General features: G+C 59.8%; 39 protein-coding genes and 1 pseudogene (1 of these 40 running past the window's edge). 12 read left to right on the forward strand and 28 right to left on the reverse strand.

From position 1 onward, the window contains the following. The 6 genes from lepB to rpoZ all read right to left on the reverse strand — a co-directional run. Positions 1-528: the 5' portion of a signal peptidase I gene (lepB, locus tag HJB91_RS21745; RefSeq protein WP_210628487.1), read on the reverse strand. 216 nt of this gene lie to the left of the window's left edge; the window shows 528 of its 744 coding nt (coding positions 1-528); its start codon is at positions 526-528; its stop codon lies off the left edge, out of view. Positions 529-686: 158 nt separating this feature from the next. Further along, positions 687-1,091 (reverse strand): holo-ACP synthase, encoded by a 405-nt coding sequence (gene acpS, locus HJB91_RS21750; protein WP_210628488.1) that lies wholly within the window; start codon positions 1,089-1,091, stop codon positions 687-689. Positions 1,092-1,128: 37 nt separating this feature from the next. Further along, the gene (locus HJB91_RS21755) at positions 1,129-1,719 is read right to left on the reverse strand and encodes a DUF2062 domain-containing protein (RefSeq protein WP_210628489.1); all 591 of its coding nucleotides are present in this window, start codon (positions 1,717-1,719) and stop codon (positions 1,129-1,131) included. 154 nt (positions 1,720-1,873) lie between these two features. After that, on the reverse strand, positions 1,874-2,023 hold the full coding sequence (locus HJB91_RS21760; RefSeq protein ID WP_064706756.1) for a DUF3563 family protein: 150 nt from the start codon (positions 2,021-2,023) through the stop codon (positions 1,874-1,876). A 196-nt stretch (positions 2,024-2,219) separates the two neighbouring features. After that, positions 2,220-4,454 (reverse strand): bifunctional (p)ppGpp synthetase/guanosine-3',5'-bis(diphosphate) 3'-pyrophosphohydrolase, encoded by a 2,235-nt coding sequence (locus HJB91_RS21765; RefSeq protein ID WP_064801517.1) that lies wholly within the window; start codon positions 4,452-4,454, stop codon positions 2,220-2,222. A gap of 142 nt (positions 4,455-4,596) precedes the next feature. Then, complete coding sequence (gene rpoZ, locus HJB91_RS21770; protein ID WP_011424719.1) at positions 4,597-5,001, reverse strand: DNA-directed RNA polymerase subunit omega; 405 nt, start codon at positions 4,999-5,001, stop codon at positions 4,597-4,599. A gap of 298 nt (positions 5,002-5,299) precedes the next feature. On the opposite strand from rpoZ, the gene HJB91_RS21775 reads away from it, so the two are divergent. Then, positions 5,300-5,881 (forward strand): NYN domain-containing protein, encoded by a 582-nt coding sequence (locus HJB91_RS21775; protein WP_003578261.1) that lies wholly within the window; start codon positions 5,300-5,302, stop codon positions 5,879-5,881. A gap of 38 nt (positions 5,882-5,919) precedes the next feature. On the opposite strand, the gene smpB is transcribed toward HJB91_RS21775, so the two are convergent. Both smpB and dapA read right to left on the reverse strand, forming a co-directional pair. Continuing rightward, complete coding sequence (smpB, locus tag HJB91_RS21780) at positions 5,920-6,399, reverse strand: SsrA-binding protein SmpB (protein WP_210628490.1); 480 nt, start codon at positions 6,397-6,399, stop codon at positions 5,920-5,922. A gap of 97 nt (positions 6,400-6,496) precedes the next feature. Beyond that, complete coding sequence (gene dapA, locus HJB91_RS21785) at positions 6,497-7,381, reverse strand: 4-hydroxy-tetrahydrodipicolinate synthase (protein WP_085859039.1); 885 nt, start codon at positions 7,379-7,381, stop codon at positions 6,497-6,499. A gap of 213 nt (positions 7,382-7,594) precedes the next feature. Between dapA and HJB91_RS21790 the strand changes: the two genes are divergently transcribed. Together HJB91_RS21790 and HJB91_RS21795 are read left to right on the forward strand one after the other, a co-directional pair. Further along, positions 7,595-9,670: a lytic transglycosylase domain-containing protein gene (locus HJB91_RS21790; RefSeq protein WP_221155873.1), complete on the forward strand. Its 2,076-nt coding sequence runs from the start codon at positions 7,595-7,597 to the stop codon at positions 9,668-9,670. 63 nt (positions 9,671-9,733) lie between these two features. Continuing rightward, positions 9,734-10,630: an alpha/beta fold hydrolase gene (locus HJB91_RS21795; protein ID WP_221155874.1), complete on the forward strand. Its 897-nt coding sequence runs from the start codon at positions 9,734-9,736 to the stop codon at positions 10,628-10,630. Positions 10,631-10,740: 110 nt separating this feature from the next. Here the strand turns inward: HJB91_RS21795 and HJB91_RS21800 are convergent, their stop codons facing one another. The 7 genes from HJB91_RS21800 to HJB91_RS21830 all read right to left on the reverse strand — a co-directional run bounded on the left by HJB91_RS21800 (position 10,741) and on the right by HJB91_RS21830 (position 27,181). Further along, positions 10,741-12,204, reverse strand: a complete 1,464-nt coding sequence (locus HJB91_RS21800; RefSeq protein WP_221155875.1) for an HlyD family type I secretion periplasmic adaptor subunit — start codon at positions 12,202-12,204, stop codon at positions 10,741-10,743. Next, positions 12,201-14,345, reverse strand: a complete 2,145-nt coding sequence (locus tag HJB91_RS21805; RefSeq protein ID WP_221147324.1) for a peptidase domain-containing ABC transporter — start codon at positions 14,343-14,345, stop codon at positions 12,201-12,203. Before HJB91_RS21805 ends, HJB91_RS21800 begins: the two co-directional genes overlap by 4 nt. A 41-nt stretch (positions 14,346-14,386) precedes the next feature. Further along, positions 14,387-14,692: a hypothetical protein gene (locus HJB91_RS21810; protein WP_210628495.1), complete on the reverse strand. Its 306-nt coding sequence runs from the start codon at positions 14,690-14,692 to the stop codon at positions 14,387-14,389. A gap of 73 nt (positions 14,693-14,765) precedes the next feature. Then, positions 14,766-15,998 carry a GTP-binding protein gene (locus HJB91_RS21815; protein ID WP_210628496.1) on the reverse strand — a complete coding sequence of 411 codons (1,233 nt, stop codon included), beginning with the start codon at positions 15,996-15,998 and terminating at the stop codon, positions 14,766-14,768. 18 nt (positions 15,999-16,016) lie between these two features. Next, on the reverse strand, positions 16,017-20,537 hold the full coding sequence (locus HJB91_RS21820; protein ID WP_221155876.1) for a DUF4082 domain-containing protein: 4,521 nt from the start codon (positions 20,535-20,537) through the stop codon (positions 16,017-16,019). 202 nt (positions 20,538-20,739) lie between these two features. Then, complete coding sequence (locus tag HJB91_RS21825) at positions 20,740-21,924, reverse strand: GTP-binding protein (RefSeq protein ID WP_210628498.1); 1,185 nt, start codon at positions 21,922-21,924, stop codon at positions 20,740-20,742. Positions 21,925-22,021: 97 nt separating this feature from the next. Then, complete coding sequence (locus tag HJB91_RS21830) at positions 22,022-27,181, reverse strand: DUF4082 domain-containing protein (protein ID WP_221147326.1); 5,160 nt, start codon at positions 27,179-27,181, stop codon at positions 22,022-22,024. 634 nt (positions 27,182-27,815) lie between these two features. Here HJB91_RS21830 and HJB91_RS21835 point away from each other — a divergent pair. Continuing rightward, entirely contained in the window at positions 27,816-29,132 is a 1,317-nt protein-coding gene (locus HJB91_RS21835; protein ID WP_221155877.1) for a polysaccharide biosynthesis/export family protein, read from the forward strand. Between the two features lie 199 nt (positions 29,133-29,331). Beyond that, a complete protein-coding gene (locus HJB91_RS21840) occupies positions 29,332-30,840 on the forward strand; it encodes an O-antigen translocase (RefSeq protein WP_221155878.1) in 1,509 nt (502 codons plus the stop codon). A 71-nt stretch (positions 30,841-30,911) separates the two neighbouring features. Here the strand turns inward: HJB91_RS21840 and HJB91_RS21845 are convergent, their stop codons facing one another. Genes HJB91_RS21845 through HJB91_RS21870 form a run of 6 tightly spaced genes read right to left on the reverse strand, consistent with a single transcriptional unit; the run spans position 30,912 to position 36,443 of the window. Continuing rightward, positions 30,912-32,129, reverse strand: a complete 1,218-nt coding sequence (locus HJB91_RS21845; protein WP_221155879.1) for a DegT/DnrJ/EryC1/StrS aminotransferase family protein — start codon at positions 32,127-32,129, stop codon at positions 30,912-30,914. Then, positions 32,126-33,100 (reverse strand): NAD-dependent epimerase/dehydratase family protein, encoded by a 975-nt coding sequence (locus tag HJB91_RS21850; RefSeq protein ID WP_210628503.1) that lies wholly within the window; start codon positions 33,098-33,100, stop codon positions 32,126-32,128. The genes HJB91_RS21845 and HJB91_RS21850 overlap by 4 nt, the downstream gene beginning before the upstream one ends. Continuing rightward, on the reverse strand, positions 33,097-33,813 hold the full coding sequence (locus HJB91_RS21855) for a DapH/DapD/GlmU-related protein (protein WP_210628504.1): 717 nt from the start codon (positions 33,811-33,813) through the stop codon (positions 33,097-33,099). Before HJB91_RS21855 ends, HJB91_RS21850 begins: the two co-directional genes overlap by 4 nt. Continuing rightward, positions 33,803-34,906 (reverse strand): DegT/DnrJ/EryC1/StrS aminotransferase family protein, encoded by a 1,104-nt coding sequence (locus tag HJB91_RS21860; protein ID WP_221147332.1) that lies wholly within the window; start codon positions 34,904-34,906, stop codon positions 33,803-33,805. Before HJB91_RS21860 ends, HJB91_RS21855 begins: the two co-directional genes overlap by 11 nt. Then, positions 34,903-35,940 (reverse strand): Gfo/Idh/MocA family protein, encoded by a 1,038-nt coding sequence (locus tag HJB91_RS21865; RefSeq protein WP_210628506.1) that lies wholly within the window; start codon positions 35,938-35,940, stop codon positions 34,903-34,905. The genes HJB91_RS21860 and HJB91_RS21865 overlap by 4 nt, the downstream gene beginning before the upstream one ends. Beyond that, on the reverse strand, positions 35,937-36,443 hold the full coding sequence (locus HJB91_RS21870) for an acyltransferase (protein WP_210628507.1): 507 nt from the start codon (positions 36,441-36,443) through the stop codon (positions 35,937-35,939). Before HJB91_RS21870 ends, HJB91_RS21865 begins: the two co-directional genes overlap by 4 nt. A 557-nt stretch (positions 36,444-37,000) precedes the next feature. Between HJB91_RS21870 and HJB91_RS21875 the strand changes: the two genes are divergently transcribed. Further along, complete coding sequence (locus HJB91_RS21875; RefSeq protein ID WP_210628508.1) at positions 37,001-37,780, forward strand: response regulator transcription factor; 780 nt, start codon at positions 37,001-37,003, stop codon at positions 37,778-37,780. A 181-nt stretch (positions 37,781-37,961) separates the two neighbouring features. Here the strand turns inward: HJB91_RS21875 and HJB91_RS21880 are convergent, their stop codons facing one another. The 6 genes from HJB91_RS21880 to HJB91_RS21905 all read right to left on the reverse strand — a co-directional run bounded on the left by HJB91_RS21880 (position 37,962) and on the right by HJB91_RS21905 (position 47,285). Beyond that, positions 37,962-39,800, reverse strand: coding sequence for a glycosyltransferase (locus HJB91_RS21880; RefSeq protein WP_221147334.1), 1,839 nt, complete (start codon positions 39,798-39,800; stop codon positions 37,962-37,964). Between the two features lie 4 nt (positions 39,801-39,804). Next, positions 39,805-40,848: a UDP-glucuronic acid decarboxylase family protein gene (locus HJB91_RS21885; protein WP_210631661.1), complete on the reverse strand. Its 1,044-nt coding sequence runs from the start codon at positions 40,846-40,848 to the stop codon at positions 39,805-39,807. 46 nt (positions 40,849-40,894) lie between these two features. Continuing rightward, a complete protein-coding gene (locus HJB91_RS21890; RefSeq protein ID WP_221155888.1) occupies positions 40,895-42,358 on the reverse strand; it encodes a sugar transferase in 1,464 nt (487 codons plus the stop codon). Between the two features lie 7 nt (positions 42,359-42,365). Beyond that, a complete protein-coding gene (locus HJB91_RS21895) occupies positions 42,366-43,232 on the reverse strand; it encodes a WecB/TagA/CpsF family glycosyltransferase (protein ID WP_210628510.1) in 867 nt (288 codons plus the stop codon). 604 nt (positions 43,233-43,836) lie between these two features. After that, entirely contained in the window at positions 43,837-45,966 is a 2,130-nt protein-coding gene (locus HJB91_RS21900; RefSeq protein WP_221147341.1) for a right-handed parallel beta-helix repeat-containing protein, read from the reverse strand. After that, positions 45,966-47,285 (reverse strand): O-antigen ligase, encoded by a 1,320-nt coding sequence (locus HJB91_RS21905; protein WP_221155880.1) that lies wholly within the window; start codon positions 47,283-47,285, stop codon positions 45,966-45,968. Before HJB91_RS21905 ends, HJB91_RS21900 begins: the two co-directional genes overlap by 1 nt. A 621-nt stretch (positions 47,286-47,906) precedes the next feature. Between HJB91_RS21905 and HJB91_RS21910 the strand changes: the two genes are divergently transcribed. Genes HJB91_RS21910 through HJB91_RS21935 form a run of 6 tightly spaced genes read left to right on the forward strand, consistent with a single transcriptional unit; the run spans position 47,907 to position 55,461 of the window. Beyond that, positions 47,907-48,857, forward strand: coding sequence for a glycosyltransferase (locus HJB91_RS21910; protein ID WP_221155881.1), 951 nt, complete (start codon positions 47,907-47,909; stop codon positions 48,855-48,857). Further along, positions 48,854-49,957, forward strand: coding sequence for a glycosyltransferase family 4 protein (locus HJB91_RS21915; protein WP_221155882.1), 1,104 nt, complete (start codon positions 48,854-48,856; stop codon positions 49,955-49,957). Before HJB91_RS21910 ends, HJB91_RS21915 begins: the two co-directional genes overlap by 4 nt. Then, on the forward strand, positions 49,948-51,090 hold the full coding sequence (locus HJB91_RS21920) for a glycosyltransferase family 4 protein (RefSeq protein WP_221155883.1): 1,143 nt from the start codon (positions 49,948-49,950) through the stop codon (positions 51,088-51,090). The genes HJB91_RS21915 and HJB91_RS21920 overlap by 10 nt, the downstream gene beginning before the upstream one ends. Further along, positions 51,087-53,294, forward strand: a complete 2,208-nt coding sequence (locus tag HJB91_RS21925; protein WP_221155884.1) for a polysaccharide biosynthesis tyrosine autokinase — start codon at positions 51,087-51,089, stop codon at positions 53,292-53,294. The genes HJB91_RS21920 and HJB91_RS21925 overlap by 4 nt, the downstream gene beginning before the upstream one ends. A gap of 51 nt (positions 53,295-53,345) precedes the next feature. Beyond that, on the forward strand, positions 53,346-54,437 hold the full coding sequence (gene gmd / locus HJB91_RS21930; protein ID WP_210628516.1) for a GDP-mannose 4,6-dehydratase: 1,092 nt from the start codon (positions 53,346-53,348) through the stop codon (positions 54,435-54,437). Beyond that, entirely contained in the window at positions 54,430-55,461 is a 1,032-nt protein-coding gene (locus HJB91_RS21935) for a GDP-L-fucose synthase (protein WP_221155885.1), read from the forward strand. The genes gmd and HJB91_RS21935 overlap by 8 nt, the downstream gene beginning before the upstream one ends. Before the next feature lie 232 nt (positions 55,462-55,693). Here the strand turns inward: HJB91_RS21935 and HJB91_RS21940 are convergent. After that, positions 55,694-55,818, reverse strand: a pseudogene (locus tag HJB91_RS21940) (porin); the annotation flags it as partial.

The raw sequence follows: 55,818 nt of genomic DNA on the forward strand, positions 1-55,818 counted from the left end.
GCGGGTGTTATCGCCGCGCGACACCGGCGACTGGTCGAGCGTGTCGTAAGTCTTGCCGTTATCAAGCGTCTCGCGGAATACCGGCACGTCCTCGCCCGGATCGAGCTTGTAGTCCGAGGTGAAACTGCCATCAGCCACCTTCGGAACCGGCTTGCCATTGACGTAGAGAACGCCGTCAGTGACCTGAATATGGTCGCCGGGCAGACCGATGCAGCGCTTGATGTAATCGACATCGGGATTCGGCGGGAAGCGGAAGACGACGATATCGCCGCGCTTCGGATCGGAGCCCAAGATGCGGCCGCTAAACAGATCAGGCGAGAAGGGCAGCGAATACTTCGAATAGCCGTAAGCGAACTTATTGACGAAGATATAATCGCCGACGAGCAGCGTCGGCATCATTGAACCGGACGGAATAGTGAAGGGCTGGAACAGCACGGTTCGAATCACCATCGCCAAAATCAGCGCCTGAATGATGACCTTGATATTTTCCCAGAGGGCGTTCGGCTTGGTATCGACTTTTTCGGACACTCAGTCTTATTCCTTCAAGACGCCGTAAAGGCGCAATTCTTTCTGCCGTTCTCTCTAGCGGCTTCGGCCGGTTGCGGCAATGGCGACAACATTAAAAGCGACGAGAGGTCGCGATCAAACGCTCCCGGGGTCACGATCAAACGCTCCCGGGGTCACGATCAGAGGCTCTCGGGCAACGCCTCAATGATAACGAAGGCCTGCGCCAAGGGATAATCATCGGTTATTGTCAAATGAATGGCGGGCCGATGGCCCGCGGGCAGCATCGATTCCAGGAGCACGGCAGCGGTACCGGTCAACTGCATGGTCGGCTTGCCGCTCGGCAGGTTGACGACGCCCATGTCCTTCCAGAAGACGCCCTGGGCGATGCCGGTGCCGAGCGCCTTGGAACAGGCCTCCTTGGCGGCGAAACGCTTGGCATAGGATGCGGCGCGGTTTGCCCGGCGGTCGGAGCGGGCGCGCTCGATCTCGGTGAAGCAGCGGTGGGTGAAGCGCTCGCCGAAGCGCTCGATCGATTTCTCGACACGACGAATGTCGATCAGATCGCTGCCAATGCCGATGATCATGCCGGAACCTTCCGTCGCCCAAGAATTCTGTACCGGTTCATACGCTCGGTATGTCGCCGGCCGGACCCGCCAGGCGCAGGCGCGCCCGCTCCATCAGCCGCGTTCGGCGGCGGGCCTGAAACCCCTTGACGGTGTAGAACGTCAGCGCATAGAGCGCAACGGCGGTTACGATCCCCGGCGGAATAGCGCCGATCAGCATCGGTTCCAGCACTGGCCTCCACAATTCGGTGAAGTTCAGCTTGTGAAAGAGCGCGGCGAGATCCACCGCCTGACCGGCCAGATGATCCTCACGGCTGAGCAGCAGATGGCCGATCTCCCAGGTGACCCCCCAGATGAAGGGATAGGTCAGCGGATTGCCGAAGGCGGCGCAGCCGAGAGCCGCGGCCACCATATTGCCGGAGAGGAGATAGGTGATGACGAAAGCCATGACGAAATGCACGCCAATGAACGGCGTCCACGAGACAAAGACGCCCGCGGCCACGCCGGCCGCAACCGCATGCGGCGAAGCGCTCAGGCGCAGGATGCGCATTGTCAGGTAACGGATCGGGCGAAGGAAACCTTTTCGGGGCCATAGAAGCTCCCGCATCTTTTCCTTGAAACCCGCAGGCTTGCGACGGCGAAACAACATGTTCGCTATTTAGTGCAGTGCATCGGACCATGACAAGAGCGGCAAATGGCACCGCCCGGAACAGCCCCTTATCTTTCTTGCAGAGGAGCATCTTCATGCCGAGGGGCGCTCGTCGTACGTAACGTCCCTCACTCGACCAAGTATAAAGGCGGTATCAGCGATTGCGGAACAGACCGCGGTCGACCTGACGCTGACGAAACTCGAGATCGATACGATCCAGCGAGCCGTTCAGATAGGCCATTTCACGTTCCTGTGTGGTCGGAGCGCGAAAGGCGCGAGCGATTTTCCTGATAGGATCAAACATTACCTTGCCTCATCTTCTGTTTACGTTTTCGATGATCAGAAGATAGTCCTGCCAAAGGCTAATTACCACCGCTGCAACATGGACACAGCTATGCGCTCAACGCATTCCTTGCCTTATTGCTGCGCCATGACGATTATAAACCGATCATAAAATGTGCATTTTCGTCGATCAGGTCCCTGGCAGGCTTAACAAAAGCCTACTCATAGAGCCGCCGGACCGTGGCGATGCAATCCAGGTCCTTCATCTGGGCGAGCAACTGGTTGAGCTGGCGCAGATCCCACACCTCGACTTCCAGCATCATCTCGGTGAAGTCGGCTGCCACGCGCACCGTATTCAGCATGCGAATATTGACGTCGAGCCCGGCCACGGTCTGGGCGACCTTGGCAAGCGTGCCGGGCTCATTCAAAGCATTCACCATGATACGCGCCATGAAACGCGACTTGTTGGCCTCGTCAAGATCCCAGCGCACATCGATCCAGCGATCGGGCTGATCGTCGAAACGCTGCAGGCTCGGCGACTGGATCGGATAGATGGTGATGCCCTTGCTCTGATCCATGATGCCGACGATGCGGTCGCCGGGCACGGCGCCGGTCGAGGCGAACTTGACGTCGACATTGCCGGACAGACCGCGGATCGGGCCGACGTCGACATCGGCATCGAGTTCCGAATGGCCGCCTTCGGCGCCGGCCTTGGCTTTGCCGGGAATCTTGAAGATCATGCCTGCGGCGCTGCGGACATTGAACCAGCCGTCGTCGCCGGAAGGCTTGACGGTGACGCGCTCGTCCTGATGGTCGGGATAGACGGCGCGCAGCACGTCGAGTGAGGACATCTCGCCGCGGCCGACGGCGGCGATCGCATCCTCGACATCCTTCTGACCCAGACGGTGCAGTGCCGGTTTCATCGCCTCGCGCGAGAAAATCTTGCCGGCCCGGTTGAAGGTGCGCTCGAGAATGCGGTGACCGAGGCCAGCATATTGTTTGCGGATCGCCATGCGGGTGGCGCGGCGGATGGCGGCCCGCGCCTTGCCGGTGACGACGATCTCCTCCCAGGCGGCGGGCGGGACCTGCACGCCGGAGCGGATGATCTCCACCTCGTCGCCATTCGCAAGCCGCGTCACCAGCGGCATGATGCGGCCGTTTATCTTGGCGCCCACCGTGGTATCGCCGATATTGGTGTGCACCGCATAGGCGAAATCGATCGGGGTGGCGCCACGCGGCAGGGCAATCAGCTTGCCCTTCGGCGTGAAGCAGAAGACCTGATCCTGGAAGAGTTCGAGCTTGGTGTGCTCGAGGAATTCCTCCGGGCTGTCACCTTCGGCGAGCGCCTCGATCGTATGGCGCAGCCAGGAATAGGCATTGGATTCGCGCGAAAGAATGTCGCCATCGGCATTGGTAGCGCCGTCCTTGTAGAGCGTGTGGGCGGCAATGCCGAATTCCGCGATTTCATGCATGCGCTTGGTGCGGATCTGCAGCTCGATGCGCTGGCTGGACGGACCGACGATGGTGGTGTGGAGCGAACGGTAATCGTTCTGCTTCGGTGTCGAGATATAATCCTTGAACCGGCCGGGCACGACGCGCCAGCGCGTATGGACGATGCCGAGCGCCCGGTAACAGGACGGGATGTCCTCGACGATCAGACGGAAGCCGTAGACATCGGAAAGCTGCTCGAACGACAGCGACTTCGATTGCATCTTGCGAAAGACCGAATAGGGCTTCTTCTGCCGGCCCTTGACATAAGCGCTCGTCAGGCCGCTTGCGACCAGGAGGTCGCGCAATTCGGCCTCGATCTTCTTGACGATGCCTTCGTTGCGCTTGGAGAGCTCTTCCAGCCTTTTCGTGACGGTCTCGTAGGCCTCCGGATTCATGTGCCGGAAGGAAAGCTCCTCCAGTTCCTCGCGCATGTCCTGCATGCCCATGCGGCCGGCGAGCGGCGCATAGATTTCCATCGTCTCCTCAGAAATGCGGGCACGCTTGTCGGCCGACATGTGATCGAGGGTGCGCATATTGTGCAGGCGATCGGCAAGCTTGACGAGCAGCACCCGCACGTCATCCGATATGGCGAGCAGCAGCTTGCGCAGGTTTTCCGCCTGCTTGGCCTTCTTGGTGACGAGATCGAGCTTCTTGATCTTCGTCAGCCCCTCGACCAGTCGGCCGATATCCTCGCCGAAAAGCTCGTCGATTTCGGCGCGCGTCGCCGTCGTATCCTCGATCGTGTCATGCAGAAGGGCAACCGCGATCGTCGATTCATCGAGATGCATGTCGGTCAGGATCGCGGCGACCTCAAGCGGATGCGATATGTAGGGATCGCCGCTCGCGCGCTTTTGCTGGCCATGTTTCTGCATGGCGTAAACATAGGCCTTGTTCAGCAGTGCTTCATTGGCATCGGGCTTGTATTGCTGAACCCGCTCCACGAGTTCGTACTGCCGCATCATTCCAAAGCCACTCCGACAAAAACAAAAGCGCGCCAATCAACGATTGGCGCACACATGGGCAATAATATGCCTAAGCAATAAAGGCGCAAGATTGACGATTGGTAATCGTCGCTCTTTTCCGGATCAGATCCGGTCGAGACGCTTAATAATCGTCGCTCTTTTCCGGCGGCACGAGGCCCTCGATACCGGCAAGCAGCTCTTCTTCCGACATCTGGTCGAAAGTGATCGTCTCCGGCAGGTCATCCTGCTCCTCGCTGTCGGCGGCAGCAGCGCCGCCGGCGGCGATCATGCTGGCCGGATCGGGCTCGGGCTCGTCGACTTCGACATGCTTCTGCAGCGAATGGATCAGATCTTCCTTGAGGTCATCGGGCGAAAGCGTCTCGTCGGCGATTTCGCGCAGCGCCACGACAGGATTCTTGTCGTTGTCGCGATCGATGGTGATCGAGGCACCCTGGGAAATCAGCCGGGCGCGGTGGCTGGCGAGCAGAACCAGCTCGAAGCGGTTCTCTACCTTGTCAATGCAATCTTCAACTGTGACACGGGCCATTGCCTGTCCTTTACGGTCGTCATTTCGGGATTAGCACGCCCGATACAATTAAAACCGGGCAAATACAAGTTTTTCGTTCCGGCTCCCCTCGTCTTTATCCGGTGCCGAGCTAAATTTCCATGGAGAATGTGACAATTCCACCAAAGGTTGCTTGGAATATGCGGAACCGTGCCCTAAATCTCTCTTATATGAACAGATGGTAAAGTAAGCATCAGATCAAAAATCACAATAAGCCATTGTATTTATTGAAATTTGATGCCCTGCGAATTTCGATTTCTCTCATTGGAATTGGTAAACGATGTTTGACCCACGCGAAAAAATTGCACTCTTTATTGACGGCGCCAACCTCTACGCTGCATCCAAGAGCCTAGGTTTCGACATAGATTACCGCAAGCTCTTGAAGGCATTCCAGAAACGCGGCTACCTCCTGCGCGCCTACTATTATACGGCTTTGATCGAGGACCAGGAATATTCATCGATCCGTCCTCTGATCGACTGGCTCGACTACAACGGCTACAAAGTCGTCACCAAGCCTGCCAAGGAATTCACCGACTCCATGGGCCGGCGGAAGATCAAGGGCAACATGGACATCGAACTTGCGATCGACGCCATGGAACAGTCCGAAACCGTCGACCATCTCGTCATCTTCTCCGGCGATGGCGATTTCACGAACCTCGTCGAGGCGCTGCAGCGCAGAGGCCGCAAGGTCTCGGTGATCTCGACCATGGCGACGCAGCCGCCGATGATCGCCGACGACCTGCGGCGGCAGGCCGATCATTTCATCGATCTCTTGTCGCTGAAGGCTGAGATCGGTCGCGATCCCGCGGAGCGGGCGCCGCGCCCGGCCGAAGTCGCCCCGGCCAGCGATTTCGAGGACTGATCGAAAACGCCGCGAGCCGATCGGCTGCGGCGTGATGGTCAGCCGTTTTCCTTCAATAAGCGGCTCTTCTGCCGGTTCCAATCGCGCTCCTTCTCGGATTCGCGCTTATCGTGCAATTTCTTGCCCTTGGCGAGTGCCAGCTCCATCTTCGCCCGACCCCGATCGTTGAAATAAATCTTGAGCGGGACCAGCGTCATGCCTTCGCGGTTGACGGCGGAACGCAGACGATGGATTTCACGGCCCGACAGAAGCAGCTTGCGGCGCCGGCGCGGTTCGTGATTGAAGCGGTTCGCCTGCAGATATTCCGGCAGGTAGGAGTTGATCAGCCAGATCTCGCCATCCTCGTCCGACGCATAGGATTCTGCGATATTGGCTTTGCCTTCGCGCAGCGACTTCACCTCCGTGCCCTTCAGCACGAGACCTGCCTCATAAGTATCGATGATCTCGTAGTTGAAGCGGGCCTTGCGGTTTTCGGCCACGACCTTGTTCACCACGCGCTGGCTGCCTTTTGGGGCCATGACGATATTTCCTTCGAGGTTGCGCGAAAAGTCGCGCCCTCATTGCTTGCCCTTTATGTAAGGGAACGATCCGGCCTTGTGAAGACGACCGGTCCCCTCAGTTCAGCAAGCCTGCATGACGCATGGCGGCGTCGATCGCTGCTTCGGTTGCCGGCTCCAGCGTTGAAAGCAGCGGCGAGCGGACATTGCGGCTCATCCGGCCGAGCTTGGAGAGGCCGTATTTGGCGCCGCAGAGACCGGGCTCAAGGAAGATCGCCTTGTGCAGCGGCATCAGCCGGTCCTGATATTCCAGCGCGCGGGCGTATTCGCCGGCCAGCGTCGCGGCCTGAAAATCCGCGCAGAGGCGCGGGGCGACATTGGCCGTCACCGAGATGCAGCCGACGCCGCCATGAGCGTTGAAACCCAGCGCCGTCGCGTCCTCGCCGGACAATTGCCGGAAGTCCTTGCCGCAGGTGATGCGCTGCTCGGAGACACGCTCGATCTTGCCCGTTGCGTCCTTGACGCCGACGATATTGCTGTGCGCCTTGGCGAGAGCACCCATCGTCTCCGGCGTCATGTCGATAACCGAACGGCCGGGGATATTGTAGATATAGATCGGCAGGGCGACGGCCTCGGCAATCGCGGAAAAATGGGCAATCAGACCCTTCTGTGTCGGCTTGTTGTAATAGGGCGTGACGACGAGCACGGCGTCGGCGCCGACCTTTTCGGCATGCTGGGCGAGTTCGACGGCCTCACGCGTATTGTTCGAACCGGCGCCGGCCATGACCGGAACGCGTTTTGCCGCCACTTCGATGCAGAGTTCCACGACCCGCTTGTGCTCGGCATGCGACAGCGTCGGCGATTCGCCAGTCGTGCCGACCGGAACGAGACCGCTGCTGCCTTCCTTGATCTGCCAGTCGACATGGGCGGCGAAGCTCGCTTCGTCGATCAGTCCGGCATCGGTGAAGGGGGTGACGAGGGCGGGAATGGACCCGTTGAACATGCAAAGCTCCTCACGACCAAATCCTTGCTTCGGCCGCATTCCATGAATATTTTGCGCACCATAGAGCGCCGAAATCATCGCGACAAGCGCGGAGAGTTCGGTTTAGGGCAAATTCCGATAGCAGATGTGAATGAATTTTACCTGGTACGGTAAGGTTTCGTTAAGATGCCTCCAGCCAAATGGGCAGGGCGTGTTTTCGTTGCGAGATCCCGGATGAAGAAAGCTGTGCTGATTCTGACCGCCTTCGGCTTTGCTGCCGCCGCGTGGGGCAGCCTCGCGTCGCCGCTTCCCGGCGAAAGCATTCCGACGCCTGAGGTCAAGCCGATCGGCTTCGTTCCCGAGACATCGATTCCGGAAGCGCTGACAACCGGCGCCATCCCCCGCAATCCGGCCGTCGCGCCGGTCGCCAATGACTTGAAAACCGGCCTCGATGCGCTTTCCGCCAGGAATCCGCAACTGGCCCTCTCGATCCGCGACAGCCTGCGCGAGGGCACGCTCGACCGCCATATCCTCACCTGGGCGATCGCCGTCTCCGGCTTGAAGGGCGTTCCCTCCTATGAAATTGCCCGTGCCGCGCAGGAGCTCAAGGGATGGCCAGGCCTTTCAAGGCTGCGCGCCTATTCCGAACGAGCGCTCTACGACGAAAACCCCGCCCCGTCAGCGGTGCTCGCCGCCTTCGGCGATACCGCGCCGGAAACGATGCAGGGCGCCGTCATTCTCGGGCGGGCGCTGACTGCGTCAGGCAAGCAGGCGCAGGCGGCAAAATATATCCGCAAGGTCTGGCGCACCGAGGCTCTCGACAAGGCGAGTGAAGACAAGATCCTCCTCGAGTTTTCCGCCCTGCTGACGCCAGCCGATCACAAGGCGCGGATGGACTATCTGATGTATCGTGGCAGGGTGGCGCAGGCCAAGCGCTTCGGCGACATGGGCGAGGCGCAGTCCCTCTACAAGGCCTGGGCCGCCGTCGACGCCAAAGCCGCCAATGCCGGCGCGCTGCTCAATAGCGTCGAGCCGAAATGGCGTGGCGATGCCGGCCTGCTATTCGCGCGCATCGAATATCTGCGCAAGCAGGACAAATATACCGAAGCGGCGGCGCTTCTGGAGAAGATGCCGCGTGAACCGGGCGAACTCGTCAATTCCGGAGAATGGTGGAACGAGCAGCGGATCGTCAGCCGCGGCCTCGTCGATCAGGGACAATTCAAGCCTGCCTACCGCATCGTCGCAAGCTCCGCGGCAACCAGCCCGACTGATATCGTCGAGGCCGAGTTCCATGCCGGATGGTATGCGCTGCGCGGGCTGCAGGACCCGACAACGGCAGAAAAGCATTTCCGCAAGATTCTGGTGACTTCGAACGGTCCCATCTCGGTGTCGCGCGCCTGGTATTGGCTCGGGCGGGCCGCCGAGGCCGGCGGCCCCGGCAACTCCGGCGAATTCTATGGCAAGGCCGCGAATTTTCCCGGCACCTTCTATGGGCAGCTCGCGGCCGAAAGGCTTGGACGCAAGACGCTCAACGTCAGCTATCCCACCCCGAGCGCAGCAGACCGCCAGAGTTTCCAGGCGCGCGAGGCCGTGCAGGCAATCGCCCGGCTTGAGGCAGCCGGACATGGATGGCGGGCCGACATCCTCTATCTCGCGCTCGCCGATCAGCTGCAAAGTCCCGGTGAACTGGCGATCCTTGCGGCGCAGGCCGAGCAATCAGGCAATCATCATCTGTCGCTGCAGGTCGGCAAGATCGCCTATGGCCGCGGCATCGATGTCGCCGCGCTCGCCTTTCCCGTCGGCGTGATCCCGCCGAATGCCAATATCTCCGGCTCCGGCAAGGCCCTCGCCTATGCGATTGCCCGGCAGGAGAGCGCCTTCAATCCGGCCGCCGTTTCGGCGGCGAATGCACGCGGCCTGCTGCAGCTTCTGCCCGGCACGGCCCAGGCGGTGGCCAAGCGCCACAACATCACCTTTTCGAAGGACAAGCTGACTGCCGATGCCGGTTATAATGCGACGCTCGGCGCGCATTATCTCGGCGAGCAGATCGAAGCCTTCGGCGGCTCCTACATCCTCACCTTCATCGCCTATAATGCCGGACCGAAGCGGGTGCCGGAATGGATCGGACGCTACGGCGATCCACGCGGCAGGCCGATCGACGAGATCGTCGACTGGATCGAGCGCATCCCCTTTCCCGAGACGCGTAACTACGTGCAGCGGGTGATGGAGAATTATGAAGTCTACAAGGCCCGCCTTGGCCAGTCGACGGATATCGAGCGCGACCTGATCGGCGGACGCAGCGCCTCCTGAACCGTTTGGCGCGCCTTGAAAAGCAGGCTACACCTTCCGGATCAGACAGGTCTCGAGGTTGCGATGCCGAACGTGGATGCAGGCGGTTTCCAGGAACGATTTTACTCTTCCTCCGATGGACTGAGGCTTTATGCCCGCGACTACCGGCCCGAGGAGGCGGCAGCCGCCGAACGGCTGCCGGTGATCTGCCTGCCCGGCCTGAGCCGAAATGCCCGGGACTTTCATCCGCTTGCGCTGCTTCTCAGCCGCGACAGAACCGGCCCGCGCAGGGTGATCGCGCTCGATTCGCGCGGCCGCGGAAATTCTGCATGGGATGAGAACAAGGCCAATTACAATCTCGCCGTCGAGACCGGCGACATCATTGCCGCCTGCGCGGCATTCGGCATCGAACGGGCGGTTTTCATCGGCACGTCGCGTGGCGGCCTGATCCTGCATTTGATCGCGGCGACACGCCCGGATCTTCTCGAAGCCGTCATCCTCAACGACATCGGGCCTGTGATCGAAGCTGAAGGGCTGGCGCTGATCCGAGATTACCTCAACGGCGGCAGGAGACCGGCGGACTGGACCGAGGCGGCCGAACTATTGAGGGAAAATCATGGTGCCTCGTTTACCGCGCTTGGAGAGCAAGACTGGCGCGAGATGGCGCTTGCCCTTTATCGCGACGTTGGCGGAAGGCCAGTCGCCGACTTCGATCCTGCGATCGCAGAGGCATTGAGAGCCATCGATTTCAGCCAGCCGCTGCCCGATCTCCGGGCACAGTTCGAAAGCCTGAGCCGCCTTCCGCTGATGTTGATCCGTGGCGAAAATTCACCGCTGCTTTCGCAGGAAACCGCGAGCGAAATGGCCCTACTGCATCCCGGATTGATCCTTCATAGCGCCGAAGGGCAAGGACATGCGCCCCTCCTTCATCTCGGCAATATCCCTGCAGCAATTCGCGATTTTCTCGCAACCTGCCGGTAGGTCGATTAATCGGAACGGAAATTCGGCTCCCGCTGATACCCGAGCTTTTCGGGCGGCTGCCTGAAATCCTGGCGCACGCCGTCCCCCGGCGTGTGTAGGAGGCGGCTTTCTCAGTTCGGTTCCCGGATGGCATCATCCAGGCCGCGCAGCAGCGGGTAGAGGAAATAGGAGATCACCGTCCTGTTGCCGACCTTGATCTCTGTGGAGACGGTCATGCCCGGCAGCAGTGTGACCGGCACGTCCGAGGCGTTCAGTCTCGTGTCGGCAAGCAGGATGCGAGCCTTGAAGAAGGGCGCGGCCGGCTGGCTCGGGGTGGCGGTCTGTTCCTGCTGCTGGCCGGTCATAAACGTGTCCTGGCTGATGGTGCGAACTTCGCCCGACGCGGTGCCGTATTTCTGGAAAGGATAGGCGTCCAGCTTGATGCGAGCCTCCTTACCCACGGCGATGCGGCCGATGTCGCGGGTGTTGATCGAGACTTCCGCTTCGAGCGGCACGTTGATCGGCACCAGCGTGACGATCGGTTCGGCTTCGCGCACGACCGAGCCGATAGAGCGCTGGGCGAGATCGAGCACGACGGCGTCGGCAGGTGCTGTCAGCGACACCATGTTGCGGCGCAGCTCCATCTTCTTCAGTTCCTCGTCGGCCATGTCACGCTGGCCGCGCAGCTCCACCAGCTGTTCCATCGCGGCGCGGCGGAAATCCTCGATGAAGGCCTGGCGGTCGGCTTTCAGCTTGGCAAAGGCATGCGCCGCCTCGTCGGCTTTGCCGCGCACGGCGGTCAGATCGGACTCGACGTCGAGGCGGGCGTCGCGCGAGCCGAGCATGGTGATCAGCGAGCCGCTCTGCTTGTCGTAGAGCCGCGTGCGGGCGCCTTCGATCTGCGAGAGCGTGTCGCGCCTGTCGATGAGCACGGCCTCCTGGTTCTTGGCCGCGGCAAGCGCTGCCGACTGGCCGGCGATCTGCTGCTCGAAATTCTGCAGCTGCGCCGTATAGAAGGCGCGCCGCTGGCCGAAGAGCTGCACCTGCAGCATCTCGTCGGGCGTCGTTCCCGCGATCATCGTGTAGTCGTCTCCGGCTAATTCCGCCTCGATGCGCTTCACCTGGGCGTCGAGTGCCGAGAACTTCGCCTGCTGCTGGTCGACATCGGCCTGACTGAAGGTGGCGTCGAGAGTTGCGAGCGTCTGGCCGGCATGCACCACCTCGCCGGCCTTCACATCGATCGTGCGGATGATCGAGGTTTCGAGCGGCTGGACGACGATGGTCGGCTGGGTGGTGACGAGCTTGCCGGGCGCAATCACCACCTCATCGATATCAGAGACGGAGGCCCAGATGATGATCGCAGCAATCAGCGCCGTCACACAATAGAGCGTCATGCGCGCAACGCGCGGCGGAGCACGTTCCTCGAGCTCGACGGCGTCGGACTGGAATTCGGCAATTGCTGGCGGCAGGGGCGGGCGAGCGACGAGCTGCCCGCCCCTGCCTGGCGGCCCCTTGTCTGAAGGGCCATGGTCTGAGGCACCCTTGTCTGATGGAATTGGCAGGTTCTCGCTGGATTTTCTGACACGCGCGTTCATGCGACCTGCCTCATTTGCTGTGCCCACAGGTGGCGATAGGTCATGCAGCGCGACACCAGCTGATCGTGCCGGCCGATATCGGCGACCTTGCCGCGATCGATGACGAGAATGGCATCGGCATCCACAAGCGTCGAAAGCCGGTGCGAGACGATGACGACGGTGCGCCCGGCAGCGATACGCCTCAGATTCTCGCGGATGATCGCCTCGCTGTCGGGGTCGAGCGCGCTCGTCGCCTCATCGAAGATCAGGAGCTTCGGATCGGTGATCAGCGCGCGCGCAATGGCGAGCCGCTGCTTCTGGCCGCCGGAGAGGTTGGCGGCATTTTCCTCCAGCATCGTATCGAAGCCGCGCGGCAGCCGCTCGATGAACTCTTCCGCGCCGGCGATGCGTGCGACCTCCATGATTTCCTCGATACTGGCATCCGGCTTGGCGGCGGCGATATTGTCGCGCACCGTGCCGCGAAACAGGAAATTATCCTGCAGCACGACGCCGATGCTGGTTCTGAGATGCACGAGGTCGATTTCGCGGCTGTCATAGCCATCCATGCGCACCAGCCCTTCCTGGCTCTGGTAGAGGCCCTGAATCAGCCGGGTGATGGTCGTCTTGCCCGACCCGCTCTTGCCGACGACGCCGAAGACCGAGCCCGCCGGAATGGCGAAGGACACATTGTCGAGCGCAGGCGCCGCATCGGGAGCATAGCGGAAGGTGACCCTGTCGAATTCGATGCGGCCATGCAGATGCGGTCGCACGCCTCGGCCGCGGCCGGCCTGCTCCGGCCGCTGGTTCATGATCTCGCCGAGCATGCGCACCGAAAGCGCTACTTCCTGATATTCGTGGACCATGGTGACGATCTGCACCAGCGGCCCCGAGACGCGGCCGGCGAGCATGTTGAAGGCAACAAGCGCGCCGATCGTCATCGCGCCGCTGAAGACATCGAGCGCGCCGAGGCCGATAATCGCCACGCTCATCAGCTTTTCCAGAAGCCCGGTCATCGACTGGGCGATGGTGGAGATTTTTTCGACCCGGAAACGCACTGAGATCGACTGCGCCGAATAATCGTCCCACACCTTGCGCTGGCGCGGCTCCAGTGCCAGCGACTTGACGGTGCGCATGCCGTGCACGGTTTCCACCAAGAGGGCCTGCCGGTCGCCTTCGGCCTGGTAAAGCGCCTGCAGGCGGCGCTGGAACGGCCCGACGAGCATCATCACCACCAGCCCGACGAGGGCTGCGAAGCCGAGCACCACGAGCGTCAGCTTGACGCTGTAGAGAAGCAGGATCGGCACGAAGACGAAGAGCGATACGCCGTCGAGAAGCGTCAGGAACAACCGGCCGGTCAGGAATTCGCGGATGCGTCCCGTCTGCTGCATATGCTTGACGAGAACGCCCGCCGAGGCCTGCTCGAAGAGCGCGATCGGCAGGTTGAGCAGATGGCCGAAGGTGCGCGTCGCCACCCGGATGTCGATCCTGTTGGTGGCATAGAGCAGCAGATAACGGCGCAGGAAACTGAAGGTCGCATCGAAAACGAGCGCGACCGCGATACCGACGGTCAGGACCGTCAGCGTCGCATAGCTCTGATGCACGAGCACCTTGTCGATAACGAGCTGGAAGAACATTGGTGTCGTCAGCCCCAGCCCGTAGAGCACGAAGGCTGCAAGCGCCACATCGCGGAAGAAGCTGCGCTGCCGGATGATTTCGGGGACGAACCAGCGGAAGCCGAAGGGCCGGTCCTCATCCGACATGCGATAGTTGCGCTTCAGCAGCACCACCGATCCGAGCCAGGCCTTGGCGAATTGCTCCTCGCTCAGCAGCATGACTTCGGGACGGGTGGCGAGCGGGTCGAGAACGCGGATCCGCTCATCCTCGCCCTCCCCGAGAGCGCCGGCGATGACCACCCAGTTGCCGTTCGAAAGTTCGGCAAGCACCGGGAAAGCCTCGCCGAGCTGGAACATGCCTCGCCAGTCGAGCGTCAGATGCCTGGCCCTCAGGCCGGCATCCTTGGCCATCCGGAGCATTTGCCGCACGGCCACCGGATCGTTGCCGACGGCATAGTCGTGTTGCAGTCGCTCAGGCGAAAGATCGACGCCGTGATGACGCGCGACGAGCGCAAGACAATGCAGATTGGTATGCAGAAAACCACTCATGGCCCACCCGAAACACTACGAGACCGAGGCTTTGCCTGTTGTCAGTTGAAATTCGGCGACGCGTTTGAAGCACCCTGCGCCGGCTGGATATCGGTGGCGGCGGCAGCCGACATCTCCCCGATGCGACGAACCGCACCCGCCTCGACCAAACCGCCAAGCGCCTTCTGCATGAGGTCGACCGCATTGGCGAAGGCATCGACAGGCATGATGATGCGCTGGCGGAAAACCGGCTTCGGATTGTTGTTGGCGTCACGATCGGTGGCCGAGAGCGACATCAGGTCGATGCGCACGATCGTTCCCGTGACGGTGATTTCGCCGATACCGTCTGCATAAAGTTCGCTGCTCATTGTTCTCTCCTCTGGTTGATAATCAAAACCTGTTCACCTTTGAGTCGACGCATCGGATTATCCGAAAACCGCTTCACATTTTTCGGTTCGATGCGTGCGTGTCGTGCCGCCATGGCGGAAACGGATCGCGAAGACCGACGGCGGTCTGGGGATCGAAACCCCTCTCCTCGCCAGTCAGGCATTCGTCGAGAGCAATGCGGATGGCGCTCTCATCGAAGCCGGAGCCGATGAAGACCAGTTCCTGGCGGCGGTCGCCCCAGACATCGTCCCAATGCCGGTCGAGCAACTGGCGGAATTGCGGATGGCGCGGCCAGTGCGCGCGCGGCACCGAGGCCCACCAGAAACCCCTGGTACCGATGCGGCATTGGGTGCCGGCGATCGACAGCAGGCCGATCTCGTCCGGTCGGGTCGCCAGCCAGAAATGACCTTTTGCCCTGATGATGCCGGGCAATGGCTGCTCCAGCATGCGGCCCAGCCGTGCCGGATCGAAAGGCCGGCGGCTGCGATAGACGAAGCTTGTTATGCCGTATTCCTCGGTCTCCGGCACATGATCGCCCCAGCCGTAAAGCTCCTTGTGCCAGAGCGGATGGCGCGCGGCCCTGACCTCGCTGAAGAGCCCGGTATCCATGATTGCGCCAAGCGGCACCTGGCCAAAGACCGCCTCGATGACACGGGCATCCGGATTGAGCGCCGCGACGACCCGGCGAACTTCCGCGAGCATTGCGGGCGGCACGTCGCCTGCCTTGTTGATGATGACGACGTCGGCAAATTCGATCTGTTCGACGAGGAGTTCGACGAGCTTGCGCTCGTCGTCTCCATCACGGCTCTGGCCGCGATCGCTCAGAAACTCCGCACTGGCATAATCGGCGAGAAGATTGACCGCGTCGATGACGGAAACCATCGTGTCGAGCCGTGCGACATCGCAGAGTGCTGCTCCACTCTCGTCACGGAAGGAGAAGGTCGCTGCTATCGGCAGGGGCTCAGCGATACCCGTACCCTCGATCAGCAGATAGTCGAAACGGCCGGCGGCGGCGAGGCGGCGGACCTCGCTCAGGAGATCGTCGCGCAATGTGCAACAGATGCAGCCGTTGGTGAGCTCGACCAGGGTTTCGTCCGTCCTAGAGAGGTTGGCGCCGCCGTCACGGACGAGATCGGCATCGATATTCACCTCGCTCATGTCGTTGACGATCACGGCGATCCGGCGTCCCTCGCGATTGTTCAGGACATGATTGAGGACAGTCGTCTTGCCGGCGCCGAGAAACCCCGCCAGGACCATCACCGGAAGTCGATTGTCTGCACCCGTCATCGATACCCCCGCTCGCCTTTACGCCGCGAGCTGCGGTTTGAACGCCACGTCCACATAGTAGTTTGTGCTGTTGTAACTGCTGGTCGGGAACAACCCGCTCGATCCATAAGCGTAGAGACCGTTGTCACCGCTGAGCGCCCTGAGGTCGCCGCTCGTCTTCTCGGTGCTGAAGTAATTGCCCGTCGCCGAGTAATTGCCGTTCGTGCTGTAGGAAACGACATAGGCCGTATCCGCTTCGACCGCGACCTGCTGGGTGAGCGTGGCAGTCTGCCAGCCGCTTGCCGTTTCGTTGCTGAAGGTGATGCTGGCAAGCAGCGTGCCCGAGGCGGTCCAGAGATAACCGTTATGCGGGCCTATATTGTCGGCGCCCTTGTAGAAGCGGAGGCCCGTGACCCAGCCTGCCGTGTCTGCCTGAAATTTCATGCCGAGATTGACCGGCTGATTGTCGTTCACGGAGACGACTGCGGGCGTTTCATTGGCACTGAAGACGTTCTGCTCGCTTGCCTGGGAGTTGACGGCAAGCGAAACCTGGGCGGATGCCGTGCCGCCCTGACCGTCGGCGATGGAATAGCTGAAGCTTGCCGGCCCGGTATATCCTGCCGTCGGCGTGAAGGTGACGGTCTGCGTCTGGCTGTCGTAGGACACCGAACCGTTGACAGCGCCGCTGACGCCGGTGATGACAAGCGGGTCGCCATCGGCGTCGCTGTCATTTGCGAGCAGGTTTGCAGCGGCGATCGACAGAGCCGTATTGGTATAGGTCGTATAGCCGTTGTCATTGGCGGCGACCGGCACCGTATTGCCCGCCGACTGGTTGAAGACGACGTCGACCCAGTAATTCGTCGACTGGTAGCTTGACGTCGGGAAGGTCGAGCCCGATCCGACCGCGTAGACGCCATTGCTGCCTGCAAGCGCCGTCAGCGAGCCGTTGGTATGCGCCGCGTTGAAATAGTTCGAGGTCGCCACATAGGTGCCGGTCGTGTGGTGGGAGGCGACATAGGTCGCACCCGCCGTGATCTGCAGCGGAGTGGCGAAGTTCGCGGTCTGCCAGCCGGAAAGCGACTCGTTGGTGAAGGTGACCGTGGCGACGAGCATGCCATCGGCCCTCCAGATGGAGCCGGTGTGCACACTGGTATCGCCGGCAGCCTTGTAATAGCGGATGCCCGAGATCGTGCCGTTTGAGGAAGCGACGAACTTCATTCCGAGTTCCATCGCCGTATTGTCGTTGAAGCTGCCGCCGCTGGGTCCCTCACTCGCCGTAAACAGTGTCTCGCCGGCCGAACCAGTCTGAACGGTCAGGCTGACATTGCCCTGATCCGTGCCGCCGCGCCCGTCCGACAGCGCATAGGTGAAGCTCGCCGGGCCTGAGTAATCGTTGGCCGCCGTGAAAGTGATGGCGCCGGTCTGCTTGTTGAGAGCGACCGTGCCGTTGACGGCATTGCCGACGGCGGTGATGGTCATCGCATCGCCATTGGGATCGGTATCGTTTGCCAGGAGTGCGGCAATGGAGATGACAAGCGTTCCGTTGTGGCCGATGATCAGCCCGCTGTCGTCGGTCGCGACCGGCTGGCTGTTGGGGCCGGCATCGAAGACCACGTCCACCCAGTAATTGGTACCGCCGGGGTTCTGGCCGGGGAATGTGCCGGCAGTGGTCCCGTAGGCGTAGACGCCGCCTCCATCGACGGCCTTCAGCGCGCCGCTGGCATAGGGCTCGCTGAAATAATTGGCAGTCATCGAGTAGTAGCCGTTGCTGTGATAGGAGGCCACATAGGTCGTGCCGGCCGCAATCTGGATCGGGCTGGAGAACATCACCGTCTGCCAGCCAGAGAGCGATTCACCTGTCGATACGCCGGTCGCCAGCAGCGTCCCGGTGCTGCTCCAGAGGCTGACGACATGTTCGCCGATATTGTAGAAGTCCTTGTAGAAGCGGATCCCCTCCACCGAGCCTGCCGTCGTCGCCTGGAAGCGCAGGCCGAGCTCGACGGAATCGCGATCGACCGCCGTCTCGGTCGCGGGCTTTTCGGCCAGTGTCCAGAGGCCCTGCGTGCCCGGCAGCGTAACGGTGACCTGCTTGCCGGCCGATGGCGCCTCCAGATTGACGCTGTCGTCGACGGCGCGTGACAAGATCGTATAGGTGCCGCTCGCCTGGACGACCCAGTTATAGGTCCAGCTCTCGCGGCCCGTGGCCTTGAACCAGTGCTGGCCGCCGTCGGTGGAAACCTCGACGCCGGCAATGATGCCGCCGCCGAAATCCTGCGCCGTTCCAGTGATCGTCACGTGCTGCCCTTCGAGGAAGCTTGCGCCAACGATGGGCGAGGTAATCGACGAGGTGGGCTTCAGCGTATCGGTCGATTGGGTCGCGAGGATCAGGCTCGCATCGAGCGTCGTCGGCTGGATGCCCATGTCCGCGAACATGTTGACCATCGCCTGCTGCACGTTGCGATCGGTTGGCGTTGCCGGCCCCTGATGCTGATCATTCAGCCCCCAGGACCAGAAGACGGTGCCGGCGCCGAAGACGAGCGCGCCACTTGCCGCCCGGTACATGGTCAGGCTGTGGGTCGCCACCGCATCGCCGATCGTGGAACCGTAATCGCGGAGGTAGGTGTTCACCGCGACCGAGGAGAGCGACAGGTCGATCAGTCCAGCCGGACGGAATCCGTTCTCGACATCGGAATCCCATTCGTAGCCGAGCAGGTTCTGCACCAGATTGTAGGTTTCACCCTCCTGAAGCTCTGCCACATCGGTATTGCGCCAGAAGCGAAGGTTCGAATAGTCGTAGGGGATGGAGATCGTATCCTGGCGGTAGCTGTCCACCTGGAACATCGTGCCCGTCAGCGAATTCTCCGGCTCCTGCCCCGGATCGGCATAACGCGGATCGCGCCAGGTGCCGGTGCCGACATTGCTCGGGTCCGTGCTCGTGCCGTAGGTCTCCTTGTAGCAGACCATGGTGCGGTAGGCCTGGCCGCTGCCGTCGATGCTGCTTTCCCACCGGACTTTCCAATAAACCTCGTTGCCGCTCCAGAAGGCGAGGTTCACGCCGGCATCGCGCGCGGCCTCCACATTGGTGCGCTGCTCGGCCGACCAGTATTCGTCGTGGCCGACGGACAGAAAGGCATCATGGTTCAGCAGGAGGCTGCCACTGCGTGTAGCATCGACGCCGGAAATATAGGAAACGTCATAGCCGTTCTGCTCCAGCCACTGGATAGCGGAATGCTCGACGCCGAAGACGAAATCGTGCGAGCCGCCGACCGGGCTCGTATTGGTGATGATCGGCCTGTTATAGCTGACTGCAGAGGCGCGGCCGATGGCGGTCAGACCGCAGCTGCAGTTCGGCGGCAGGTAGCCGATCATATCGGCCGGATCGACGGGGACCTCGCCATAATAGAGGCTGGCGCCGCCCCAGGCATTATAGGCCTGCCAGGTCGTGTCCGAGGTCTGGAAGACGATGTTGCTGTGCGAGGAGTCGTCGCGCACGACGAAGGGAATGATGCTGGCATCCTCGGTGCCATCCTCGCGCACCAGCTTGGCAAAATAGACGCCCGAGACGGCGTCGGTGGGGATCTGCCAGCTGGCGGACACTGACCAGTTGCCGCAGTCGATGAGACCGAGCGACATATCGACGATCGGATGCGGCTGGATCTGCGCCGTCGTCAACTGCTGCTCGATCGAGTCGACCTTGCGCGCACCAGCCCCGCCGTAATAACCCATTCGGTAGATATCGATGCGGTAATGCGTGGAATCGGTGGCGATCTTGAAATCGACGGTCTGGCCGATATTCGTGCTGATTTCAGTGGCGAAGCCCTGGATGGTGCCGTTGCCGTCGCCCTCCAGACCCCACTCGCTGATCGGGTTGCCCTGCTTCAGGTTTTCGAGTGCGATCCTGTTGAGCGTGACCGCAGCCGGAGCGACCGCCGGTGCGGCCAGCGCTGAAACCGCGCTCGTGTCGGCCGGAGCGTCCTGGCTCGGCTCCACCGAGAGGGATGCTATCGAGGCCTGAAGGCGCAACGAAGTCGTGTCGAGACTGCTGGAATAAGTGACCGGCACAGCCGTCGTGGCGCTTCCGGTGTCGGCATCGCTGGTAATGCCCGTCAGCTCAGGCGCGGCAGGCAGCGTCGCAGCCTCTTCGTACGGATCCGGGGCAAGCACGGTGTCTTGCGATATCGAGGAAGGCGTCTGGAAGACCGTCGCAGCCGACGCCGTCTTCGTGGAGCTGTCTTGTGCCCCGCCATCTGCCTCAGGCGCCGGTATGGCCATCGACGAGGCAGGGGACGATTGCATATCGCCGGATGACATCAGCGAAGCTGTGACTGTGCCGGTGAAAGAGGATTGGACGGTTGCGCTGCCTTGATTGGCAAAGCCGGAAGAACCCTGGGTGCTCGAAGACACTACGGTTGGAGTTCCAAGCAGCGCGGCCCGGCCGGTGATAGCATGAGTGACGCATGGCGTGCCGCCGGCAGCAGTCAGATATTTGCGATTCCGCACATGAAATCTCAGCAAGAGCGGCGTCCCCGTTTCCCGTCGACCAGCATTGGATGACTTCATCCTGCCAGCTTTCGAAACGGAACGTACGACAGCAATCTGGGGTATGTGGGTGGTACCTCCATACGCCCATATGATGATCCTCGCCGCGCACCCGACCGACAGGGCTGCGACGCTGCGGAGAGCGCTCGGCTGGGCGCTGACGCACGTTGAAAAGGAACTCTGGTATTGTTTCGCCGACCCGGCTGAACTGCGCCGCGCCGTGCTACCAGGCCGGAAACGGATCTTCGAGGACCGACCAGTCCCGCGGATCCGAGCTGGCCAGGCAGTCGTCCAACGCGCTGCGGACGCCTGTCTCGTCCATGTCAACACCAATGAACACCAGTTCCTGCCGACGATCGCCCCAGGCACTGTCCCATCGGCGCTCGATCTGCTGACGAAACTGGTGGTGGCTCGGCCAGTCCTGCCGGGGGACGGCCGCCCACCAAAGCCCCATGGGTTCGCAGCGCCGCTGCGCGCCGGCCGCCGACATCAGACCCACGTGACGCGGTCGCGTGGCCAGCCAGAAATGACCTTTGGCGCGGATGACCCCCGGCCAGGGCTCGTCCAAGAATGCTCGAAACCGCATGGGGTCGAAGGGACGCCTCGTGCGATAGACAAAGCTCGACACGCCATATTCCTCCGTCTCCGGAACATGATCACCCGGGCTGTACAGCTCCTTGTGCCATAACGGGTGAGCGGCGGCTTTTGCTTCGTCGAAGAGGCCCGTATTGAGAATGGTTGCAAGAGAAACATTGCCGAAGTCCGTCTCCACCTGGTGCGCATCCGGGTTGAGCGCAGCCACCGTCTTGCGGATTTCCGCTCTTAGCTCCTCGGTCGCGTCCGCGATCTTGTTGATCACGACAACGTCGGCAAACTCGATCTGATCCACCAACAGGTCGATGAGTGTCCGCCGGTCCTCGCCGTCCCGCTGCATGCCGCGGTCGCGAAGCAGATCGGCACTGCTGTAATCAGCCAGGAGGCTGGCGGCATCCACGACGGTCACCATCGTGTCAAGTCTGGCAAAATCGGAGAGCGAAACACCGTTCTCGTCGCGGAAGGAAAAAGTGGCAGCGATGGGGCGCGGCTCGGCAATGCCCGTCCCTTCAATCAGCAGATAGTCGTATCGCCTCTCTTCGGCCAGTCGCCGCACTTCCGTCAGGAGGTCATCGCGCAGGGTGCAGCATATGCAGCCATTGCTGAGCTCGATCAACGTCTCCGTCGTGTGCGAGAGGTTGCAGCCGCTGTCGCGAATGAGATTGGCGTCTATATTCACTTCGCTCATGTCGTTGACGATGACGGCAACACGCAGGCCCTGACGGTTGTTCAGGACGTGACTGAGGAGCGTCGTCTTGCCGGCGCCGAGAAAGCCGGCAAGCACTGTCACCGGGAGCCGCTCGCCCTTGTTCATCGCGGTCCCTTGAATGGGAGCGGAGGCAGCTCCCCTCTCTGCGACCCGCATTTGCGTCGTATAAGCCTCATTCCCGATCCTAACTTTATCCTTTGCATCACGCGACGAGTTGCGGCCGGAAGACGACGTCGGCGTAGTAATTGGTTGAGTTGTAGCTGTTGGTCGGGAAAAGACCTGTGGTGGCGGATCCGCCATAGGCATAGACGCCATTGCCGCTGGCCGGCGCCGTCAACGGACCGTTGGTGACGGCGGTCGTGAAGAAATTGTTGGTCGCCACGTAAGCGCCTGTCGTGTGATAGGAGGCGACATAGGTGGTATTGGCGGCGATGGTGACGGGGTTTGTGAAGTTCACCGTCTGCCAGCCGCTCGCGGTGGTGGTGGTGAAGGTGGCGGTGGCAAGCTTGGTTCCCGTCGTGGTCCAAAGGTCGACGACATTCTGACCGTTGTCATTGGCGCTGCGATAGAACCTGATGCCCGTGACATCCCCGGCAACGTTCGACGTGAACTTGACGCCAAGTTCGAGCTGCTGACCATCGTTGAGGGTCCGGGCCGGCGTACTGGAGGCGGAGAACAGGCTGTAGGTTGTCGGCGCCGTCGACACGGCGATGTTGAAGGTCTCGTTGGCCGCAAGGCCGCCGAGATCAGTCGCCGTCACCTTGATGCCATAGGTGGCCGACGTCGTCGGCGTGCCGGAGAAGGTGCGCGTCGAGGCGTTGAAGGTCAGCCAGGAAGGCAGCGCCGTGCCGTCGGCGGCGGTTGCCGAATAGGTCAGCGTCTCGTTGCTGTCGACATCGGTGAAGGTGGTCGTCGGCAGCGTGAAGGAAAAGGCAGAGCCGACGGTGGCATTCTGGGTCGTCGTCTGGACGGCCAGCACCGGCGCATCGTTGGCGCCATGGATGGTGACGGTCAGGTTTGCCGTAGCGGTGGCCCCGGCGGCATCACGCATCGTGTAGCTGAAGACATCACTCAGCGTGTTGGTGGACAGGCGCAGCGCCTGGACGGCGGTATTGGTCTCGTTGATCGTATAGGTATAGGTGCCCGATGCATTGAGCACGAGACTGCCATAGGTGCCGTTCAGCGATGAGCCGAGCGTGCCTGACGTCGTCCCGAAGCGGACCGCCGTCACGGTCTTGGTATCGCCGGCATCCGGATCGGTATCGTTGGTCAGCACGTTGCCGCTGGCGGCCACGCCGCCCGAGCCGTTGGCCACCCCGCCCTTCTCGGTCGCATCCCCCGTATCGGCAACCGCCGTCGGCGTCGTATTCCCGGGCACTGACACGGCGATGTTGAAGGTCTCGTTGGCCGCAAGGCCGCCGAGATCAGTCGCCGTCACCTTGATGCCATAGGTGGCCGACGTCGTCGGCGTGCCGGAGAAGGTGCGCGTCGAGGCGTTGAAGGTCAGCCAGGAAGGCAGCGCCGTGCCGTCGGCGGCGGTTGCCGAATAGGTCAGCGTCTCGTTGCTGTCGACATCGGTGAAGGTGGTCGTCGGCAGCGTGAAGGAAAAGGCAGAGCCGACGGTGGCATTCTGGGTCGTCGTCTGGACGGCCAGCACCGGCGCATCGTTGGCGCCATGGATGGTGACGGTCAGGTTTGCCGTAGCGGTGGCCCCGGCGGCATCACGCATCGTGTAGCTGAAGACATCACTCAGCGTGTTGGTGGACAGGCGCAGCGCCTGGACGGCGGTATTGGTCTCGTTGATCGTATAGGTATAGGTGCCCGATGCATTGAGCACGAGACTGCCATAGGTGCCGTTCAGCGATGAGCCGAGCGTGCCTGACGTCGCCCCGAAGCGGACCGCCGTCACGGTCTTGGTATCGCCGGCATCCGGATCGGTGTCGTTGGTCAGCACGTTGCCGCTGGCGGCCACGCCGCCCGAGCCGTTGGCCACCCCGCCCTTCTCGGTCGCATCCCCCGTATCGGCAACCGCCGTCGGCGTCGTATTCGAACTCGACGTGGTAAACATCACATCGACCCAATAGTTCGTCGACTGGAAGGTGGCCGTGGGAAATAGGCTGTTGCTGCCATAGGCATAGACGCCATTGCCGCTGGCCGGCGCCGTGAGCGGACCGCTGGTTACATTTGAGGTGAAGTAGCCGGTGGTCGACGAATAGTGACCGGTATTCGTATGGTAAGATGCAGTGTAGGTTTGTCCAGCCGTCAGCGATACCGGACTGGTGAAATAGGCGGTCTGCCAGCCGCTGGCAGTCTCGTTCGTGAAGGTGAGGGTCGCAATCCGCGTGCCGGTACTCGACCATAGTGAACCGGTATGCGTGCCGGTATCCTGGCTGCCCTTATAAAAACGAATGCCGGTGACCGTACCTGCGACGGAGGTCTGGAATTTGAAGCCAAGTTCAACCGCCGAGGTATCGTTGGTGTTGACGACCGCTGGCGTCGCCGAACCGAAGAGAGAGGTGTAACTCGGCCCGCTGACGGTGACCGTTCGTCCCGCCGAGGGCGTTTCCAGGTTGACGTTATCATCGACTGCGCGAGACCGGATAGTATAGGTGCCCGTGGCTTGCGGCTGCCAGGTATAAGTCCAGTTCTCATCGCCCGTCGCCGGATGCCAGCTCGCCCCGTTGTCGGTCGAAACCTCGACCGCGGCGATGACCCCACCTCCGGTATCGGCAGCGGTGCCGGTAATCGTCACAGTGGATCCAACGGTCGCCGTGGCGGGCACCGTGATGACCGATGTCGGCGCAGTGTGGTCCAACGAAGCGGTTGCGGCGGTGAGTCCGGACTGCAGCGTTCCCGGCTGAATACCCATGTCGGCAAGCAAATTGACCATTGCCTGCTGCACACGCGGGTCCGTCGGGGTCGCCGTGAGGTCGTGATTGTCGCTGAGCCCCCATGTCCAGTAGACCGTGCCGGCGCCGAATACCAGCGCACCGCTGGGGGCGCGATAGAGGGTCAGATTGTGGGTCGCCGTCGCATTGCCGGTCGTGTTTCCGTAATCGAGCAAGTAGGTGCTGACCGGAAGCGTCGTCGACGACAGCTTCACCAGGCCAGCCGGATCAAAACCGTTATCGGGCGCTTCGTCCCACTCGTAACCGAGATAGTTTTTGGTGAGCGTCGCCGTCTGACCGGGCTGGAGGTTGGCAACGCTCGTATTGCGCCAGAAGCGCAGGTTGGCATCATCATAGCCAACGGTGATGGCGCCAAGATTATTGCCGACATCATCGACCTTGAATAACTGGCCGGTCAGCGAATTCTCCGGATTGCCGCCGCCAATGGCCGGTGGGCTGAAGCGTGGATCGCGGAAGGTGCCTGTCCATTGGTCGGAAGGATCGATATCGCCGCCGGCCCATGTCTCCTTGTAGGTGATGAGGGTGCGATAAGGCGTGCCGTCGGCGCTATAGGCGTTGCCCCAGCGGGTACGCCAATAGACCTCGTTGCCGCTCCAGAACATCAGGTTTACGCCCGCGTCGCGCGCAGCCTCGACATTGGTTCTCTGCTGTCCCGACCAGTATTCGTCATGCCCGGCATCGACATAGGTCTTGTGATTGAGCAAGAGGCTGCCATAGCGGTCGGCGTCGACACCCGACAAGTAGGAGACGTCATAGCCGTTCTGTTCCAGCCAGTAGATACCCGCATATTCGGCGCCGAACAGATAGTCCTGGGGACCGGCGTAAGTGCCGACATTGCCGCGGGTGGCAATCGGCCTGTTGTAGCTGACCGCATAGGCGCGGCCGGCGCCCTGCCCCGTCGCAGGCCCGTTGCCGCCATACAAGTTCGCGCCACCCCAGCCATTGTAAGCTTGCCAGGTCTCATCCGCGGTCTGGAAGACGACGTCACTGTGGCTGTCGTCGTCGCGCACGATGAACGGAATGTGGTTAGATCCGGAGGTACCGTCCTGACGCACGAGCTTGGCGATATAGACGCCCGAGACGGCATCATCAGGTACCGTCCACGACGCCGAGACGGCCCAGTTGCCGGCGTCCACTGTGCCGGTCGTGGCATTGCGCAATGGACTGGGCTGAGTCTGCAATCCGGTATGCTGCATGGTCGCGACCTTGCGCGCTCCCATGCCGCCGTAATAGCCGAGCCGATAGATATCGATCCGGTAATTGGTGGAGTTGGTATTGATCTTAAAGCTGATCGTCTTTCCGTTATCGACGCTGATGTCTGTCGCAAACCCCTCGATGTTGGAGCTACCGGCACCGTTGATGCCCCACTCGCTCTCCGGATTGCCCTGCTTCTGGTTTTCCAGCACGATCGCATTGCTGGCAGCCGCCGCCGTGACCGCCAGACTTTGCGTTGTCGATGACCCCTGCATAGAAGGCTTAGGTGGCTTCGTCACAGAGCCGGACAGGATACCTATATCCTTGGATTTTGTTCCCGTTCCCGTCTCTCCCCCGCCTGGCAGGGTTCCATTGGTGAGCGCCACGTCCGACCATGTTGCGGTTCCGCGCCAACCCGAGAGCGGGGACAGGTCCCGATCGAAAAGCGGATCGCTGATCGAGGCGCCGATGGCCTGCTTGATCGTCGCGACATAGTCAGGTCCTTCGGTCAGCCTGGTCCCCGGCAATTGACCGTCCTGTTGAAGCAGGGCGCCGCCATGGGCCCAATCGAGGATGCGCGTCGGTGAGGTAAAGTAGCCGCACCCGCACACGCCAAAGGGCATGCCGAAGGCCAGCGAATTCGCGCCGGCGTCGTGCGCGGTCGCCTGCCCTGACGGGCTCGATTCGAGAATAACGACCTTGCCCGAATGAGCACGTCCGGCCGCCACCTTAGGAACACCTTCCCCCGAAGCTGTCGATGCCGGGCTTTGCGGCAGATAGGCAGCCAGAGGATCGTCGCCCATGGAGCTCATTCCGGGATAGGAGCTCATTCCGGTATAGGTGCGCTGAAGGGACGATGTCGTCCCGAACGCAACTCCGTCCGCGTGCCACGGGAAACTCGCAAGATTCGGCATAGAACCCGACAGCGCGGCCCCGTCACCGCTTAGAATTCTCATTTCGCTAGGCGTGGCGATCGTGTCGGTTAAGGGCCGCTCGTCGACGTTTTTGTCCGAGTCGCCGTTCACGTGCGCTTTCTGCCCATGATGTTCGTTGAGGGCCGCATCCTTATAGGGATCGTCGACAAGGGTGCCCTGCTTGTGTCCATCGGCGGTTTGCACCAATGCCGCAAGTTGAGCACTATCCCTATGCTTTTCAGCAGGCTTGCGCGGTCTCTCTTTTCCGCCGACGGTGAACCACCGGGGCACCAGCGAGTCCAGGAGGAGTGAGCGCGAAGTCCACCGGCGGGCGTTGCGATACATGGCAGGCACCTCTCGCGAAATTTATAAGATCAAATCTATGAGCGATCGTTTGACACCAGCCTGGAAGTATAGCCGAAAAACAGGCGAGTATATCCTACACCTTTTGCTCTACATGCGGTATCCTTTGGGCAACGGCCGTATCGTATAAACCCAATAAAGTTGAGACCGGCGGGCCGCGGAGCTTGGCTGCGCTCGGTGCAAGGCCCAAGCCGTGGCGGTGGCTTCTTCCACCATCGCCCCATGGCGGCACTGACGCCGGAAACGCCCAAGCAGGAACAACGGAGGTGGTCTGCCGAGCTATGGCAAGAGCCGTCGGGATCGCGGCGTGTTCAATCCGGAACGAGGATGCGATCGCGGTCGTTCGCGGCTAGAACGCCTATTCCTGCGTGCATGAGCTATTGATTTTCCAAGATGATACCTCTCTGAGATATACGCTCCTGCTCGATTTAGACTGAGGCACCCGCCCCCACCTCATCAAAATTGATGAGGCAAAGCAAACGACCTCCACCTTCCTCAAGCCTTCGCCAGACTGCACACTAACAATGCGGCGTCGGACCTACCGGCCGGCGGTCGAACAGCGTGAAGGCATTGGATCAGCATCCGTGCAAGGATGTTTCGCAGGCGAGATATGTGTATGAATTTATCGCACCGCATCCCCAAGCTGCTCTTTCGCACGGCGTATGTCATCAGTGCGTTCGCCTTTCTTGTCGGAGCCGTGTCTCCGGCTCTCGCTGATGGCGCATCCTTGGCACCCCAAACGAAGATCCGTCTGACGATCGTCCAATGGATGCAGTCCAAAGGCCAATACGAACGATGGGATGCACTTGGTGGCGAATACACGGTCTCGGATGAGGGCACGGTTTTCCTGCCCTTTCTCGGATCCCTTTCCGTCGACAATCTTAAAAAGAGTGACCTCACAAACGAAATCGCCAAGCGTCTGCAGGAGAAAATCGGACTGGTTCAGCCACCCGCGGTCACGATCGAAATTCTCGAATATCCGCCAATCTATGTTGTGGGAGACGTAACCACGCCGGGAGAGTATAAGTACCGCCCTGGGCTTACCGTTCTGCAATCCCTAGCGATGAGCGGCGGCCCGTTTCGCTCTAAAACTCCGCTGCAAGCGGAGTCGATCAAGCTCGTCGGAGAATTGCGGGAAATAGATCATTCTATCCTGCGCAGCACGGCGAAACTGTCGCGACTCCAGGCGGAGATGGCCGGTGCGAAGGAAATTACCTTCGATCAGGCGGCAGGGGCCGATCAGCAATTTTCCGCTGGGATATACAGCGAGGAGAGGGTCATTTTTCAAGCTCGTGCAAATGCGCTGGAGCGGCAGTCAAAGGCGCTCACGGAATTGCGCGAACTTTTGACCACCGAAATTTCAACTTTGGAAGAGAAACTGGTGGGCGCCGACGATAATATCAAATCAGTCGAGGACCAGCTGACCAGCGTCAAGTCCCTGGTGCAGAAAGGCCTCACGATCTCGTCGAGGCAGTTGGACCTGGAACGGTTGCTGACGACCTACCGTTCCGACAAGCTCGACCTCGTTACCGCCATCATGCGGGGTCGTCAGGCAGTCAGCGAGACAACGCGGAATCTCGAGGGCCTGTCCGACACGCGTCGGAGCGAAGTCGCGGTCGAAGCGCAGGCGGAACGGGCAAATCTCGATCAGCTCAAGATGAAGCGTGAGATGACGCAGAAGCTGCTTATCGATCAACTTGCTGCCGACGACGGCTTGAAAAACCGCAGCGTGGAGCTCCCGATCACTTTTACCGTCAGCCGGCGGAATGAAGGACGAATCGATCAATTCCAAGCCTCAGAAACGACGACACTGGCGCCGGGTGACGTCGTGAGAGTTGTTCGGCCGCAAATTCCGGACGAGCCGTCCGGGCCAACCTCCGATCAATCTGGGGAGATGGAGCCAGAGACGCTCGCAAATCGGACAAGCCAGTGACCTGCGACGAAAGCATGACCAAGGTGAAAGCGGCGGTGAGACCTACGGAGGTGAGATCCCGCCGCCTCGAATATCATGAGCGATATGACGGTCGCAAAAAGACCGCGCGCGCGGTGCATCCCCGAAGCTGCGTTGGGCGCCAGGCCCAGGGTAAAGCGTCGGAGATGCAGCCCGACAGGATAAACGCTGGGGATATCTGATGACGTTGCGCATGATCCCGCCCAGCGGCCAGTCTTATACCCAAATACTGAAGTCGACGATGCTGATGGGCGGTTCCTCGCTGGTGAATGTCGCTCTTAGCATCGTTCGCAACAAAGCCCTGGCTGTTCTGCTCGGGCCGGAAGGGGTGGGGCTTATCGGCCTTTACGGGGCAATCCTCGATATCGCGCAAGCGATAGCTGGTATGGGAGTGAGCAGCAGCGGTGTGCGCCGGGTCGCCGAGGCGGCGGGCGCCGACGACGGAGAGAGGATCGCGCGGTCGGCGACAGCGCTCAGACGCATCTCGCTGGTGCTCGGGCTGCTCGGCGGGCTTTTGCTTGCGGCGTTGGCTCTTCCGGTCTCGAAATTCACTTTCGGCGACTACCAGCACGTCGGCGGCATTGTACTGCTCTCCCTTGCCGTATTCTTTCGCATAGTGTCTACCGGACAGGCCGCTTTGATCCAAGGCTTGCGGGGCATTGCCAATCTGGCCCGCATCAACGTGCTTTCCGGACTCTTCGGCACGATGGTCAGCATCCCGTTGATCTATCTGTTCGGCGAAAAGGCGATTGTACCCTCTCTCGTGGCGATCGCGGCCGTCTCGGTCCTTCCCACCTGGTGGTACAGCAAACACATATCCACGCAGCCACCGCCCATGTCGGTGCGTCAGTTCGGCCGGGAAGCGAAAGCCCTGTTCAGTCTCGGCATGGCGTTCATGGCAAGCGGACTTCTGACGTTCGGCGCCGCCTATGCCATCCGCATCATCGTGCTGAATGAAGGGGGAGTTGTGGCGGCGGGATTATACCAGGCAGCCTGGGCGTTAGGCGGTCTCTACGCCGGTTTCATCCTGCAGGCGATGGGAACAGACTTCTATCCGCGCCTGACCGCAATCGCTGACAACAAGGCCGAGTGCAACCGGCTGGTCAATGAGCAGGCGGAAATCAGCATGCTGCTGGCCGGCCCCGGTCTGATCGCCACTTTGACCCTGGCGCCGCTCGTGATGAGCATGTTCTATTCCGCGGAATTTCATGGGGCTGTGGAGCTCCTGCGCTGGATCTGCCTTGGAATGATGCTCAGGATCGTCGCCTGGCCGATGGGTTTCATCGTGCTCGCGAGGGGCGCGCAGACGATCTTCTTCTGGACGGAGGTCGCAGCAACGCTGGTACATGTGGGGCTGGCTTGGCTCTTCGTAGCGAAGCTCGGCACGACCGGAGCCGGCATGGCGTTTTTCGGTCTCTACGTCTGGCATAGTATTCTGATTTACCTGATCGTGCGTCGCCTCACCGGCTTCCGCTGGTCGCGCGCCAATCGCAGGCACGCGCTGCTCTTCCTGCCTGCGTCCGGGATGGTCGTCTCGGCCTTTTTGCTCTTGCCGTCATGGTCGGCCATGGTGATCGGCTGCATCGCCATCGTCGCGACCGGGCTTTACTCGCTGCGCATGTTGGTCGAACTGCTTCCGCCGGAGTCGGTGCCCGCAATCGTCCGAGGATGGATCACGAAATCCGCATGAAAAAAAGCGCGCATCAGAGGATGCACGCTTTCCTGATGTTGTACGACATGCTGCCGTGTGCCGGCGTCAGTTCAGGCAGGTACGGCGTCCGGCTCGGGCTGACGGACGACGCGCCCGGTGCTGGCGTCGGCAAGGGCCTGGCGCAATGCCTCAACGACCCTGACGATATCAACTGGCGTCATCTGCGCATAAAGCGGCAGGATGACGGTCTGCTGCTGCGCCGATATGCTTCGCGTCAGACTGGTGGCGGCGCGATGAGAGCTTAGGCCGGAATAGGCTCCCTCCAGGTGAATGTTCATCACGCCGCGCCGCGTCGATATCCCCTGATCGAGCAGCGCTTGCATGACTGCGCGCTGGTCGATTTCGTCAGACAATCTCACGCAGAAGCTTTGCCAGTTGCTGCGAGCCCAGCCAGGCTCGGTCGGAATCGACAGGCCTGGGATCGTGGACAGCCCCTCGCAATACTGCAATGCAAGCCGCCTTCGCTCCGCAACCAGCTCCGGCAGCCGCCGTAGTTGCACCCGTCCGACCGCGGCCTGGAGGTCGGTCATACGGTAGTTGTAGCCCAGCTCATCATAATCCTCGAAGATCACCTGTTTGGAGCCGTGGCGGACAGCGTCGGTGACGCTCATGCCATGCTGGCGCCACAGCCGGAATTTTCTGTCATATTCCGGATTCACAGTCGTCAGCATGCCGCCATCACCCGTGGTGACGACCTTGCGGGGATGGAATGAGAAGCAGGCAATATCGCCATGCGGTTTGCCGATCTTTTCCCAACGCCCTTCCCACAGAATTTCGCTTCCCGTCGCACAGGCCGCATCCTCGATAACCGGTACCGAATGGCGTTTGCCGATCGCCACGATCGAACGGAGATCGCAGGGCATGCCGAGCTGATGCACGCACAGGATTGCCTTGGTGCGGGGCGTGATTGCCGCTTCGATCAAGCTCGGGTCCATATTGTAACCATCCGGCTCGATATCGACGAAGACGGGCACCGCATTACAGTATCGAACAGCATTCGCGGTTGCGATGAACGAGTGGCTGACGGTGATGACCTCATCGCCAGCGCTGACGCCCACCGCCATCAAGGCGAGATGAAGCGCGGTCGTGCAGTTGGAAACGGCACAAGCGTGCTCGGTGCCGACGAAGGCTGCGAATTCTTTCTCAAATGCCGCGACTTCCGGCCCCTGCGTCACCCATCCCGACAGGATGACACGGCGCGTGGCCTCAGCCTCTTCCTCTCCGAGGACGGGTTTGGCAACGGGGATTGTCGATAACAACGGGCTCATGCAGCCTGACCTCCTGCCGAAGCAGTCTTCGACTGCCACCACATGACAAGGTCACGAAGCCCCTGCTCCATCGAAATTTCCGCCTTGAAGCCCAGAAGTCTTTCGGCCTTGCTGATATCGGCAAGACGACGCGTGACGCCATTGACGGCGCGCGCCTCTTTGTGTTGCGGCTCGAGTGAGGATCCCATGATGTCGCTCAGCATCCGCGCGAGTTCCAGCAGGCTTATTTCCCTGCCGCTCGCGACGTTGAACACCTCGTCCGTAACGTCGCTCTTTGCCGCCAGCATGTTTGCCCGCGCAATATCGCGTGCATCCACGAAGTCCATCGTCTGGCTGCCGTCCCCATAGACGAGCGGCGGCATTCCGGCCGCCAGGCGTTCCATCCAGCGGATCAGAACTTCCGTATAGGCACCGTAAACGTCCATTCGCGGTCCATAAACGTTGAAATAACGCAGCGCCACATAGCGCAGGCCGTACATTTCCGCGAAACTGCGCAATAGACCCTCGTTGAAGGTCTTGGCCGCGCCGTAGATCGTCCGGTTATTGTAGGGGTGATGCTGTTCGGTCGTCGGGAAGCTTTCAGCAAGCCCCAGCACGGAGGCAGAGGAGGCCGCGACGACCTTCGACACGCCTGCCTTGACCGCAGCTTCAAGGACATTGAACGTGCCCTCGGCCAGAACATCGAAGGCGAGCCGCGGTTCTTCCGCGCATTGCGTGATGCGGATCGCAGCCTGGTGGAAGACGATGTCGACGCCTTCGAAGGTTTTCGCCAGCAGTGCCCTGTCGCGGATATCGCCCTCGATGATGTTGACGGAGCCGCTTGATATTGCCGTGCTGAGATTGTCCCGGCGCCCACGCACGAAATTGTCGAGGACGATGATCTCGCGAGGTTTTTCCAATGCAACAAGATCGGCAATATGCGAACCGATCAGACCGGCACCACCGGTGATGAGCACTCGTTTGTTTCTCATGATCTTCCCTCACGCGACATGTTCGTCATCGGATCATTCTCCGAACGCCAACGGATGAATTTTGCCGGTACACCGGCGGCAACCGAGAACGGCTCGACGTCGGAAACGACGACTGCCCCCGCTCCAACGATCGCCCCCTTCCCGATGGTCACTCCGGGAAGAATGGTCGCATTTGTTCCGATGTCGGCCTCGGCACAGATGCGCACCGGCCTGATTTCAAGATCCGTGCGGATGATCGGCACATCCACCGGCAGTGCCGTGTGGGTCGAGCCAAGCACCTTGGCGCCCGGCCCCCACCCGACAGAATCCTCGATCACCAGGTCGCGCGCGTCGAAATAGGCCATTGGCCCGATCCAGACATTGTCGCCAATGACGCAGGTGCCGTCGTAGCGTCCCTGGATGTAGGCCTGAGCGCCGATGAACACGCCGCTGCCGATTTCGAATGTTTCCGGATGTTTGAAACCGGCGCCGCTGGCAACCTGCAGGCCTTCGCCGCAGTTCCGTGTGATAGCCTGCCAGATGGCTTTGCGCATCAGCGCGTCGACGAACCCGTCGCCCGTCGCGAAACGGCCGTAGAGTTCGATCAGACCGCCACGTCCATATGATTGCCTGAGCTCTTCGGCGAGCCCCGCCTGATAGGCTGGATCTGCCGGCTTCTGGCTACGGCCGTGAACGGCCTGCACGACGCGAGCCTCGCGTGGATTAACTGACATAGGCATACTCCAGCGCAGCCGCGACCTGATCGACGTGCTGCACGGGCATTTCAGGGTAGATCGGCAAGGAGAGGACCTCGCGTGCGGCGGCTTCCGAGACCGGGAAGTCGCCGACCTGGTAACCGAGGTCGGCATGGGCCTTCTGCAAATGAACGGGGATCGGATAGTGCAAACCAGACGGAATGCCCTCTGCTGTGAGCACACGTTGCAGGCCATCGCGATCGTGGCTTCTGATGGCGTAGACATGGTAGACATGCCGCCGCTCCGGCACTTCGACAGGCGTTCGCAAATGCGGCGATCCTGCAAGCAGGGAGGAGTAGCGGCGACCATGCGAACGACGGGCTTCGGTCCAGGCTTCGAGATGCCGGAGCTTGACGCGCAGAATGGCTCCCTGGATGGCGTCCATGCGATAGTTGAAGCCCTTCAGCAGATGGTGATAGCGCTGCTCCTGACCCCAATCCCGCAGCATGCGCATTGTCTTAGCCTGCTCATCGCTGTTCGTGACGGCGATCCCGCCCTCGCCGCAGGCGCCGAGGTTTTTGCCCGGATAGAAGCTGAAGCAGCCAGATGCGCCGATGCTGCCGGCGCGCGCGCCCTTATACCGGGCGCCATGTGCCTGGCAGGCGTCTTCGATGACCGGGATCTGGTGGTGATCAGCGACTTCCATGATGCCATCCATATCGGCCATCTGGCCGTAGAGATGGACGGGAATGATCGCCTTGGTCCGGGAGGTGATCTTCGCCTCGAGCTGAGCCGGATCCATGGTGAGCGTCATCGGCTCGACATCGACGAATACGGGTGTTGCGCCCGTGTAGCAGATCGCCGACACGGTCGCGACGAAGGTGAACGGCACGGTGATGACTTCATCGCCGGGACCGACGCCCGCCGCAAGCAGAGACAGGTGCAGGGCGCTCGTTCCGGTGTTGAGGGCAATTGCATGTTTGACGTTGCAATAGTCGGCGAATTCCTGCTCAAGCCGGATGACTTCCTCGCCCAGGATGTATTGCCCCGAGGCCAGCACGCCGAGCACTGCGGCATCGATTTCGCTCTTGATCGATTGATATTGTGCTTTGAGGTCCAGAAAGGGGATCATGCAATGCGCCTCGCCTCTTCGAGCTCGATGATACGACCGCGCTGGGCGAGCGACCGGCTCGCCGCTTCAAGGATGCGAACGACGCGCAGCCCGGCCTGGCCGTCTGCAATGGGGCGCGAATTCTGCTCGATGCACTCGACGAATTGATCCAGTTCGCGTTTCAATGCCTCGGTCATATCGAGCTTGGGCGCCCACATATCGCCGCTGCGGTAGCCGACCAGCATCTGATGCACCTTCTCGCCGTACGCATCGGAATTGGGGCACATGGTGATGCCCTTGTCATAGACCTTGATTTTTTCACTGGGCTCCAGATCGTCATAGACGATCATCTTGTTGCTGCAGCCGATCAGCGTGCGGCGGACCTTCACCGGGGCCAGCCAATTGACGTGAACGTGGGCGATAAGCTTGCTTTCGAAGAAGAGCGTCAGATAGGCGATGTTCTCCGGCTCGCCGAGCACATGGCTCATGCCCGTCGCTGAAACAGCCACCGGCCTTTCCTGCACGACATGGTCCAGGATAGAGAGATCATGCACGGCGAGGTCCCAGATGACGCTGACATCATGCTGGAAGAGCCCAAGATTGACCCGAACCGAGTCGTAATAATACATGTCGCCGAGGCCGCTTTCGACCAGTTCACGCATCTTTCGGACGGCGCCGGTATGGACGAAGGTATGATCCACGGCCAGCACGAGGCGGCGGCGCGCGGCTTCCTCGACCATCCGTGCGGCTTCGTCCGTCGTAGATGCCATAGGCTTTTCGACGAAGACATGCTTTCCGGCCATCATTGCCTGCATTGCAAGCTTGAAATGCGTCGAGACCGGCGTCGCAATGGCGATTGCATCCACTCTCGGATCGGCCAGAACTTCCTCGAATTTATCGGTGATCGTTATTGCGGGATACCGGCTCTTAACAGCCGCCAACCGTTCGACATTGAGATCACAGACTGAAACGAGGTGGGCGCCGGCCGCTTCCGAGATGTTACGAACCAGATTCGGACCCCAATACCCATATCCGACGACAGCGATACCGATCATTCGATTTCTCCCAACGCAAACATGTCGACCGGTCCGTCATTGACGCGGCCGATCACCCGAGCCGGAACGCCCGCGACGATGGCGCCCTCAGGCACGTCCTTTGTTACAACCGCTCCGGCGCCAACCTGCGCGGCCTCTCCGATGGTCACACCTGGCAGAATGGTGGCGTTGCTGCCGATCGACGCGTGGCGCTTGACCAGCGTCGGGATGAGGACCCAGTCGGCCTCCGTCTGCAGGCTGCCATCCGGATTAATGGCGCGCGGGTAGGTGTCGTTCGTAAACATGACCCCGTGGCCGATGAAGACGCCGTCTTCCAGTGTCACGCCCTCACAGAGGAAGGAATGGCTGGAGATCTTGCAGTCTTTTCCGACCACGACGTTCTTCTGAATCTCGACGAAGGTGCCGATGCGCGTCCTTGCGCCGATCGTGCAGCCATACAGATTCACGAGATCTCGATGGTAGATGACGCTGCCGTCACCCAGCTTGACATTTGATGCAATCATCCCTGCAAACCCCTACTACTCCCAACAGGGCCCGATTTTTCAGTTGAACAAACAATCGGGCGATTGCGTCCAAGGTTTCAAACCAACAGGACAACTATTTCTCTGCACTCCAAAGAGAATTGTTTTCTTCGCCCGAGTAAAGAAACAAAACGTTTAAGCTTATTCACCTAAAGGCGTACCTACTTATGACGACTTACACCCTGGTTCACGTCCTCCACCAGCATTGGTGGCAAGCTCACACCTTCCGCACCCATTGCCGGGCCTACGCCGGAGACAGTGATTGTTTCCATACATTTAGTGGCTCGTCGCAAAACTGACATGTAACAACAGAGACTATCTTGCAGGAATCCCAGTAAGACCTAAGTCTACACTCAGGCTTATCTTCCGTTTTCATCCCGTTATAGAAGTTGTGCTGTACTTAGCCTATATTAGCTACTGTAACGTTCCGCGAATTGTGGTATTCGATTCCTACTTTAGAGTTTCCTAAGCCCCCGTATTGAGAGGGGTCGGTACTCGGGTCGTAGTGAAGCGTAACGTGTTAGAGGGAGGGTGAAGCTGTGAATTCAGCACTTATACCGAATTTGGACCTCAGGCAGGAGAACGTAGCTCTTCCCCTTAAGTTAGAAAATAACGAGCACGCACCTGCAAAGTCGGCAAGGCAAACTCATTCGCTTGTTATTCTCGACAATCGTGAGCTCGATCGCCAATGCCTGGCGCAATGCATGGCTGCGCAAAAGGCGGATTTGCAGATCCTGGCCTTTGGATCCATTGAGGAGTGGAAGCAGAAGCGCGACGAATACGCTCCGCTTTCGGCGATCCTTTTGAACGTCGGCGGCAAAAAGGTCGATGAACCGGCCGTTTCGGAGCAAATCCGGAAGCTTTCGTCGGAATTCGCTGCCACACCCCTTATCGTATTGGCTGATAGCGACGATTTCGGCCAAATCGTCAGGGCTCTTGAGTATGGTGCCAAAGGGTTCATACCCGCCTCAGTCAGCGTCAGCGTCTGCATGGAGCTAATCGCGCTGTCGGTGGCAGGAGGAATATTTGTGCCTGCAAGCGCCCTGTTCGCCATGCGTCACCTGCTCGACTCGAGCAACTCGACCGCCCACCCGCTCGCCGGCATATTCACGGATCGTCAGGCAGAAGTGGTGGAGGCGCTCCGACGCGGAAAGGCGAACAAGATCATCGCCTATGAGCTCAATCTCCGAGAAAGCACGGTGAAGGTGCATGTTCGCAATATCATGAAAAAGGTAAAAGCGACGAACAGAACGGAAGTCGTGTTCAAGCTCAACGATCTTTTTCAGAATAATCTTTCGGGCGGGTTAGCAGCACACTGACGGATGCCAATGCGGTCAGCCGATCAGATCCTGCTCCGCATCGCGAGCACATTCTCTCTTAAAACATCTCGGTGGATGCACGGAAATACGCCGAGTCGATGATCTAAAGCGTGCCGCGATCTTTCGGATTCGCGTGTCACGCTTCAGGTCTTTGTTTTCCGCAATTGCATTTTCCCCACAGCTAATTGCCGGTGCCCACAGGATGCTTGGAAAGCGCCGTTCGAATCCTGCGCAACCGCGCTTTCTGCGAATGAGGGATAAGACCCCGCGCAAGATGCCAGAGATATCGGAACTCCGGCAGAGGCGGCACATTTGGCCTCAAGCCATTCAGGCGCAGTTTGATCATCAGGCCGTCGATGCACGAATAGAGTCGCAGGCGCCAGCCAGCACCAGGTTTGAACTGTGGAGGTGCCACTTTCTCGCCACCGCTTGCGCTAAGCGGAGCATGACGAAGAATATTTGCAAGATCTGGCTGCCGGCACCGTTCAAGAATCTCGGCGAACCATCCAAACCACTCGGTGTCGGTTCGGTCGAAAAGCTGATGAATGCTTTTTCGATCCCGGCCATGCCTTCCCAAGGCGACCCCATCGGCTGCGCGAGCGAGCTGCGCGATGACGAGGCGCGCGCGCCTGAATTCGTCATGGGACAGAGATGGATAGAAATCTTGCAGCTTCCGCGCCCGTTCAAACTGGCCTCTGCAAATCAAAGCAAGAAGGAAGTAGGCCCATTCGACCGGATCCGGATCGAGCGCCCCATATTCGATGATGGTCACCTTGACCAGATCCACCAGAAGATCACAGGCGCGGTCGGCGTCGCCCTCCTGTAATGCGCAGATGGCAAGGCGGAATTTCGCTTCGGGCAAGTAGGATACGTAGTCGAGACAGCTGAGGTAGCGGTGCTTGGCCTCCTCCACCCTGCCCTGCTGGAGAAGCAGGTCTCCCTGCTTCAGCAAGGTGCGATCGCATGCTTCCCCGACGATATGGACGCTCTCTTGCTTTGAGATACGCCTGACCTTTGTAAGATCGCCGAAGGGGCCGGACTGGATGATCCTTTCGCCGAACTGCAGGCTCTTGTTCAGCGTGAACCACTGATATACTTGCGGCCTGTGGCTCAACGTATGACGCGAATGGATCAGGCTGAAACCGGCTGTCGTGATACGTCTTAGTTCGTCAGGATGGGCAAAAAGATAGTCCAGTCGCTCGACTACATTGCTGCCGTCAACAAAGACACAGTTCTGCATGTCGACAAAGCCGGCCGCCTCCACGGCTGCCGTGCGTTCTGTCACGAGACAGGCCTTTGCCCCGGGGATCTCAAAATGCTTGCGCACGACCTCGCCGCCCATAGTGCCGCATGTGGGGACGACGAAGCTCGCGTTCAGCGCGCGCGCATAGGCTTCTCCAGATAGGAGCTGGGCGGCCAGCTTGCTCTCATAGGCGTGTTGCGGCGAGACTAGGCAGGGGTAACGGTCGCGGATCGTCGGAAAGACCATCTGTCGCCAGGGATAAAGACCATAGGCCTGACCCGTGAGCGTGACCGGGATGACCTTTTGCTGCCCATAGTCGCGGTAGACTTCGGGATCGATGAAATTTGGCCAGACGAACAGATTCTCCCTCATTGCCGGCATATATTCCGGCGCCATGGTTGCGATCGCGAAATAGGTCTCGATGCCCCAGTGCTCCATATCGGAAAGAAAGCCGGCGCGTCGGTCGCACCACGCATCGGCGTTATGAAGACCGAGCTTCGGAACGGCGAGATGGGTATTGGTGTTTGTGATTTTTATCCGACGTGAGCCATGCGACCGGTAACCGCTTTCAAACAACGTCAGATCCGGTTCGTACCTGTCGCATATCTCTGCATAATCGCAGTCGCGATTAACGACGAAGACATCGAAATGTGTTGCAAGACATTTGACCTGCTGCTGCATGTGCAGCAGCAGGTAACTGGCCGCGTTCGCGTTGGGCTGATGGTCCCATTGAAAAAAAACGAGCCGCGGCTTTCGATGATCGACTTTGCTGTTCATGTCCCTATCGAATGGCTTCAGGAGCATTGAGTTCGACGCCCGGTGACGCCAGATGCGGATAAGCCTCTTGCCAGGAGTGGGCGCTGAGTTTGTTCGTTACTCCGCCAGAAAGCTTCCACTCGAAATAAGCGATCGTCCTCTCAAGCCCCTCGCGAAGGTTCACCTTCGGTTGCCAGCCCAGTTGTTGCGTCGCGCGGCTGATGTCGGGCTTGCGTTGTGTCGGATCGTCAATCGGCAGAGCCTTGTAGACGATGCCGGACTTCGATCCGGTCATTTCGATCACCATTTCTGCCAATTCACGGACCTGGAATTCTCCGGGATTGCCGAGATTGATCGGGCCCGTAACCCCAGCGGGGGCGGCCATCAAACGGATGAAGCCGTCGATCAGGTCGTCCACGTAGCAGAACGACCGAGTTTGCCTGCCGTCGCCGAAGATGGTGATCGGCTCGTTGCGAAGCGCCTGAACGATAAAATTGGAGACGACGCGGCCGTCATTCGTCTGCATCCGGGGACCGTAGGTATTGAAGATCCGCGCCACCCGGATTTCCACGCCATATTGACGATGATAGTCGAAAAACAGCGTCTCGGCACACCGCTTGCCTTCATCATAGCATGCCCGCGGGCCGATGGGACTGACGCTGCCGCGATACTCCTCGGGCTGCGGGTGAACCGCCGGGTCGCCGTAGACCTCGCTCGTCGATGCCTGGAAGATCTTCGCTTTGGTGCGTTTGGCCAGGCCGAGCATATTGATCGCCCCGTGCACATTGGTCTTTACGGTCTGCACGGGATCGTGCTGGTAGTGGACCGGAGATGCCGGGCAGGCAAGGTTGTAGATCTCATCGACCTCCACATAAAGCGGGAAGGTGATGTCGTGGCGGAGTATCTCAAAACGAGGATCGTCAAGAAGGTGCAGTACGTTATCGCGCGAACCGGTGTAGAAATTGTCCACACAGAGGACGTCGTTGCCCTCTCGCAAAAGCCTTTCGCACAGGAATGATCCCAGAAATCCGGTGCCGCCGGTAACCATGATTCGCTTGTATCCGTGCATTGATGTGCTCCGTTGTTGATGTTTGCCCGCAAGGGTGAAAACCATCTCAGCAAGCTCCCTTGCCTTTCAGAACCGCAGGAATTGTGCTGAGAAGAATGTGCCAGTCGAACCACAGGGACCGATTGTCGATGTAGAACTCGTCGAGTTGCCGCTGCAGTTCGATATCCGCGTTGCTTCGTTCGGATATCTGCCAAAGCCCCGTTAGCCCAGGTGTTACCGAACGCCGCTTGACACGAAACTCGCTATCCATCGCCGAGAGGTGATACTCCGGGAAGGGGCGCGGTCCCACGAAGGACATCTCTCCTGCAAGGATGTTCACCAACTGCGGGAGTTCGTCGAAACTCGACGCGCGAAGGACATGCCCGATCACCGGCAGGATGCGCGGGTCCTGCCGAAGCTTGAAGTGGTTCGACCACTCGGCTTGCATGGCCGGATTGTCCCGGAACAAGGTTTCGAGGCGCTGTTCCGCATCTCTGTACATCGTTCTCAGTTTCAGGACGCGCACCGGCTTGCCAGACAAACCTTCCCTGGTGTGTCTGAAGAAGACGGGCCCCGGATCGATGGCATAGATCGCGGCGGCGGCAACCAGAATGCAGGGCATAAGCACCAGCGTCGCAGGGACGGCGATCACGAGATCGAGAACTCGACGAACCAGGTTCGTGCCTGCCGATCTCCCACCGACGGCCAAGCGAACACCGATCTCTCCGCTGACGTCTGCCGGTCGCAATCCGGTTATCTTGAGGTTCGGCGTGTCGGAGAGGAGGATGACTTCGGCGAACTGCCGACGCATCGTTGCCAACTCGGCGATAAATGAACCCGTATCGTCAGCGATCAGGGCAATCGACGGCCCGTTGTCGGGAAATACTTCCGAAGTATCGGGAGAAGAGACTTCCGGCCGAATGCCATAGTGCCAATGCTCGGAGAAATACGCCACAAGCGCAGGGATACGATTGCGGGCACCAATGATCACTGCCGGCTCACCCCAGATACCAAGCCTCCAGGACAGTCCTCGTGCGGCCCCCCGCATAACAGGTTGAACAACCAATCCGAGGCCAAGGAAGCCGATGATCGGAAGCAGCAGTCCTAACCCTTCCGGCAGAAGGATCGCACCAAGCGCTGCGATGACGGCCACCTTGAAGGACGCTGTCGTTCGGCGGCGCAGATGTTCGTGGTCGTGAAGCCGATATCCGGGATAGAGCGCGTTCGATGCATAAAGAACGATTGCTGCCAGTGCTGCGAGGGCGAAAGCGCGCTCCGGCACCATATTCTCCGAACCGTGCGGAAGAAACGGCAGCAGAACAAGATAGGCTATCAGATAGCTTGCGATGTCGCCGGCGACCAGAAATGACGAAGCAGCAAGCCGAGGCAACCTGCGCCTCAATGGAACAGGGATATTCAGCCCTGCCCGCTTGTTGAATTCGGCGGCCGGCGTGGGGCTTGCCACTGATGGGACGGAGTTTGCCGCCTTCCGCAGGTCGGACGTGATTGCTGACGACGCAAATAGGGACATGATCGCTTCACACCTTTGCGGCTGCTGTTTTTGGCGCGCTCGATCCAAAAACCTCGTCTTCGATCGGAAACTTCCGAAGCCCCAGTCTCTGGAATGCTGTCAGTGAGATGAAGGTCGGCACGACGAGCGCGTAGCGCCGCCACAGCCGTCGCGGTTCGCATAAAAGACGAAAGGCCCATTCAAAGCCGCTTCTTTGAATTATCCTCGGAGCCTGCCGCTTGAGGCCGGCGTGGAAATCGAATGCAGCTCCGACACCGATGAGCATCGAAGCTTCGAGACGGTCGCGCATGCGCGCCATCCAGAGTTCCTGCTTGGGACTGCTGAGGCCGACCCAAATAATATCCGCACCCGACCGGTTGAGCCGGTCTGCGATATCAGCCTCCTCTTGCAACGACAGCTTATGAAAAGGCGGTGCATAGGTGCCGGCGATCTGCGCCTGCGGGAATCTTGCGAGAAGGCGCGCCTGCAACTGCTCCAGCGTCTCGGCTGTTGCGCCATAGAGGAAATGGCGCAGACCTTTGGATATTCCGGCCTCGAAAACAGACAACATCAGGTCAGGTCCGTAGACCCTGTCGCTTTCCGAATGGCCAGCACGCTTCAACGCCCATACCAGTGGCATGCCGTCGGGGGTTACGAGGAACGCCCGGTTATGTATCGACCGCAGCTCTGGATCATCTTGACATCGCACGACACCGTGGGCGTCGCGAACGCACACATATTCCCTCCTGCCGTCTTCGATGCCCTTTTGAATAAAACCGGTCGCGCTTTTAAGATTAACTGCCGAAATGCGAACACCAAGGACATTAGTCCATCCCAAAGAGTCCTTTTGTTTAAGAACTGAAGCTTGGATTCTGTCTGCTGTTTGCTTTCTCATGACCTGCGCTTTCGCGATCTAAACTGTCATCAGAATATGCCGGCAGCGCGATTGTCTCCATACTTTCAATTCCAACTATTGGACGTAGAAGACACTTCATATTCCTACGCCTTCGGCCCAGATAAGTTACAATGTTCGAAGTAAGGCGACGTACCCCCAATGCCTGCCACGTTGCTCTTTTTGATGAGTGCGATCCCGAAAGAGCTGTTTGACCTTCACAAAGCCGCGGAAGATAGTCACCCTCGCGTCCAGGCTGGGGTGGTTTGCGCGAATAAAGCGGGGGGAAATGGCCAACCCAATAGGCGAGATGGCTGGCGAGCCTTCAGAGCTGCCCGAGAAAACCAATCAGCTGCAGAAAAACTTGAGTTCTATTGGGAATATCGCCATCAGAGGATACTGAACCCTGATCAGGTGGAACGCTTATGGCTGACTATCAAGCAATGCCGAAGTCGCGAGGTGGGTACTCGGGGCGGGCTCGGCGGCGGCGGGCCGAGCATGGTTTGGATGATAAGACACACCCACAAGGAGCGCGCACACGACGTGGTCGAGCAGTTTCAAGCTGCCATGGCTGAAAGCGCTATGGTCCGTCGCGCCGCCGGTTTCGTTACTCGGGGTGCGACGCCACGCTCCCGATGTCGATCCCGGCCTTCTGAAGATCGCCTAGACTGCCAAACTCTCCTGAAAGCATGATCTCCGGGTGTATCCTGAAGCTCTTGTCGTTCAGATTGCCGCTGTAGCGGTTGCGCGCAAACTGCACCGATCCGAGCTTGTGGTCCGGCACGTAAATGTATGCTGCAAGCCCATTGCCGCTCTCGACCGAGACGATATTGTCCTCGATGCGATTGGGGCCTGCCCAAGGGGGATGCCACCCCCAGCCCGTACCGTCATCGACGCGAAAGGCAGCGCCAGACCCGCCTGTGATGACGTTTCCTGTCACCAGGTTGCTCCAGCCGCCGTTTATGCCGATCGCCGATATGTTATCCGAAAGCGTATTTCCTTCGATGCGCACTCCACTGGCCTTGCCGTCGGTATAGATCGCCCAACTTATAGGAGAAGGCCATTCACTGGTATTTTCGTATCCGGGAGGCCAGAATGTCCCATCGACCCTGTTCATAAGCTGACCTGTTCCGGTGACGAGATTATAGCGAATGCTGCTGTTCAAAGGATCGGCCTGCTCACCCATCATCTTGATGGCGCCGCCATCTGCCGTTTGCTGATTGGCGTTGCGGACCACGTTGTGTTCGATGACCGCATCATGAACTGCGTCCTGAGGTCCCCATAGCGAGCCACCGGCAATACCGAACTGAGCCGCGTTTTCGATGAGATTGTGAGCGATCCTGACATTGTCGGCAGCCTGGAACCATATCCCGGCCGTTTCGAAATAGACCCTGCCGATGTCCTGGATGTGGTTCGACAGGATTGTCGCACCGTCCGATTTGAGGAAAGTGCCGTAGGTCGTGCCAACATAAATCCCGTTGCCGGCCACATCCGCAATCTCGTTGCCGGCAATCAAGACATCCTTGCTCTCGGAAACATGGATGCCGACGCCGACATTGTCGATGGAGTTGCCGAGCAGCCGGACGCCGTCCGCCCGCTCGATCCGTATGGCGCCAAAGCTCCTGGTGTCGGTACCGAACTTGCCGCTACCGCGCGGGTCCCCTTCCCGGAACTGAAGCCCTGATACAACCATCCGGTCGGCTCCATCCAGCCTGAAGAATGTCGGCAGGATACCGGCGACAGCCGTCGAGCTGATTGGCAATCCATCGGCTGGGAGGTAGACGAGTTGCTCCCCAGCGCGGTCATACCACCACTCGCCGGGAACATCGAGCAGGGCCGCCGCCCCGGCAAGGAAATAGCGGCTGCCTTCCGCGGTGAAGAAATAGGCAGTGCCTCTGGTGTTGATGGCCCGGTTGGCGGTATCGATTGAAACCACAGGGAGGGTGTCACTGCCCCATTGGCTGCCGGGGCGAAAACCACCGACAATGTGGGTGACAAGCCCCGCTGTATTTTTGGAGATCGGAAGATCGCCGGCATGGAAACAAAAACGCGTGTTGCCATGCCATATGTCGTCGTCCTCAGCGCACTTGGCCGCAAAAAGCCATCCTTTGCGCGGGTCTCCATCGAGCGGAGCATTGGGAAAGCGGGCCTGCGTCTGGAGCGCCCCGTTGACGAAAAGGTCGCCCAACTCCCTGCCTGGAGGCAGCTTCAGCGACGCGGTCCATCGGCCATCGGCCTGTGCCGTCCAATTGCGTATAAGCGGGCCACCGTGCAGAACCGGCGCTTCGTTGCACCTTGCCGCGATGACCAGGCCCGCGTCGCGGGCGTCGAAGACTATCGGTTCAGCGAGATAATAGTCCCCCTTGCCTATTGCGATCGTGTTTTCGCGGCCCTTCTCACGCGCAGCGTCCCGAGCTCGCTCGATGCTGGCAAAAGGACCATCGGTACGCTGAGGATTGGCTTTGGGAAGACGCCCACTCCAACTGTCTTTGCCATCGGGAGAAACATAGAATACCGCCCGGGGCGCGGATGTGCCGGTCAGTACTTTGCTCAGAGAAGTCCCCTTCAGCCTGTCCGAAAAGGTCGCCGGCGACGCTTCCGCGCAAGTCGCTTCCCTGAGCGCTGCCTGCAGCCTGTCGGGCGCATCTGCGTCCGGACTCACTGCGGCCAGGTTGCTCGGCTGCGGAAAGAGCGAAGCAAGCAGAAAGCTCAAGATCGGTGCGAAGCGCAGCCTGATCAAATCTGCAGCTCCGCCGTTGTGCTGCCTGCCGAGGCCCGCAGTTGCTGGCCGGGAGCCGTCGAAACAACGGGCTCATATAGAGAGAACATGATGATGCCCGACATAAACAGAACGAAAATCGCATCATTCTGGATCAGGAAGATCGTTTCGGTCAGATTCATCACCAAAATCACGACTGTAAAGACATTCAACCAGAGCCAGCCATAATGCGGATCGCGGCATTGGAGGACCGCCCCTTGGCGCAAGGCCTGCAAAAGCATCAGAGCGAACAAGATCATTCCGCTTATTCCGAAGTTCAGCAGCGTGTCGCGGAATCCGTTATGGGCGTGGGGAGCCATCCATTGGATCCTCGACCAGATAATCCAGGCCTCGGGGTTCGCCTCTGTCCAAAAGGCCTGGTAGCCGAAGCCGAGCAGCAGGTGATCGGCGATCTGACCATCGACCAGCTCCCATAAGGGCACTCGGCCCGTCAAAGTGGCATCCTTGCCAAGCGCCTCCAGGAATGGAACCAGGAATTCGTGAAGCAAAAGGAGGAGCCCAACGAACATTTGAACAAAAAACAGGACGAAGACGATGCGGCTGATGCCACCGATCCGCCGCAACAGGGAATAGAACCCGATCAAGCAATAGGCCGATGCCGTCGCAATGATCGCGGTCATCGATCCGGAGGCCACGAGACAGGCCCCGCCCGCGATTAAGAAAAGCAAGGCGGTTCGCCGTAAACCCCGGTTACCGTCAATTAAAACGGCCGTCGACACCAGTATCATCATGGCGGCGTACCAACCGAGACTGTTCTTGTGGATGAATATGCCACGCACGGACCCGTCCATTGGCATGCGAGCGAGACTCGGCGACGCCACGAAGACCAGAAGGCTGAGGACGATGCATGTTCCGAAGGTGGCAAATGCCAGGAGAAGCAACTGCCGTGGTGTGAAGCGTATTGCCAGCACGTAAGCCAGAAGCACTGTAAAGAGCAGGCCGATGGCGCGCCTGAATGTCGTTGATGGGCCCACCGACCAGAAGACGGACACAAACGGCATGGCGACCATCAAGGGGACAAACCAATTTCGCTTGAGCGCCGTTAGAAACAGCGGAAAATTCCTTACCAGCATCAAGAATGTAAAGCCGTATACGGGCAGGCAAAGCAGACGCAATATAGACCTGGCATGATCGCCAAGGGCTCCGTCGGCGTCCGCCAGCATGAGCGGGAAAAGGGCGCCTGTTTGAAGAAAAAGGCAAAAGCCTGCGCCCCAGCATTCTATCGCTCGCCAACTGACGGTCGGCCCATTCGAGGCTCTAAGCGTATAGGCTCTCATTATCGGTCCCGATTTGACTGGACAGATGAGAGGCTGTTGGTCGCGGCAATTTGGAAAGACATGGGTCCCCTTTCACAGCTGCGCTGCTTACCAACGAACATCCCGCCACCTCCCTAGTCAACCGACGCAAACGAAGGCGGAGCTAAGCCTAACGCGCGTACCCACCGTCCAAGGACGTTGTTTGGGTTAAGCTCACGGTCTACGCCTCCCCCAAAAGTTGGTGCCTGGGCAAACGGCATTGCCCATAAGAGCAGATGTCACCCGTGACCAATCGCCGGTAGCTTGACGATGAAAACGAACCGCGAAGCACGCCGCGCTAAGCCGCAGTCGGTGGTGAAGTGAGGCAATAATTTCTGGCGCAGCCGGCAGTTGGCAGGTGACGCTCGGAAGGGTTGGGATTTTTATGGTTCTGCGTCATGGTCCTGGTTTCGTATGCATTATAACGGAAGCGTCACACGTTGTGGTGGTGACCCTACGAGCTCAGGGCGCAAGCCTGATCGCGCGGAATGATGCCTGTCCGCCTCCCATCCCTTTCCATGAAATCGCGTTGCCAAACGAACGAGCGTCCGCAACTCCGGCGTACCGATGTGTCGCGCAGCAACGCGCTTGAGAGGGGGTGTCATGGAGCGGCCGACGATCAGCGTCCTCATCAACAACTACAACTACGGTTGCTTCCTTCCTCGGGCGATCGACAGCGCCCTGCGCCAAAAGGCGTCTAATGCCGAAATCATCGTCGTCGATGACGGCTCGAGCGATCAGTCGCGCTCGGTTCTGGAAGGATATGAAAACCGGGTGAAGGTGCTCTTCCAGGAGAACCGGGGACAGGCCGCCGCCATCAATGCCGCTGTGAAGGCAAGCACTGGCGAAATCCTCTGTTTTCTCGATGCCGATGACTGGTGGGCGCCGGGCAAGCTGTCGGCAACAGCCGCTGCTTTCCAGTCGAATCCTCATGCATCGCTTGTTTATCACCGACTGCAGCCGACGCAGATCGATGGCTCAATAGCCTTCAAGCCAATTCCTCGGACCTTGTGTTCGGGAGATTTGTCGTCACGGCTTGCGAGATCGGCCGGCTGGTGGCCCTTCCCACTGACATCAGCCATCGCTGTAAGACGTAGCGCGTGGGATGCGGCAGGAGATATTCCCGAACAGTTCCACATTTCCGCCGACGCCTGGCTCGCGGGCCTCTACCCATTTCTGGGGAACGTTGTCGCCTTGTCGGATTCACTCGGATTCTACCGAATTCACAACAATAACTGGTATCGGTCAGTCGATGACGCCGCCATGCTGCGAAAGCGCATGGCCCATTGGCGGACTGTCGTCGAAGTGACGAACCAGTTTCTTTCCGCCCACGATTTAGCGGGAAGGTTGCGTCTGACCGATCACTTTCCGTACCGGGTTGCCTCCGTCAGGCTGGAGGGCGCAGATACACGCACCCGGTTCAGACTTGCTGTTGAAGGGCTTTTTTTCGCCGGAGAACCAAACTTGCTGAGGCGTATGCGCGAGGCATTGCGGACAGCCCGCGACCTTCCTCGACGCGGTCAGGCTGTTGGCTTGTCGGAGTCGGCACGATGAAGGCGCTGATGCTGGTTTCCGAACTCGAAGACTACACCATCTCCTTCGCCAACGGTGTTGCGCAACACCTGCAGGTCGTGCTCGCAGTTCCGCATCGGCGCTATGCCAACCTTGCCTCCGCCTTCGATCCGGCTGTCGATCTGCACCTTTTGGACTGGCCACGGCACCGCTCACTCTCCAATCCCTGGTTCCTGCACCAACTCACGCGTCTCATCCGGACCGAGCGGCCGAACATCATTCACCTTCTGAGCAATTCCACACTCTGGTTGAACTTTGCTGCGCCATTCTGGCGCCCGATCCCTCTGGTGACGACCGTCCACGATGTTGACGTGCATCCCGGCGATTCCGACACCCGCACGCTGCCCGCCTGGGCTCCGCAACTGATGGTGCGGCAATCAGGTCATGTGGTCGTTCATGGTGAGGGGCTGAAACGAATGGTTCTCGAGCGATATTCAAAATCGCCTGATCGCGTCCATGTCCTGTCGCATCCGGCCATTCATCGCTATGCGGAGCTCGCTCGACAGCACAAGCTGACGCGGCGCCACGCAGATGGAACCTTGCGCGTCCTGCTTTTCGGGCGGATATTTGCTTACAAGGGATTGGAGCATCTGGTCCGCGCCGAGGCGATGCTGAAGGACCAGCTCCCCAATCTGCGCATCACGGTCGCCGGCCGCGGCGATGATCCCTGGATCTTCCAGCCCCTAATGGGCGAAGCCGGCCGCTATGATATTCGCAACCGCTTTATCGAGGATATGGAGGTCGCCCAGCTTTTTCTGGATGCCGATATCGTTGTTCTTCCCTACACGGAAGCCTCGCAAAGCGGTGTCCTCAACCTTGCCGCGGCATTTGGCAAACCGGTCATCGTGACCGACGTCGGCGAATTACGCGCCACCGTTCTACCAAACGGACTGGGAATGGTGGTTCGGCCAGGGGACGTCGAACAGCTCGCCAGTGCCATCCGGACACTGGCGGAAAACAACGAATTGAGAAGCAGCTTAGGGACCAGCGCGCTCGCCTGGGCCACAGGTCCGAATTCGCCTGAGCAGGTCGGCGCAAAGGCTGCGGCCGTTTATCGTGAGGTGGTCGGAGCATGCGGATGACGGCGCTCACGGAGGGGAATCGGATAGCAGTGCGGAATGCAGCAACGGTCCGCCACTATGTCCCGGGTGGTTGCGAGAACGGCGGCGGAATCGGCAGGCTGGTCGGGTATATATCGAGCACCGCCAGGGAGGCGGGCGAAACGCACCTTGTCACAGATACCAGAGGGCGTCGCTGGTCCCTGGTTACGTCGCCGATGCGCCTGCTCGGCGCCATCTTGATGATGGCCAAGGATCGGATAATTGCTCCGGCACGCATTCACCATATCCATGTCGCGGGTCGCGGCAGCACCGCAAGAAAACTGATCCTCACCGAGGCTGCCCGCCTCCTCGGGTGCTCTCACATATTGCACCTGCACGATTACGACTATGCGAGTGACTTTGCCGCGCGCTCGCCACGTCAACAGATGCTCATACGCCGGATGTTTCAACATGCCGACCAGGTGGTAGCACTGGGTCAGCGCGACCGCATGACGCTGACGACGCTTCTCGGCGTGGACGAGCGCCGCGTGGCCGTCATCCGCAATTGTGTTCCCGACCCCGGGGCGCGCAGTGTTCACGTCGGCAAGATGCCGTTGATCGTCTTTCTCGGCCGATTGAGCGAACGCAAAGGCGTGGGGGAGCTTCTGCTTGCCTTAAGTCATCCGATTATGAAGGAGCTCCAGTGGCGGGCCGTGCTGGCCGGCGACGGACCCGTGGAAGACTACCGACGCCAGGCCGCAGCCCTGGGCCTTTCAAATCTGGTGAAAATGCCGGGCTGGCTCGGCGCCGACGAGGCGCAAGCCTTGTGTGCACGGGCAGATATCCTGGTTCTGCCTTCGCATGCCGAGGGCTTGGCAATGGCTGTGGTCGAAGGGCTCGCCCACGGGCTTGCGGTCGTTACCACGCGCGTCGGTGCGCATGGCGAAGTCATCTCCGACGGTGAAACGGGCGTCTTCGTGCCTGTCGGAGACAAGGATGCCCTGGCTGCGGCGCTGGCGAAACTCGTCAGCGATCCGGAAATCCGCAACCGCCTCTCGGCCAAGGCCCGGGCTCATTATCTCAACCAGTTCAGTATGAGGGCCTACATGCGATCGCTGGAAAAACTCTACGACGCCGTCTCCGCGCAACCTCAAACGTCGGTTGGTGAACGATGACCATTTCAACTATCCCGCCAGACCGCAACACCTCGCTCTCGTCGATGCGCTACGACCCCCGGTTTCAGGTGGAAACCAGTTCGGACGACTTCGATCTGACATCGGGCTTGCGTCTTATCCGGCGAAGGATGGTGATGATCGTGGCTATCATCACGCTGATGATGGCGATTGCCGCTATCATTGTTTCCGGGTTGAAGCCGAGTTTTCATGCCGAGTCCCGGCTGATTATCCACACGCCTCTGGCGACGAAGCTCGGCCCTGAAGATTCCGGCCGCAACGATCCGCTGGACGCCACATCGGAGACCGAACGACTTCTTTCCAGAAGCATTGCAGAGCGGGTCATCAGCGACCTGAGGCTCGATGAGTGGCCGGAATTCAATCCGGCGCTGCAAGAGACCTCGCTTATCGACAGGATGCGAGCAATGTTGCGCGGTCTGGTCGACAGAGAAAAACCATCCTCGCCGGTACGAGACAGCATCGAGCCAATCATCCCGAATTACTACAAGGCATTGCGCGTATGGCGCGATGGCCAGGGTGACGTTATTCAGATCGGCTTCGATGCGAGCGACCCCCAACTGGCAGCCTCGGTCCCGAACCGGCTCATCAGCATCTATCTCGAAGAGCGGAAGGACAGTCTGCGTGGGCGCCTGGACGCGGCAGAAGAATGGGTTCTGCAGCGCATCGCCGAACAGAAAGACCGTGCTGCGGCGGCACGCGACGCCGCCGACGCGTATCAGAAAACTATGGACGTCGTCTCAAATGACGACGATCAGGTCGAACAGATCAAGTCGATAATGGAGCTGGGCGAGCGACAAACAAAAATCGAACAAGGCCGCGCTGAAGCGAGAGCAACGATATCTGCAATGGAAGCGGCTGACGACCTCTCGCTCGCCCTGCAGAATATGGTTATTCCCGACAGCATTGGTGCAATGCAACGGGAGCTTCGTGCGCAGGAGCAAGATCTCGAGCGCCTTCTCGAGACCTATGGCAACACGGCCGAAGCCGTGGTCGATATGCGCGCGAAGATCCTTAAATCCCGCACCGATCTCAGCCTTGCGGCCGATCGATATCTTCAATCAGTCCGCGCCAGGCTTGCGGCGCTCGATCATGAAGATGACGCGGTCCGGTCGGCCTTGGCGGTTGCTCATGAGAAACGCGCTCGCTCGGCCCTGGCGCAGACGGAACTGGCGCGACTCCAGCGAATGGCTGACAAGGAGCAAACCGCTCTTGATAAGCTCGACGAGCAGCGCCGCGGCTTGGCTGCGCAAGCCATGCTGCCGGGAGCGGAACTGGAAGTTTTGTCACCGGCAGCAGTGCCGCTGGCACCGCAGGGACGCGGACGGCTTTTCTATCTGGTCGGCGCCCTCCTGGCCTCGATATCGATCGCGGTGACGGCCGCTTTTGTGGTCGAGATGCTGGATAACTCGGTCCGCAGCTTCGATCAGATGGCCGGAATGCCTCGCATAGTGCCAGCCGGATTCATCCCACGCCTGAAACGGAGAGACCGGGGGGGGCCATCCATGCTCTTCGGGGACATTCAAGACGGGATGTTTGACGAAGCAATTCGCTCCGTCATAACTTCGCTCAAACAGTCCAACGGTGGAAAGCTGCCTCACAGTATCGTCGTGACGTCAGCTCACAGTGGAGAGGGCAAGTCGCTCGTCGCCAGATCACTGGCAATCGATCTCGCCGCCAACGGCATTCCGGTGCTGCTCGTTGATGGCGACCTCAGACACGGAAATCTCGACTCGTTTTTCAGGTCCGAGCTACAGCAGGGGTTGAATGAATTCCTGTGTGGACAGGCTGGAATCCGGGACATTATCGATCACCATCCGAGCGGCATCGACTTCATTCCGGCCGGCAATGCCACTCTCCATCGGCGCGCCCGCGTGACTGATGCGGCTGACATCGTCTCGATCGCCGCCTCACTGGGCCAAGTCGTCATCTTCGACAGCGCTCCTGTGCTCGCCTCGGCTGATACAATGCATCTGACGGCCTTGGCAGAACGAACGCTCGTGGTCGTTAAATGGGGTAAGACGAGCCGTCGAGCCGTCGAATTCTGCTTGCATCAGCTGAAGACCGCACGCAACGCGGAGCTTTGCGTCGCCATAAACAACGTCAATCCGAAACAACACGCCAGGTACAACTTCAGCGATTCAGAACTGTTTGTGAAGTCCTTGCGGAAATACCACGAATTCACATGAACAACGGCAGCATCACGCCTGGTTCAGCGAAGCAAATTACGGAGGGCTGTCGTGAAGAATAAAAACAAGGTTGCGCTTATTACGGGTATAACAGGTCAGGACGGTGCGTATCTGGCCGAGCTTCTCTTGGGGAAGGGCTATATTGTTCACGGCCTCAAGCGACGCTCTTCGTCCTTCAACACCAGCCGCATCGAGCATCTATACGAGGATCCGCACGTCGAGAATCCTCGGTTCATCTTGCATTTCGGGGACATGACCGATTCAACGAATCTCATCCGTGTGATTCAGGAAACGCAGCCGGACGAGATCTATAACCTCGCGGCACAGAGCCACGTTCAAGTCTCCTTCGAGACGCCAGAATATACGGCCAACGCGGATGGAACCGGCACACTTCGACTACTTGAAGCAATTCGCCTCCTGGGACTGACCAGGAAGACGCGCTTCTATCAAGCGTCCACCTCAGAGCTCTACGGCAAAGTTCAGGAAGTCCCGCAAAGCGAAACGACGCCTTTCTACCCTCGATCGCCCTACGCCGCGGCCAAGCTCTACGCCTATTGGATCGTGGTCAATTATCGCGAGGCCTATGGCATGCACGCCTCGAACGGCATCTTGTTCAATCATGAAAGTCCGATCCGCGGCGAGACCTTCGTGACGCGTAAAATCACCCGGGCGGCGGCTGCGATCCATCTTGGACTGCAGGAAAGGCTCTATCTCGGCAATCTGGATGCCAAGCGCGACTGGGGGCATGCGCGCGAATATGTCCGCGGGATGTGGCTGATGCTGCAGCAGGACGAACCGGAGGACTATGTCCTTGCGACCGGTGAAACGCACTCGGTCCGTGCCTTTGTCGACAAGGCCTTTGCCAAGGTGGGCATGCCGATTGATTGGCGTGGGACCGGAGTTGAGGAAAAGGGGTATGACAAGTCATCGGGTCGGTGTGTGGTGGAGATTGATCCGGCTTATTTCCGCCCGACTGAAGTTGACCTTCTTATCGGTGACCCAACGAAGGCGCATACGAAGCTTGGCTGGAAACATGAGACCAGTCTTGATCAGCTGGTTACGGAGATGGTCCGCGAGGACCTGAAAGTCATGGCACGAAATGTTCCGGCGGTAAGTGTAACCAAAGGTTTTGCCTATGCCTAAGGTGATCTACAGCCTTGCCGGAAAAAGGGTCTATGTCGCGGGGCACCGCGGCATGGTTGGCTCTGCGATCGTGCGCCGTCTTGTTTCCGAGGACTGCGAGATTCTAACCGCCACCCGCGCCGAGGTCGACCTCAGACGGCAGGAGCAGGTAGAGGCCTGGATGAGCAAGAATCGTCCCGACGCTGTCTTCATGGCTGCTGCGCGAGTCGGCGGTATTCTCGCGAACGCTCACTATCCAGCCGATTTCCTTTACGACAACCTGATTCTTGAAGCGAACGTCATCCACGCAGCCCATAGAGCTCAGGTCGAGAAACTGATGTTTCTCGGCTCATCTTGCATCTATCCGAAGTTCGCCGATCAGCCGATCGTCGAGGATTCACTTCTGACGGGATCGCTTGAACCAACGAACGAGTGGTATGCGATCGCCAAAATTGCCGGATTAAAGCTCTGCCTTGCCTATCGCAAACAACACGGCAGGGATTTCATCTCGGCCATGCCTACCAATCTTTATGGTCCAAACGACAATTTTGACCTCGGATCAAGCCATGTCATGCCGGCACTCATACGCAAGGCGCATGACGCCAAGGTCAACCAGCAGCAAGAGATGTGCATCTGGGGCACTGGCGCACCGCGCCGCGAATTTCTTCATGTTGACGATTGCGCCGACGCCTGCCTCCATCTCATGAAGACCTATTCCGCCGAAAGTCATGTGAACGTAGGTTCTGGCGAAGACATTACCATCCTCGAACTGACACGCCTCGTCTCGGAGGTCGTTGGCTTCGAAGGCAAGATCACGCACGACCTCGCCAAACCAGATGGCACGCCACGTAAACTCCTGAGCGTCGACAAGCTTCGCACTCTCGGCTGGTCTCCGAAGATCGGTCTGAAGGAGGGCATCGCCGACGCCTACCGCTCCTTCCTTGATGGGCATTATCTCGAACGCAGCAACACGAGTTTATCCGGCGACGTGATCGCTCAAAGCGACGTCAGTTGTGAGAGAGCTAAGGCTTCGGCGCTGCACTAACAGGTTTTTGTCTCCGACAGCGCCCATGCTCTCACGGTACGGTGATGCAACCCGTCGCCCCTGATGAATACAGCACGCTCCTGTTTTCCATTTGATGCACTCCGTTATCGCGCAACGACTGCTGACGTCTGCGCGGCAGCTTTGAGCCCCTCGGCACCGGAGCCCCTTTGCGCAAACGCAAAAAGCCCGGCTCGAGAGCCGGGCTTTCCTGATCGACCAAAGTCAGACCAGATTAGAACGAACGCTGCAGGCGGAAGTAGCCCGAGGTAGAGTCGTCAGCGTCTTCCGGATCGAGGTACTGAACCGAAGCCTTGGCGTAGAAGTTGTCGACGATCTGGTAATCAACCGTCAGACCAA

This window comes from Rhizobium sp. NLR10b (assembly GCF_019685435.1).
Lineage (GTDB): Bacteria > Pseudomonadota > Alphaproteobacteria > Rhizobiales > Rhizobiaceae > Rhizobium.

Excerpts from the sequence above, each read along its gene's own strand:
- HJB91_RS21815 (WP_210628496.1), bottom strand. The coding sequence starts at position 15,998 with ATGACGGGTGCAGACAATCGACTTCCGGTGATGGTCCTGGCGGGGTTT.
- HJB91_RS21935 (WP_221155885.1), top strand. The coding sequence starts at position 54,430 with ATGCCTAAGGTGATCTACAGCCTTGCCGGAAAAAGGGTCTATGTCGCG.
- rpoZ (WP_011424719.1), bottom strand. The coding sequence starts at position 5,001 with ATGGCCCGTGTCACAGTTGAAGATTGCATTGACAAGGTAGAGAACCGC.
- HJB91_RS21840 (WP_221155878.1), top strand. The coding sequence starts at position 29,332 with ATGACGTTGCGCATGATCCCGCCCAGCGGCCAGTCTTATACCCAAATA.
- HJB91_RS21820 (WP_221155876.1), bottom strand. The coding sequence starts at position 20,537 with ATGAAGTCATCCAATGCTGGTCGACGGGAAACGGGGACGCCGCTCTTG.
- HJB91_RS21860 (WP_221147332.1), bottom strand. The coding sequence starts at position 34,906 with ATGATCCCCTTTCTGGACCTCAAAGCACAATATCAATCGATCAAGAGC.
- HJB91_RS21865 (WP_210628506.1), bottom strand. The coding sequence starts at position 35,940 with ATGATCGGTATCGCTGTCGTCGGATATGGGTATTGGGGTCCGAATCTG.
- HJB91_RS21800 (WP_221155875.1), bottom strand. The coding sequence starts at position 12,204 with ATGAACGCGCGTGTCAGAAAATCCAGCGAGAACCTGCCAATTCCATCA.
- HJB91_RS21825 (WP_210628498.1), bottom strand. The coding sequence starts at position 21,924 with ATGAACAAGGGCGAGCGGCTCCCGGTGACAGTGCTTGCCGGCTTTCTC.
- HJB91_RS21760 (WP_064706756.1), bottom strand. The coding sequence starts at position 2,023 with ATGTTTGATCCTATCAGGAAAATCGCTCGCGCCTTTCGCGCTCCGACC.
- HJB91_RS21845 (WP_221155879.1), bottom strand. The coding sequence starts at position 32,129 with ATGAGCCCGTTGTTATCGACAATCCCCGTTGCCAAACCCGTCCTCGGA.
- HJB91_RS21885 (WP_210631661.1), bottom strand. The coding sequence starts at position 40,848 with ATGCACGGATACAAGCGAATCATGGTTACCGGCGGCACCGGATTTCTG.
- HJB91_RS21765 (WP_064801517.1), bottom strand. The coding sequence starts at position 4,454 with ATGATGCGGCAGTACGAACTCGTGGAGCGGGTTCAGCAATACAAGCCC.
- HJB91_RS21880 (WP_221147334.1), bottom strand. The coding sequence starts at position 39,800 with ATGAACAGCAAAGTCGATCATCGAAAGCCGCGGCTCGTTTTTTTTCAA.
- HJB91_RS21835 (WP_221155877.1), top strand. The coding sequence starts at position 27,816 with ATGAATTTATCGCACCGCATCCCCAAGCTGCTCTTTCGCACGGCGTAT.
- HJB91_RS21775 (WP_003578261.1), top strand. The coding sequence starts at position 5,300 with ATGTTTGACCCACGCGAAAAAATTGCACTCTTTATTGACGGCGCCAAC.
- HJB91_RS21790 (WP_221155873.1), top strand. The coding sequence starts at position 7,595 with ATGAAGAAAGCTGTGCTGATTCTGACCGCCTTCGGCTTTGCTGCCGCC.
- HJB91_RS21890 (WP_221155888.1), bottom strand. The coding sequence starts at position 42,358 with ATGTCCCTATTTGCGTCGTCAGCAATCACGTCCGACCTGCGGAAGGCG.
- HJB91_RS21905 (WP_221155880.1), bottom strand. The coding sequence starts at position 47,285 with ATGAGAGCCTATACGCTTAGAGCCTCGAATGGGCCGACCGTCAGTTGG.
- HJB91_RS21910 (WP_221155881.1), top strand. The coding sequence starts at position 47,907 with ATGGAGCGGCCGACGATCAGCGTCCTCATCAACAACTACAACTACGGT.
- HJB91_RS21895 (WP_210628510.1), bottom strand. The coding sequence starts at position 43,232 with ATGAGAAAGCAAACAGCAGACAGAATCCAAGCTTCAGTTCTTAAACAA.
- acpS (WP_210628488.1), bottom strand. The coding sequence starts at position 1,091 with ATGATCATCGGCATTGGCAGCGATCTGATCGACATTCGTCGTGTCGAG.
- HJB91_RS21920 (WP_221155883.1), top strand. The coding sequence starts at position 49,948 with ATGCGGATGACGGCGCTCACGGAGGGGAATCGGATAGCAGTGCGGAAT.
- HJB91_RS21755 (WP_210628489.1), bottom strand. The coding sequence starts at position 1,719 with ATGTTGTTTCGCCGTCGCAAGCCTGCGGGTTTCAAGGAAAAGATGCGG.
- HJB91_RS21870 (WP_210628507.1), bottom strand. The coding sequence starts at position 36,443 with ATGATTGCATCAAATGTCAAGCTGGGTGACGGCAGCGTCATCTACCAT.
- HJB91_RS21925 (WP_221155884.1), top strand. The coding sequence starts at position 51,087 with ATGACCATTTCAACTATCCCGCCAGACCGCAACACCTCGCTCTCGTCG.
- HJB91_RS21830 (WP_221147326.1), bottom strand. The coding sequence starts at position 27,181 with ATGTATCGCAACGCCCGCCGGTGGACTTCGCGCTCACTCCTCCTGGAC.
- HJB91_RS21855 (WP_210628504.1), bottom strand. The coding sequence starts at position 33,813 with ATGTCAGTTAATCCACGCGAGGCTCGCGTCGTGCAGGCCGTTCACGGC.
- HJB91_RS21795 (WP_221155874.1), top strand. The coding sequence starts at position 9,734 with ATGCCGAACGTGGATGCAGGCGGTTTCCAGGAACGATTTTACTCTTCC.
- dapA (WP_085859039.1), bottom strand. The coding sequence starts at position 7,381 with ATGTTCAACGGGTCCATTCCCGCCCTCGTCACCCCCTTCACCGATGCC.
- smpB (WP_210628490.1), bottom strand. The coding sequence starts at position 6,399 with ATGGCCCCAAAAGGCAGCCAGCGCGTGGTGAACAAGGTCGTGGCCGAA.
- HJB91_RS21805 (WP_221147324.1), bottom strand. The coding sequence starts at position 14,345 with ATGAGTGGTTTTCTGCATACCAATCTGCATTGTCTTGCGCTCGTCGCG.
- HJB91_RS21810 (WP_210628495.1), bottom strand. The coding sequence starts at position 14,692 with ATGAGCAGCGAACTTTATGCAGACGGTATCGGCGAAATCACCGTCACG.
- HJB91_RS21850 (WP_210628503.1), bottom strand. The coding sequence starts at position 33,100 with ATGAGAAACAAACGAGTGCTCATCACCGGTGGTGCCGGTCTGATCGGT.
- HJB91_RS21915 (WP_221155882.1), top strand. The coding sequence starts at position 48,854 with ATGAAGGCGCTGATGCTGGTTTCCGAACTCGAAGACTACACCATCTCC.